Here is a 57,671-nt window from a genome sequence, read left to right on the forward strand (position 1 = left end):
CGCACTAACAGCAATCCTTCGCATTCGAAATGGGCAGCTTCTTGAGATTCAACCAGTCCGAGATTTGATGTCTGATCTTGTGATAGAGGCATATAGTGTAATTGAAGCCAAGGGAGTCACCCTACCCTACCCTGATCCAGTCTCAAGGGTTGAAGAAGTCTGTCGAATGACAGCGGATAACATCTCATCAATGCATCAGGATATACTTCGTGGCAGTCGTACAGAGATTGATTATATAAACCAGGCAATATATTCCGAAGGCAAATCACTGGGGATACCCTGCCCTCTTAACAGAACTATGGCCCTCCTTATTCAAGGATTGGAGCATTCAATTCAGAGTCAAGATTCTCCTTAATCTGTTATCATTGTGTACAGGAATAGATATTATTGAGTCCACCCCTGTACACTAATAATATTATAATATAAGCCTAGCCCAAACCTTGTATTGTCCTCTGTATGATGTTATCCTGCGTCTTGCGGCTGATATCCACAAAATGCGCGCTGTAGCCTGCCACGCGAACGATCACCTCCTGATACTGCTCGGGATCCTTCTGTGCTGCCCTGAGGGTCGCATCATCTATCATGTTGAACTGAACGTGATCCAATCCCAGATCAGCCCAGGTCTTCATGTAGGACTTCCATAATTGATACCCCTTCTCTCCGGAGAGCTGAGCTGGTGATAACCTTTGATTCAACAAAAATGACCTGCCATCGCTTACATGATCTATCTTTCCGCAAGATTTCAGCACCGCAGTAGGTCCTTTTTTATCGAGCCCTGGACCTGGCGATATACCACCATCATACAGCGCATCTCCCAATCTTCTACCATTGGGAAGTGCATGCACCATATTAGCAAAATGAATATTCCCACTCACATTCTCAGGCAATGCAGGCCATGTGTTACCAGATGGACATCTTACCTCCCTCGAATGCCTAGCCACCTCCCTAAGACATCTTACCATAATCTCATCCACATAATCTTCGTCATTGCCCCACTTGGGAGCATTCTTCACAAAGTCCATGCGCATCCCTTCCTTGCCTTCCCAATCGTTCTCCAATGCCTCAACAAGCTCTTTCATCGTATACTTCTTCTCATCAAAGATTAATCTCTTTACTGCCGCTAAGCTATCAGCATTCTCAGTCCATGTGAAGAAGGTAATCCAAGCATTGCCTCTCTCTATCGATGGGTCAACTGCGTCAAGACCACTCTCGATACTCTTCTCTGATATAGCCGAGAGAAATGGTCGGCCATAATATTCTGGACTCTTCACTCTACCACGATTTACTATTCGTGTTGCGAAATTCACAATCCACTCCATCTGCTTTACCCATGCCTGAAACAGTTCTTCAAAATCTGCAAATTTCCTGGCATCCCCTGTTTTGGGTCCCATCTGCATATTTATACATCTGTCAAAACCATTATGAAGAGCATACTCAATCATCTTAGATGTATTCAACGTAGCTGTTGCCATTCTAGCTGGTTGAAAACCATGCTTCGTAGCAGGGCATGGCGACATGCAGGCCTGGTGTACCCATGTTCTCATCTCCTCCAAGGGATGGCTGTGCCAGTGCATACCATTGGCAATTAACACCGGATCATTGCGTATGCTGGGATACCCCAATCCATGCCGTATGCACTCGAATACCTCCCTCATCACCTCATCTGACACCTGTGGATGCCATCTGAATCCAAAGGTAGGCCCTGATACACGCACTAGCCTTGCAGCCTGCAAGAGTGCTATGGTCAGGTCATTGCATGCATCGCTTCCATCGAGTTTAACTCCGCCTAAAGTCCATATCCATGTACCGGCTATACCCTGAACCCCCTCAGACGCGAATCGTGGAGCATATCCTCCCACTTCATGGCAGCGAATCATAAACTCACCAACAAGATCAAGCGCCTCCTCCTTGGTTAGACATTTATCAATGTTTACATCTTGATTATAATATGGCCAATGATAATAATCAGGTCGAGATGGCCATGCCCCCTCTAAATCCTCAAATCTGGTCCATATTTGTATAAAATGATCATATTGCAATGACTCCTGAAAAGTCCTCGGTAGTTTATTAGGCACCCTCTTACAGGTCTCCTCTATCCTTAAGAGTTCTTCCCTACGCCTTGGATCGGATTCAAAATTCTCAGCAACAATCTTTGCTAACCTAGCATATCTTTTCGACATCCTGATGCAGGCCTCAAGTATAATCTGCATGGCCTCCCAATTGGTCAACCTGTCATAGAGCGGAAGGATGTCCGGCCCAGGATTGCCGTCAATCCTTTCCTCAGCATCATCTATTTTTTCCTGTATCTCATCTATTATGTCTTCAAATGCCCTCTTCCCTGTCATAAAATATTCATAGTCCTTACCGGCATAACCGAAACTACCACCAATAGGAAGCCCCCACATAACAACAGTACTCATGAGTTTAACAGCCTCTTCACTGGAGAGTTCCCTAAACACCTTCCCAAGATTATCTCTTGGCCCCCAGTAGTTGTTGAGTTCAGCCATAGTCTCAAGCGATTCATCCTGAGGCTCAGGTATAATAACTGGGTCATTATATATCTCCTCATTAAGGAAGCTTGCTATGTCCGGATGCCACATAAGAGTATTTGGAAGACTCCCATAATATCCAACAAGCTGAGCATGATCAGTAATAAAGATTGTTATGTTATCAAAAACGTACGAAAGCGCCTTTGCCCTTCTCATAATTATCGGCTCATTTTCGTTTTCTTTCCAGGCCTCTGTGAATAAGAGCGGTCTTTCAAGATCAACCTTGAGCCCTGGCTCATACATTCCCCCCTTTTTCCCTTTCTTCCAAACTGCTTTCCTGAGATAATCGAGTCTTTCGGATCTCTTCTTCTCTGCTACCCACCACCATTCCCTGCTCTTCTCAAGTTCCTTTAAACTTTTCTTTTTAAGTACTTCAGTAACTCTAAGTGCTTCTGGTTCCATTTACTTATACCTCCCTTCATTTTTTTAAATAAGTTTACAATTATAAATATAAAATTTTATCTCAACAAAAAATCAATCACCTCCTTTAGCCGCATTTTTATATCTATCCTAACCCTTGTATTGTCCTCTGTATAATATTATCCTGCGTTTTGCGGCTGATGTCCACAAAATGCGCGCTGTAACCAGCCACACGAACAATAACCTCCTGATACTGCTCTGGGTCCTTCTGCGCTGCACGAAGGGTCGCGTCATCTACCATATTGAATTGCACATGATCCAATCCCAAATCAGCCCAGGTCTTCATGTAGGACTTCCATAACTGATACCCCTTCTCCCCTGAGAGCTGAGTTGGAGAGAGTCTCTGATTCAACAGGAATGCCCTTCCATCACTCACATGATCTATCTTTCCGCAAGATTTCAGCACTGCTGTAGGCCCCCTTTTGTCTAATCCCGGCCCCGGTGATATGCCGCCATCGTACAGGGCATCTCCCAACTTTCTTCCATTGGGTAAGGCATGTACCATATTTGCAAAATGTATATTTCCGCTCACGTTCTCAGGTAACGCAGGCCAATTGTTGCCAGAGGGACACTTAATCTCTTTGGAATGCCTGGCCACCTCTCTCAGGCATCGTACCATTATTTCATCAGCATTATCATCATCATTTCCCCATTTAGGACCATTTTTTACAAAATCCAATCTCATCACCTCTTTGCCATCCCAGTTAGCCTCCAAAGCATCCAACAATTCATCCATTGTGTATTTCTTTTCATCAAATACCAATTTCTTTACCGCTGATAGACTATCTGCATTCTCTACCCATGTAAAGAATGTAATCCATGCATTACCCCTCTCTATTGATGGTTCTAATGCATCCAATCCACTCTCAACACATCTTTCGGAAATTGCGGAAAGATATGGACGACTATAAAATTCGGGACTCTTCACTCGACCACGGTTAACTACCCGAGTTCCAAAGTTTGTCATCCACTCCATCTGCTTTACCCATGCCTGGAAAAGCTCTTCAAAATCCTTAAACGTCCTTGCATCACCCGTCTTAGGCCCCATCTGCATCTTGATGCAATTATCGAATCCATTATGCAGGGCATATTCAACCATTTTTGAACAATTTAGGGTTGTCGATGCCATGCGACAGGGTTGATAGCCATGCTTAGTAGTCGGAGCTGGAGACATGCAGGCCTGATGTACCCATGTTCTCATCTCTTCCAAGGGATGTCCATGCCAGTGCATACCATTGGCAATCAACACCGGATCGTTCCGTATGCTGGGATACCCCAATCCATGCCGTATGCACTCGAATACCTCTCTCCATACCTCATCCTGTACCTGTGGATGCCACCTGAATCCAAAAGTGGGATTTGATACACGAACAAGCCTTGCAGCTTGAAGAAATGCAATTGTCAAATCATTGCATGCATCAGTGCCATCCTTATTTACTCCACCAATTGTCCATACATATGTACCAGGTATTCCTTGAATACCCTCTGCACCAATTCTTGGGAGATAATAACCCATCTCATTGGAGCGAATCAAAAACTCTCCCACAAGATCAAGCGCTTCCTCATAAGATATACTTTTCTCTCTGTTTACGTCCTTATCATAATAGGACCAATGATAGTAATCAGGACGGGCAGGCCATGCCCCATCCAAATCTTCAAATCTGGAAAATATTTGTATAAAGTGATCATACTGTAGCGATTCCTGAAAGGACCCTGGGGGGCTCTCCGGCACATTCTGACAGGTTTCTGCGATCCTAAGTAGTTCTTCTTTACGCTTGGGATCGGATTCGAAGTTCTCTGCTATTAGCTGCGCTAATCTGGAATATCTCTTAGCCATCCTAATGCAGGCCTCAAGTATAATCTGCATAGCCTCCCAATTGGCTAGCTTATCATAGAGCGGAAGAATATCCGGTCCTGGATTGCCATCTATTTTATCCTCAGCATCATCTATTATTCCCTGTATCTCATCTATGATATTCCCAAATGCCCTCGTCCCACTCATTAAATATTCATAATCTTTTCCTGCATATCCGAAGCTGCCACCTACTGGTATGCCCCACAGAAGGACGGTGCTCATAAGTTTCACCGCCTCTTCACTGGATAATTCTCGAAATACCTTGCCCAGACTATCCCTTGAACCCCAATAATTGTTGATTTCAGCCATTGTTTTGAGCGATTCATTTTCTGGCTCAGGTATTATAACAGGATCGCTGTATATCTCCTCATTGATAAAACTTGCTATTTCTGGATACCAATAGATAGTGTTTGGAAGGCTGCCCAAATATCCAACAAGTTGAGCTTGATCTGTAATGAAGATAGTAATATTATCCAAAACATGCGCTAAAGACTTGGCTCTCCTCATCATTATTGGATCATTCTCGTTCTCCTTCCAGGCTTCAGTAAAAAGAAGCGGCCTCTCAAGATCGACCTTTATACCCGGTTCATACATTCCTCCCTTTCTCCCCTTTTTCCATACTGCTTTTCTCAGATAATCCAGTCGCTTGGACCTCTTCTTCTCAGCAACCCACCACCATTCTTTATCCCTCTCTAACTCATCAATGCTCTTCCCATGAGATGCATCACTAATACTTTGATTCTTTTGTACCATTTAACTAACCTCCCATTAGTGTAATATTTAATAAATCTAATCCCTATAAAAAAACCCCCACAATAACTTATAGTAATGTGAGGGTATATTGTCTTACATTTCTAACATTCACTACCTCATAATAGTCAAAGCTGCTCATTGTCCTTGGCAACACACTGCAGAGTATTGACTTAAATGAATAGTAATTAACTTAAAGGTATTGGTAGTCAGCTAATTTTATTATAGATATGTATATTAGATTCAAATCGTCTCCCTGACATCTATCCAATACCCTGAATCGTCCTCTGTATAATATTATCCTGCGTTTTGCGGCTTATGTCCACAAAGTGAGCGCTGTAACCTGCCACGCGAACGATCACCTCCTGATACTGCTCTGGATCCTTCTGCGCTGCACGTAGAGTGGCATCATCTACCATATTAAACTGTACATGATCAATTCCCAGATCAGCCCATGTCTTCATGTAGGACTTCCATAACTGATACCCCTTCTCTCCGGAGAGCTGAGTGGGAGAAAGTCTCTGATTCAACAGGAATGCCCTTCCATCGCTCACATGATCTATCTTTCCGCAAGATTTCAGCACTGCTGTAGGGCCCTTTTTATCCAGTCCTGGACCTGGCGACACGCCACCATCGTATAACGCATCTCCCAGTTTCCTACCATTTGGCAAAGCATGTACCATAGGAGCGAAGTGAATATTGCCGCTCACATTCTCGGGCAGGGCCGGCCATGTATTTCCCGATGGACAACGTATCTCTCTTGAATGCCGCGCGGCTTCCCGCAAACAGCGTACCATTATCTCGTCCACATAATCATCATCATTACCCCACTTGGGAGCATTCTTCACAAAGTCTAGACGCATCTCCTCCTTGCCTTCCCAATTGTTCTTTAACGCCTCAATTAGTTCCTTCATGGTATACTTTTTCTCATCAAAGACCAATTTTTTTACTGCTGCCAGACTATCTACATTTTCTACCCATGTAAAGAATGTGACCCAGGCATTCCCTCTTTCTATAGATGGCTCCAAAGCATCAAAACCGGTCTCTACACACCTCTCTGAAATGGCTGATAGAAAGGGTCTGCCATAATTTTTAGGACTATTAATACGCCCCTGATTTACTATGCGCACACCGAAGTTTACCATCCACTCCATCTGTTTTATCCATGCCTGGAAAAGCTGCTCAAAGTCTGCAAATTCACTGGCATCACCGGTTTCTGGCCCCATCTGCATATTCACAATATAGTCAAATCCGTTATGCAGAGCATACTCAACCATTTTAGATGTATTCAATGTAGCCGATGCCATTCGACATGGCTGAGCGCCATGCTTAGTAGTTGGGCATGGAGACATACAGGCCTGGTGCACCCATGTCCTCATCTCTTCCAAAGGATGTCCATGCCAGTGCATACCATTGGCAATTAACACCGGATCATTCCGTATGCTGGGATAACCCAATCCATGCCGTATGCATTCAAAGACCTCTCTCCATACCTCATCCTTTACCTGGGGATGCCACCTGAATCCGAATGTAGGATTGGATACGCGCACGAGTCGCGCTGCCTCCAAAAAGGCTATGGTCAGATCATTACATGCATCAGAGCCATCTTTATTGACTCCTCCAAGAGTCCAAACATAAGTACCTGGGATTCCTTGAAGTGCCTCCGCCCCTAATCTGGCGAGATAGTGTCCTGTTTCATAGGCTCGAACTAAAAACTCTCCAATAAGATCAAGCGCTTCTTCCTTTGATAGATTCTTTTCAATATTTACATCTTTATCATACAAAGGCCAATGATAGTAATCCGGTCGACAAGGCCATGCTCCTTCCCAGTCCTCAAACCTTGTAAACACCTGAATAAAATGATCATACTGCAATGACTCCTGTAGAGATCTGGGTGGTCTCCCAGGTACCTGCTCACAGGTTTCAGCAATTCTAAGGAGTTCCTCTTTTCGTTTGGGATCGGATTCGAAGTTCTCTGCTATTATTCGCGCCAATCTGGAATATCTCTTAGCCATCCTGATGCAGGCCTCAAGTATAATCTGCATAGCCTCCCAATTGGCTAGCTTGTCATAGAGCGGAAGAATGTCCGGCCCTGGATTACCATCAATCTTCTCCTCAGCATCATCAATTCTTTCCTGTATCTCATCTATTATGTCTTCAAATGCCCGCTCACCTGTCATAAAGTACTCATAGTCCTTGCCAGCATAACCGAAGCTGCCGCCAAATGGAAGGCCCCACATAACGACCATAGTCATAAGCTTAACAACTTCTTCAGGTGATAGATATCTCAACACCTTCCCCATACTATCATTTACATTCCAATAATTCACCAGCTCAGCCATGACCTTAAGTGACTCCTCCTCTGGTTCAGGTACTATAACTGGATCATTGTATATCTCATCATTCATAAGGGTCGCATGTTCAATATGCCATTGCAAGGTATTTGGCAGACTGCCCTGATAACCCACGAGTTGGGCATGATCAGTAATGAATATGGTGATATTATCTAGAACCCTTGATACCGATTTTGCTCTCCTTATCATTAAAGCGTCATTCTCGTTTTCTTTCCACGCCTCTGTAAATAATAACGGTCGCTCTAGGTCAATTTTCATTCCAGGCTCATACATTCCGCCCTTTCTTCCCTTCTTCCAAACCGCTTTCCTCAGATAATCCAACCTCTTTGACCTTTTCTTCTCCGCTACCCACCACCATTCCTTGCTTTTCTCAAGTTCATCCAGGTTCTTATTCTGAACCTGTTTCCCTTCTTTAATTTCTTCTAATGCCATTCTATACCTCCTAATTGTTAATTAAGTTAAATATAATCTCACTCTCAATGCAATTAAAGCTGCTTTATAATCCTTACTATAGTATTGTTATGAGAAACGCTTAGAACCATACTATAAGCGTATTTATTGAAAATATTGTTTCTATTGGCTATTTCTCAATAAACTAATAAATCAATAGGAGTATAATATTTCATTTACTTTAACAGTTCAATATAAGAAAATGAGTATTGAGACCTTTCAATATGCTCAAATTCAGAACTTTAAACAAATATTTATATACTCAATATCAGTATTAAAGGATTACTTCTTTTTTTTGCGGTAATTTTTCAGATGACCTATAATCTCATCCAACATTGATTTTGGATACTCCTTCCCAATCATCTTATCCCAAATCGGCCTAGTTCTCTTCTTGAATACTTCAACCTCTTCAGGTGTCATCTTCACCTCAGTACACCCGTAGTTGATCATACCCTTCAGTGCATTAGTGCTCATTGGGCGAATCTCTTTATCTATCATTGGACCATACTTCTTCTTAAAAAAATTCTCAATAGTAGTAGTATACCCCTTAGGAACACTATTCCATGCCTTCATTGATACAACAAGAAAATAGGGATCAAATCTAATAGGAACTGGATTTATGTACTTTGTAATCGTATATAACTGTGAGGCTAACCACCAGATTGATGGCGCTACCGCTGCATCTACCACACCGGCTCTCATAGAGGGGACAACCTCAGGCACATTCACTGGGATTGGACTTGCTCCAAGTGCCTTCAATACCTCAGCCTCTAGTGGACCATGCCAGGATAAAACCTTGCTCTTCTTGAATTCTTCAGGTGTTTTTAAGGGATATTTTGATGAATAAAAATGCTCGAAATCCAGCTCAATAAACCATAGTATTTTAAAACCATTCTTCTCAGCAATCTTATTGAGTTTAGGTCTCATCTTCTCTCTGATATAGCGTACTTCCCCCCAATCCTGAAAGAGGAATGGCAGCTCAAATACTGATACACCAGGACATACCATAGCATTGGCTGTGCCTGAAATTCCAGCCCCCTGAAGTTGGCCTATCCTCATTTTGGTTACATAATCCTCTTCATCTCCCATTATACCACCCATATACCAGAGAAATTTCAATTCCCCATCAGTATTTCTTAAGATATCCCCAGTCAAATCAACGGTTAAAACAGATATAAATTTTATTGTATCCTGCCCTAGGGTAGCGAATTTCCATGTATACTTTGGTTTCTTCCCAGCGACTAGCATTGATAGGCAAAAGCCAACAATAAACAAACCAAACAAAATACCTACTAAAAAACGTACTCTCCTCCTCAATTTCATTTAAAAACTCCTATAATGCTAATATTTAATACATTCGTATCTCAAAGTAAAAAGTGATTAACAAACCAAAAAAAAATAGTTTTACATTTATCTTTTCAAATTGAAATTATTATAACAACTCTCATCATGATTCCATATAACGTGCAAAATCACATCAAACACCTTACTCCATCGTTTTCAACACAATGGAGCAAGGCATTTGATAAATCCAACTCAATGACTCCCTGTAATATTTGTCACCAGAGATAAAGTTGTCACAATGATATTATAGAATACCCCCACTACTTGAAACCTTAAACTATATTTTTCTATCCTAGTCCTTGTATCGTTCTCTGTATAATATTATCCTGTGTCTTGCGGCTTATATCCACAAAATGCGCGCTATAGCCAGCCACACGAACAATCACTTCCTGGTATTGCTCAGGATCCTTCTGCGCTGCACGTAGAGTGGCATCATCTACCATATTGAACTGTACATGATCTATTCCAAGGTCAGCCCATGTCCTCATGTAGGATTTCCATAACTGATAACCCTTCTCTCCAGAGAGCTGAGTTGGAGACAACCTCTGATTCAACAAAAATGCCCTTCCATCACTTATGTGGTCGATCTTCCCACATGACTTCAACACCGCTGTTGGTCCCTTCTTATCCAATCCGGGACCTGGCGAAATGCCACCATCGTATAGCGCATCCCCCAACTTCCTCCCATTAGGCAACGCATGAACCAGATTCGCAAAATGTATGTTCCCGCTTACATTCTCTGGAAGCGCTGGCCATGGATTACCAGATGGACACTTGATCTCCCATGAATGTCTCGCAACTTCCCTTAAACAACGTAGCATAATATCATCCGCATAATCATCATCATTACCCCACTTGGGTGCATTCTTTACAAAATCCAACCGCATATCCTCTTTACCTTCCCAGTTAGTCTCCAATGCATCAACAAGCTCTTCCATCGTATACTTCTTCTCATCAAAGACCAGTTTCTTTACTGCTGTCAAGCTATCAGCATTCTCTGCCCATGTGAAAAAGGTCATCCAGCAATTACCCCTCTCACCATCTGGCTCCATTACATCAACACCCATATCTATTGATCTCTCAGTAATGGATGACAGGAAAGGTCGCCCATAATTCTGTGGACTCTTCACCCTTCCATGGTTCATTATCCGCACTCCAAAATTGCACAACCACTCCATCTGTTTTACCCAGGCCTGAAAAAGGTCTTCAAAGTCAGTAAACATCCTGGCATCTCCAGACTCAGGGCCGACCTGCATCTTTACAACATGATCAAATCCATTATGCAGGGCATATTCAACCATCTTGGCACAATTCAGCGTAACGGCCATTCGACATGGTTGTGTGCCATGCTTTGTCGTTGGACATGGAGACATGCAGGCTTGCTGTACCCAGGTCCTCATCTCATCCAGAGGATGGCCATGCCAGTGCATTCCGTTAGATATGCAAACTGGATCATTTCTTATGCTAGGATATCCCAATCCATGCCGTATGCACTCGAATACTTCTCTCATCACCTCATCCTTTACCTGGGGATGCCACCTGAAAGCAAAGGTAGGATTGGATACACGAACCAGCCTTGCAGCCTGTAAAAATGCAATAGTAAGATCATTGCATGCATCAGTGCCGTCAACATTTATGCCACCGAGTGTCCATGCCCAACTGCCAACCACACCCTGAAGCGCCTCTGATCCAGCCTGTGGAAGATAATGTCCAGTCTCATATGCACGAATTAGAAACTCCCCAATAAGATCAATCGCTTCATCCTTTGTTATATTCTTTTCTATGTTGACATCCTTATTATAGTAGGGCCAGTGATAGTAATCAGGACGAGCCGGCCATGCCCCTTCCAAGTCCTCCAACCTAGCCCATGTCTGTATAAAAAAGTCAAACTGAAGTGAATCCTGAAATGTCTTTGGGGCTTTCCCAGGCACTCGCTCACATGTTTCAGCTACCTGTAAAAGCTCCTCTTTGCGCTTTGGATCCGATTCAAAATTCTCTGCTATTATCCTAGCAAGCCTTGAGTATCTCTTCGCATATCTTATGCAAGCCTCCAGGATGATCTGCATAGCCTCCCAATTGGATAGTTTGTCATAGAGCGGAAGAATATCCGGTCCTGGATTGCCGTCTATCACTTCCTCCGCCTCATCTATTCGATCCTGTATCTCATCAATGACGTCCTCAAATCCCCTCTTGCCTGTCATTATATACTCATAGTCCTTGCCTGAATAACCAAAGCTGCCTCCAAATGGAGCGCTCCACATCAGAACCATGGTCATAAACTTGATGGCTTCCTCTGCTGATAAATCCCTTAACACCTTACCCATGCTATCCCTTGTGTTCCAGTAGTTGTTTAAGTCTGACATAGTCTTCAGCGATTCTTCCTCAGGTTCAGGTATTATCATAGGATCATTGTATATCTCCTCATTAAACAAACTCGCAGCATCATTATACCACATAAGAGTGTTGGGATGACTACCCAGATAACCCATAATCTGAGCATGATCTGTGATAAAAATGGTTATATTATCAAAGACATGCGATAAAGCCTTTGCCCTTCTCATCATAATTGGATCATTCTCATTCTCCTTCCAACTCTCTGTAAAGTGCAATGGTCTCTCAAGATCTACCTTGAGTCCAGGCTCATACATACCTCCCTTTTTTCCCTTCTTCCAGATCGCTTTCCTCAAATAATCGAGTCTATCAGATCTACTCCTCTCTGCCACCCACCACCATTCCCTATCCTTCTCAAGTTCCTCAAGACTCTTCTTAATTGAAACTTCACTAACCTTCCTTGTTGACATATGTCTAACCTCCCATTTTATTATTAAATCATAGTTATATGTTATTAGAGGCCCTAATGAATAGGACCTCTAAATTATTTATACTAGCCAATACCCTGAACTGTTCTCTGTATAATATTATCCTGCGTCTTGCGGCTTATATCTACAAAATGCGCGCTGTATCCAGCCACACGAACGATCACCTCCTGATACTGCTCAGGGTCCTTCTGCGCTGCGCGAAGAGTGGCATCATCTACCATATTGAACTGTACATGATCTATTCCAAGATCAGCCCAGGTACTCATGTATGACTTCCATAACTGATAGCCCTTCTCTCCTGAAAGCTGGGTCGGTGATAAACGCTGATTCAACAGAAACGCCCTTCCATCGCTTATATGATCTATCTTCCCGCATGACTTCAATACCGCTGTTGGGCCCTTCTTGTCCAACCCAGGACCTGGTGATATGCCCCCATCGTATAGAGCATCCCCCAATTTCCTGCCATTGGGCAGCGCATGCACCATATTGGAGAAGTGAATATTACCACTCACATTCTCAGGCAATGCAGGCCAAGTGTTGCCCGATGGACACCTTATCTCATGTGAATGCCTCGCAACCTCTTTTAAACAACGCACCATTATATCATCCACATAATCATCATCATTACCCCACTTAGGAGCGTTCTTCACAAAATCCAACCTCATATCCTCCTTACCCTCCCAATTAGTCTCAAGGGCAGTAATAAGCTCATCCATAGTGTATTTCTTATCATCAAAAACCAATTTCTTTACCGCTGCTAAACTATCTGCATTCTCTGTCCAGGTAAAGAATGTTATCCAGGCATTCCCTCGCTCTAAAGAGGGCTCTAAGGCATCCATGCCGGTTTCTATCGACTTCTCCGAAATTGAAGATAGGAATGGACGAGTGAAATTTGAAGGACTCTTATATCTTGCCCGATTGATTACTCTCGTTGCAAAATTCGTTACCCACTCCATCTGCTTTACCCATGCCTCGAAAAGCTCTTCAAAATCCTTAAACTTACGCGCATCACCCGTCTTAGGCCCCATCTGCATCTTGATGCAATTATCGAATCCATTATGCAGAGCATATTCAACCATCTTTGAAGTATTAAGTGTTGTTGAGGCCATTCGGCATGGCTGAGAGCCGTGCTTTGTCGTGGGGCATGGAGACATGCAGGCCTGGTGTACCCATGTCCTCATCTCCTCTAAGGGATGGCCGTGCCAATGCATGCCGTTTGCAATCAAAACAGGATCATTCCGTATGCTGGGATAACCCAATCCATGACGTATGCATTCGAATACCTCTCGCCATACCTCATCCTTTACCTTCGGATGCCATCTGAATCCAAAGGTAGGATTTGCCACACGCACAAGCCTCGCAGCCTGCATAAAGGCAATGGTGAGATCATTGCATGCGTCAGTGCCATCCTGGTTTACTCCGCCAAGAGTCCATACCCAGGTAGCCTGTATACCCTGAAGAGCCTCAGCTGCAAAATTCGGCAAATAACCCGCCAATTCATAGCTTCGAATCAAAAATTCGCCAACTAAATCGATTGCCTCATCTTTCGTGATATTCTTCTCAACATTAACATCACGATCATAGCTTCGCCAATGGTAGTAATCAGGACGGGCAGGCCATGCACCCTCTACCTCCTCAAATCTACTCCATACCTGAATAAAATGATCATACTGCAACGATTCCTGAAGTGTGTTTGCAGGCTTCCCTGGCACCCTCTCACAGCACTCAGCAATCTTAAGCAGTTCTTCTTTTCGCTTTGGATCAGATTCATAATTTTCTGCTATTATTCGAGCAAGCCTGGAATACCTCTTCGCATATCTTATGCATGCCTCAAGCGCAATCTGCATGGCCTCCCAAGTAGACAGCCTGTCATATAACGGAAGAATATCCGGCCCTGGATTGCCGTCTATTTTTTCCTCTGCCTCATCAATCCGATCCTGTATCTCATCTATAATGTCTTCAAATCCTCTCTTGCCTGTCATCAGGTACTCATAATCTTTACCTGAATAACCAAAGCTTCCACCAACAGGAAGACCCCACATGATTACACTGGACATCATTTTAACCGCTTCTTCGCTGGATAACTCTCTAAACACCTTACCCAGACTATCCCTTGATCCCCAATAGTTATTGAGTTCAGCAATAGCCTTTAACGCTTCCTCCTGAGGTTCCGGGATTACCATTGGATCATTATAAATCTCTTCATTTAGAAAACTCGCCAATTCACTATTCCAATTAAGTGTATTCGGAAGGCTGCCAAGATATCCCATAATCTGTGCCTGATCTGTAATAAAGATTGTGATGTTATCAAGAACATGCGCAAATGACTTCGCTCTTCTCATCGAAAGAGACTCATTCTCATTCTGCTTCCATGCTTCCGTAAATATTTGTGATCTCTCAAGATCAATCTTCACACCAGGTTCATACATTCCACCCTTTCTTCCCTTTTTCCATACTCCCTTTCTCAGATAATCAAGTCTTGGAGATCGCTTTTTTTCAGCGACCCACCACCACTCCTTATCCTGTTCAAGCTCTTCAATACTCTTTTTCGATGTTGCTGCACCAATTTTGTCAGCTTCTGATGACATTTTCTCTTCCTCCTAATATTCATTAATATTCAAATCATCCTATATTGACAGACTCCCTAAATAAAATCCCCTAAAAAAAATCATTAGCCCAATCCTTGTATTGTTCTCTGTATAATATTATCCTGCGTCTTGCGGCTTATATCCACAAAATGCGCGCTGTAACCGGCCACACGAACAATAACCTCTTGATACTGCTCAGGGTCCTTCTGCGCTGCACGAAGGGTGGCATCGTCAACCATATTAAATTGTACATGATCTATCCCGAGATCAGCCCAGCTACTCATGTATGACTTCCATAACTGATAGCCCTTCTCTCCTGAAAGCTGAGTCGGAGATAACCTTTGATTCAACAGAAACGCCCTTCCGTCGCTTATATGATCTATCTTCCCGCATGACTTCAATACCGCTGTTGGGCCCTTCTTGTCCAATCCTGGACCTGGTGATATGCCCCCATCGTATAGCGCATCACCCAGCTTCCTGCCATTGGGAAGCGCGTGAACCATAGTAGAAAAATGGATATTACCACTCACATTCTCAGGCAATGCAGGCCATGTGTTGCCGGAGGGACACCTTATCTCATGTGAGTGCCTCGCAACCTCTTTTAAACAACGCACCATTATATTATCCACATAATCATCATCATTGCCCCACTTCGGCCCATGCTTTACAAAGTTCAACCTCATATCCTCTTTGCCCTCCCAGTTAGTCTCAAGGGCAGTGATAAGCTCATCCATAGTGTATTTCTTCTCATCAAAAACCAATTTCTTTACCGCTGCTAAACTATCAGCATTTTCAGTCCAGGTAAAGAATGTTATCCAGGCATTCCCTCGCTCTAAAGAGGGCTCTAAGGCATCTAAACCGGTTTCCACCGACTTCTCAGAAATTCCAGATAAAAATGGACGAGTAAAATTTGAAGGACTCTTATATCTTGCCCGATTGATTACTCTCGTTGCAAAATTCGTTATCCACTCCATCTGCTTTACCCATGCCTCGAAAAGCTCTTCAAAATCTTTAAACTTACGCGCATCACCAGTCTTAGGACCCATCTGCATCTTGATGCAATTATCGAATCCATTATGCAGGGCATATTCAACCATCTTGGAGCAATTCAGAGTTGTTGAGGCCATTCGACATGGCTGAGAGCCGTGCTTTGTCGTGGGGCAAGGAGACATGCAGGCCTGGTGCACCCATGTCCTCATCTCCTCTAAGGGATGGCCATGCCAATGCATGCCGTTTGCAATCAAAACAGGATCATTCCGTATGCTGGGATAACCCAATCCATGACGTATGCATTCAAATACCTCTCGCCATACCTCATCCTTCACCTTTGGATGCCATCTGAATCCAAAGGTAGGATTTGCCACGCGCACCAATCTTGCTGCTTGCATAAAGGCAATGGTGAGATCATTGCATGCGTCAGTGCCATCCTGGTTTACTCCACCAAGGGTCCATACCCAGGTGGCCTGTATACCCTGAAGAGCCTCAGCAGCGAAATTTGGCATATAGCCCGCCAATTCATAGCTTCGAATCAAAAACTCGCCAACTAAATCGATTGCCTCATCCTTCGTAATATTCTTCTCAACATTAACATCACGATCATAGCATCGCCAATGGTAGTAATCAGGACGAGCCGGCCACGCACCCTCTGCATCCTCGAATCTACTCCATACTTGAATAAAGTGATCATACTGCAGCGATTCCTGAAATGTGTTCGCAGGCTTCCCTGGCACCCTCTCACAGCACTCAGTAATCTTGAGCAGTTCTTCCTTTCGCTTTGGATCAGATTCATAATTTTCTGCTATTATTCGGGCAAGCCTGGAATACCTCTTCGCATATCTTATGCATGCCTCAAGCCCAATCTGCATGGCCTCCCAATTCGATAGCCTGTCATAGAGTGGGAGAATATCCGGCCCCGGATTGCCATCTATCTTCTCCTCTGCCTCGTCTATTCTTTCCTGTATCTCATCAATGATGTCCTCAAATCCCCTTTTGCCAGTCATCAGGTATTCATAATCTTTACCAGCATATCCAAAACTGCCTCCAATAGGAACACCCCACATAAGCACTGTACTCATCATCTTCACAGCCTCTTCGCTGGAAAACTCCCTAAAAACCTTACCAAGACTATCTCTTGATCCCCAATAGTTATTAATCTCAGCAATGGTCTTTAACGACTCCTCCTGAGGTTCGGGGATTACAATCGGATCGTTATATATCTCTTCATTTAAAAAGCTTGCCAATTCACAATTCCAATTAAGAGTATTTGGAAGGCTACCAAGATACCCCATAATCTGTGCCTGATCTGTAATAAAGATTGTGATGTTATCAAGAACATGCGCAAATGACTTCGCTCTTCTCATCGAAAGTGAATCGTTCTCATTCTGTTCCCAAGCCTCTGTAAATAATTGCGGCCTCTCAAGATCGACCTTCACGCCAGGTTCATACATTCCGCCCTTTCTTCCCTTCTTCCATACCCCCTTTCTTAGATAATCGAGTCTTGGAGATCGCTTTTTTTCAGCGACCCACCACCACTCCTTATCCTGCTCAAGCTCTTGAATACTCTTTTTCGATATTGCTACACTATTTTTTTCAGCTTCTGATGACATTTATTCTTCCTCCTAATTATTAATATTTTTTTCATTATATAATAATAGTCTCCCTAAACAAAACACCCTAAAAATAGAACATTAACCCAATCCTTGTATTGTTCTCTGTATAATATTATCCTGCGTCTTGCGGCTTATATCCACAAAATGCGCGCTATAACCAGCCACTCGGACAATAACCTCCTGATACTGTTCAGGATCCTTCTGCGCTGCACGTAGAGTGGCATCATCTACCATATTGAACTGTACATGATCAAGTCCTAAATCCGACCAGGTTTTCATATATGATTTCCACAATTGATAGCCCTTTTCGCCAGAAAGCTGGGTCGGTGAAAGTCGCTGATTCAACAAAAACGCCCTTCCGTCGCTTACATGATCTATCTTTCCGCATGACTTTAATACCGCTGTGGGCCCCTTCTTGTCCAATCCAGGACCAGGCGATATGCCGCCATCATATAGCGCATCTCCTAATTTCCTGCCATTAGGCAGCGCGTGCACCATATTGGAAAAATGTATATTACCGCTCACATTCTCAGGCAATGCAGGCCATGTGTTGCCCGATGGACACCTTATCTCATGTGAATGCCTCGCAACCTCCCTCAAACAGCGCACCATAATATCATCCACATAATCATCATCATTCCCCCACTTAGGCCCATTCTTGACAAAATCAATGCGCATCTGCTCCTTCCCTTCCCAATTGCTCTCAAGAGCGTCAATCAACTCCGTCATGGTGTATCGCTTCTCATCGAAGACCAATTTTTTTACAGCAGCTAGACTATCAGCATTCTCCACCCATGTAAAGAATGTAACCCATGCATTGCCCCTCTCAAGCGACGGGTCAACCGCATCTAGACCGCTCTCAACAGACCTCTCGGAAATAGCAGAGAGGAAGGGACGACCGTAAAACTCCGGACTCTTCACCCTACCGCGGTTTACTATTCTTGTGCCAAAATTCATCAACCACTCCATCTGCTTCACCCATGCCTGGAATAGCTCTTCAAAGTCTGTAAAGGTCCTAGCATCGCCAGTCTTGGGTCCCATCTGCATCTTGATGCAATTATCATACCCATTATGCAATGCATACTCAACCATCTTGGAGGTATTCAACGTCGCTGAAGCCATGCGAGCTGGTTGAGCGCCATGCTTTGTTGTGGGGCAAGGCGACATGCAGGCCTGATGTACCCATGTCCTCATCTCCTCTAAGGGATGACCATGCCAATGCATGCCATTAGCGATCAAAACAGGATCGTTCCGTATGCTGGGATAACCCAATCCGTGTCTGATGCACTCAAAGACCTCTCTCCAAACCTCATCCTGTACCTTCGGATGCCATCTGAATCCAAAGGTAGGATTTGCCACACGCACCAATCTTGCGGTCTGCATAAATGCAATAGTAAGATCATTGCATGCATCAGTGCCGTCCTGGTTTACTCCACCAAGAGTCCACACCCAGGTGGCCTGTATGCCCTGAAGAGCCTCAGCCCCGATCCTTGGCATATAACCTGCCAACTCAGCGGAACGGATCATGAACTCCCCAATAAAATCGATCGCCTCGTCACGCGTAATGTTCCCTTCTATATTTACATCCTTATTATAATATGGCCAATGATAGTAATCAGGACGACATGGCCACGCGCCCTCTCCATCCTCATATCGTGACCAGACCTGAATGAAATGATCATATTGAAGCGATTCCTGAAAACTCCTTGGAGGTTTTGCAGGAACCCTATTACAGGACTCGGAAAGGCGCAAGAGTTCATCTTTTCGTTTTGGATCAGATTCGAAGTTCTCAGCGACTATTCGCGCTAATCTGGAATATCTCTTTGCCATCCTGATGCAGGCCTCAAGTATAATCTGCATAGCCTCCCAATTGGCTAGCCTGTCATAGAGCGGAAGGATATCCGGCCCTGGATTGCCGTCTATTGTTTCCTCTGCATCATCAATCCTCTCCTGTATCTCATCTATGATATCCTCAAATCCTCGTTGACCTGTCATAAAGTACTCATAGTCTTTCCCAGCATAACCGAAGCTGCCGCCAGAAGGGATACCCCACATTAAGACTGTACTCATCACCTTTACTGCCTCTTCACTTGACAACTCCCTGAACACCTTGCCAATGTTATCCCTTGTACCCCAGTAATTATTGATCTCCGCCATAGTCTTTAGAGATTCCTCCTGAGGCTCTGGTATAACCATTGGGTCATTGTATATCTCCTCATTTAGAAAGCTTGCCCTATCAACGTACCACATGAGTGTATTGGGAAGACTCCCAAGATAGCCCACAATCTGAGCATAATCCGTTATATGTATAGTAATATTATCTAATATATGCGCAACGGATTTTGCCCTCTTCATCATAATTGGATCATTCTCGTTCTCCTTCCAAGCCTCTGTAAATAGAAGTGGTCTCTCTAGATCAACTTTTACGCCTGGTTCATACATTCCACCCTTTTTACCCTTTTTCCAAACCGCTTTCCTCAAATAGTCGAGCCTTTTAGACCTCTTCTTCTCAGCTACCCACCACCATTCCCGACTCTTCTCAAGGTCTTCAACAGTCTTATTCTGAGATTGATAACTAGCATGTTCTAATCTTGATTCCATTTTATATACCTCCCCATCATATTATTTAATATCGAAATAATATAATATTATATATTATATACAAAATTATAAACCTACTTATTCAATCCCTTCATTCACCTGAATTCCTTTAAATAAAGCATTTACAAATTGGGTCCATACCCTTTGATAATCCAACTTCTTATCACTTAGCCAGTACTGAATCATAAGTCCATCTATGGTAGAAATCATGATTGATGATATACTCTCATTATCAAAATCCCGATGTTCTTCCTCATGTATTGCACGATCGAGAGCCTCCTTTATCAAACCTCGTCTTTCATCGTAAAGTTCGCTAATCTTTTTTCTCATTTTACAATCCCTATAGGATTCAGCTACCAACTCTGCATAAAGCGGACGTATCCACCTACTTTCAAGATGAAGTTCCAAATACAGAAGCCCTGCATTAACCATGAATTCCATCCCCATTTGGTATTCCTCTAATGACTCTGACCATAATGTCTTATCATCTCGTAAAACTAACTCTATTAAATCTAAAAAAATCTCTCTTTTACCTTTAAAATACCAATATATAGCTCCCTTTGTTAATCCAGAGCATCTAGAGATATCATCAAGTGTAGTCTCATGATAACCCCTACTTGAAAAACAGCGTAAAGCTGCCCCAAGGATCTCCTTCCTTCTAATTTCTTCTGATTTTCTTTTTGTCATTTCTCAATAAGTATATACCGACCAGTCAGTATATACTTATTAAGTAAAAATTTTAGTCAATAATTTTTTTAATACTGAACTACGTCCAAAAAATTATAATCCAGTTACTCTAACAATATTAGTATTAACAAAATTAGAAAATCCGATATTGATTAAATAATTAAATCATTTCCAAATTCACTAAATTACTGACATTATCACAATATCCCCAAAAGGAAAGATATCCTCACAGGTTCCATCATCAATTAATATCAACAAATGAAATGTAAAAAAAATTAAAAATTACTTACCAATATCTATCTTGACTAACGAATAACACCCTCTTGTTTAAGTTTCTCAACTTCATCATCAGTGAATCCCGTTTCGCGCATAACCATCTCTGTGTGTTCCCCCAGACCAGGTTGCAGGACTTCTTGTACCTGCATAATTAGAGCTGAAATGCACAGGGTAACCGGAAATCTTCATATGACTGCGTCAATTCTTCCTTTCCATATTGAGCCTAGTGACTCAGGTAATCATAGCAACATCCTATCTAATAGCAGACGATTATTTTAAATATATTGGGTATTGTCTCTCGCTTCATTTAACAAAATATCATTCCTGCGAAGGAAGGAATCTATAAATTTCTACAAAACCAGAAGATTATACAACTCCAATCCGAATGAGAAACGATATAATTTAATAATTCGATATATTTAAACGCTACAAAATAATAAAATTCATATAAGATCCATCTCAACTAATCTCTTTTTTAGTAATCCCCTACCCCTGTGTATTCTAACCTTCACATTTGAAAGATTGATCCCAAGTTTATCAGCTATCTCATTATAGGATAAACCATTGATATCCCTTAATATCAGTATATCCCTATAATCATTCGGTAATTTGCAGAGTTCATCCTTCATTATTCTCAATGAGTCACTTTCAATGACATCCTCTTCAGGATTTTGCTTCTCATCACTAAATTGCAATTCAAACTCATTATTATCATTTACTCTGTTAATCGAATAATAACTAAATCTTTCCTTTCTTTTTAGATAATTCATACAATAGTTTATCATTATGCTATATATCCAGGTTGAAAATTTTGATTCTCTTCTGAAATTTTTTAATTTTTCATATATAATGACAAAGACATCCTGAGTGATATCAAGAGCATCATCATAATTTCCAGCCTTTGAATAAACATATCGAAAAATCCTGCCATTATACTTGTTAATTATCTCAGAAAAGGAGTCAATGTCTCCATCCAAAACCCTATCAATAATCTCAATATCATTCTCAACCATCATTTACCTCGATAAGTTATAATTTTCGCTATTATTACGTCCTAAGTGGTATAACATAGTACTCTTCGAACTTAAAAGCTATTATTTTAATTCAATACACTCATATATCTCATAAACAACTCTAAGAAACCGATACTCCATCTTAGTTTATAATAGGAATGAACAACAAATTATCATTTTCTGCTAATTAAGTTTAATCTACAACAATTTCCATATCCAATAAAACTCTAAACCTATGGACACTATACAAAATAAAAATCAATTTAAAATCAATTCAAAATCAATTTAGAATCAATTTTCATAAAATTTAATAAAATTTAGAATTATGTGAGATGTCCTTCCTATTTATAAAATGTAACTGCTCTAGAAGTGAGGGAGTAGAAATGGTTTATTAATGGTATAAACTTAAGTTATTTCTACGAAAGCATATAATTGTAATAAATTATGAAATAAAAAGAAAAGAATTAAAGATGATTTTTATTAAGCGGTCGAAGCGCATGCGCGTCTAGGAGGAAGATACTTGAAAAAGGATTGTACTAACAGCATCCAATCTTACACTCCCATTTGCTTCTATTGTCAGTAGCTTATTCCAGCTACTCTTTTAAAAATACTACTCAAATCTATAAGTTTACATGAGAATTTCTCAGAATAATAGCAGCAACTATAGTAATCTATGTAGTATAGTGTTTCGCAAAAGCGACCGTTGATCAACTTTTGCATAATTTGACACTTACTCCTAGAGAGAAATAAGTGTCAAATGTTATCTAAACCGTTACATTCATAATCTGACAATCTATATCTTATTAAGTACATTTGGAGATTTTACCAATCTACAATGTAAGTGCAGGAATTCGCTCCCTCCTTTCTACATTGAGCAGAATCATCATGTGTAACACTTATAATAATAGAACCCTGTGGCTTAAATCTCTTGGTCATCGCTTCAATAATCCCCCTATCAAAATCACATGGATATGGATTATCACATACCATCATCGCCTTTGTTTCATCTATTTTTTTATAATTGTAGTGTCCAATGCCTTCTTTCATATTTCCTGTATTAGGATCAAATAACTGCTCACCAAAGAGACGATGATTCATATGATAAGCTACATCTATTCCCTTCAACGCTGTTTCAAGACTATTAATTTCGGGTGGGAAATTGGCATTCTCTGGGATCTTCTTTCCAATCGAAAACAGCGTATTGAATCCAATTTCCTTTAATATTTGCTTAAAAGCATTTAACCAATTTTGTTGTGAATACCATTCTCCTTGTTTTGGATTATCAATCCCATTTTTTAATAGAATACTTAATGCTAAATCATGCATAACCCCCATCCCAGCGACTATAGATAGAACAGTTTCGCCATTAACCTCAACATCCTTATTAATCGCTATAAATTGAGCCAAATTATCCTCCAAATTATCCTCATAAGTTGAAATTTTGTATAATCATACATCATTTGTTTATTAAAATAAAGAAAAATAAATTGGATTGACTTTAATTCTATTTTAACTATGAATTACACAATTATTTCATATGAGAAAAAAGTATTAATAGCATATTATAAAATTAATTGTTACATAACTAAGTGAAACAAGAGTAAAATTTTGTTTTTTTAAGGTTATAATGTAATATCGATTATTTAAGAGGACAGTAGAGGATTGTTATCAATATTAATCAAATGTACTCTACCAGAGATCAAGGGACTATATAATTAGTAAAATGCTATACTATTACATATGTTTTTAATTGACATTTATTATATATCATTTATTCTTAAATAACTACATTCACAAAATGTATCTATTTATTCAGCTATATTGATAGTTAATAAGTGGGTTTCATATCAATTTTTATATTGTCCCTCTAAATTATTTACAGCTTATCTATTTTTTATTCGAGGGTGAAATGCCAGATTTAAAAGAAATTGTTGAAGATGAAAATAAAATTGACACAGTGATGGCAGACGATATCGAGTTTCGAGGAAAGCTTACATTTAAAAACTCCTTTAAGGTAAAAGGTTTTTTTGAAGGGAAAATTGAAACCGATGGCCATCTAATCATTGGCCGGCAGGCAGTTGTTAATTCCGACATAAAAGCAGGCTTGGTATCGGTTAATGGCACAGTAAATGGTAGGATTAAAGCCACTCAGAGTATAGAGCTTTATAGTAACAGTAAAACAAGGTGCGATTTAATCACTCCAAATATTTTTATTGAGAAAGGCTCCTCCTTTAATGGGACGTGCATAATGAATGAAGATAACAATACAAAAGCTCAAGTTGGCTGACTTATCATTTAATAAACAACGATTGCCAACAGATGCAATATCAAGGGAATTTTTTTCCCCTTAATAGCAAAAATATTCATTTTATTTATTTGCGCAATGAGCCTTCCTTTTAAAGATGAAAGTAATTCATAAAAAGTGTATGATTTTATTTAAAAGAGTATGTCTTACATTCGTGTTATTATTAGTTTTCATTTTCTCGATGCACTATCGGCTCTTCTCTTCGGTTGATAATAATCCAACTCCAAAAATATCTATGGGTATTGGGATTTCTTTTGGAGATTATGAAACAACTCGTGAATATGGAAGTGGGGGGGAATGGGAATCAGAAGGTGCATTTGGATGTGGTTTCATCTTTGAGAATATGCTAAGCAATAGATTTGGGATACATTCTGGTATATGGTTTTCTCAATTCATTTTATCAATTCATGAGACGAACCATGGTCATCATGATGAATCAACAGAAGACAATTACAGCGATGATATTGAATCTAGAAATAATATGCTTACCATTCCTTTATATCTAATAACCTCTTTCCAGTTCAGCATGATTACATTAAATTTATTAACTGGACTTAACTTCTCCTACATTACTGAATCATTCTTATATAATAATACTTCAAATCAACAACGATCAGTGGATATTAAAAAATATATAGGCTATACACAAATAGGTATTGGTGGAGGACTCGAAATAAAATTTCGCTTCTTCAGATTTGTTGATATCTTCTTATCCGGAATTGGGGAAAGGTATTTTAATGATTATATTCCGGCTGATGATAATTGGGAAGGCTTCCTCTACGATTTCAGAATTTTAACAGGTGTATTATTTAGAACTCATAAATAAAAAAGAGAGGGCGAACTAATGCACCCTCCCCTGATTTGATTTCTTGCTAAGGACTCTTTAATTATTTTCAAGCCTCAAGTGATTCCATAAGAGCGGGAATTACCTCAAAAAGATCTCCCACAATGCCATATGTTGCGACATTGAATATGGGAGCTTCAGCATCTTTATTAATTGCAACTATACACTGTGATCCTTTCATACCTGCAACATGTTGAATCGCTCCAGATATTCCAGCCGCAACATATAAAAGGGGAGCAACGGTTTTTCCAGACTGACCAACCTGACGAGCAGTGTCTGTCCAACCAGCATCAACTACAGCCCTTGATGCTGCAAATTCACCACCAAGCTTCTCTGCAAGCTTAACAATTGTATCCTCAAATTTTTCCTTCTCTTTGGTGCCTCTTCCTCCAGCGATAAGTATCTTCGCTTGAGATATGTCCACAGCCCCCTTCATCGTCTCAATTACTTCCTTAACCTTAGTTCTGATTTCTCCAATAGAAACAGATACTGAAGTTATAGTGCCTTCTGCCCCAGCTTCTTCTTTATCGTAGGCCCCCTTTTCAAAGGTAGCAACAAACTTATCGGTCTTTACAGAACGCTCCTCCTGAATTTTTCCATTGAATATATTCCTTGTAAAAACAACAGAACCGTCCCTAATCTCCGCTTTATTACAATTTGACACAATACCAGCTCCAATTGACATAGCAACCTTAGCAGCAAAATCTACACCATCATAACTATGAGCGATGAGTACTCCCTTTACATCCTGACTTTCAGCTATCGATTTTACTGCCTGTGTATACCCATCAGCGGTGTATACATCTAGCTTTAAATCTACAGCAGAAAGAACTTCAGGTATATACTTGGACAACTCCTTAGCGATAGCATCATCCTTTGCTAAAACAGCTGCTGATGGAGAAGCTCCTAATCCTGAAGAAATTTCCTTTGCCAACTTACAAAGCTCTAAAGTACCATCGCTTATTTTTCCATCTCTATGCTCAGCTATAACTAATATCCTAGCCATTTTTACCCCCTTATATCACCTTTGCTTCATTTCTTAATTTGTTCACCAATGTTGCTGCAGCAGTCTTCGCATCTCCTTCAATAATCTCTGCTTTATGTTCTGATACTGGGATGAACATTTTAATAAATTCTGTTTTTGATCCATCCTTTCCAACCTCTGAAATTCCTAGATCTGCAGCATTCATAACATCCAATTTCTTCTTCTTTGCCTTCATAATTCCAGGTAGTGTTGGATATCTTGGTTGATTGATACCTGACTGAATGGAAAGTACCGCTGGCAAACTCATTTCAATAACCTCATTTAAACCACCCTCAAGTTCTCTGTTTACAGTAAGTGATTTATTATCAGAGCCAATCTCAACCTTAACAACATTTGTACAATGAGGCATATTCATCATGTCAGCCATCATAACACCTGTTAAAGCTGACTGATTATCCTCAGACATAACACCAGTTAATACAAGATCCACATCTCCAATCTTTTCGATAGCCTTATTGAGTGCTGAAGCAACCACATAACTATCCCCAGCATCTATCTCTGGATCATTGACATGGATACCCCACTGTGCTCCCATTGCAAAAGCCTGTCTAATGTCTTTGGTTATTCTGTCTGGGCCAGCAGATACGATGATAACCTCACCATCTAGTCTCTCTTTAATCTGCAGCGCTTCCTCTACGGCATACTCATCGAAATCATTCATCTTGAAAGCAATCTGGGATTCATCTACCCTGCTCTCATCAACAATCGTAAATTTTGATTCCATATCTGGAACTTCTTTTATACAGACAACTATTTTCATTGCCCTTCTCCCTTCAAAAATTTTTATTCATAATGCTTAATAATATTGAAGTATTACTTGGATGTCATCCTACAATTAGCACTATCTATGTCAAGAATAATAATTAAATTGTTAATTTGGAAAATGAAGTCCACTAAAAAAATTGTGAAGAGGCAAATAAAGTGATGCAATTCCCACTACCATAAGTTTGACTCTGAAGCGTATATATATATTCTTATTAACATTATAATTAGAATGAAAGCTATACTATTATTTTTTTATTAAACCTTTCAACGAACTAATTGACAATAACCGAAAAAACCACTAAGATAAGTATTGGTTTATGTGAAAGCAAGGGGTTAATTATGAATATGAATAAAAGAATACAATATTTTATGTTTGTAACGATATTGTTTTTGCTCCTCCCATGGACTGAGGCCTACACAGAAGACAAGGTATTCGCTCTTGTTGAAGAGAACAGATCCTTTTGGGACGAAATACTGAAGGATAGGTTAATTAAGAATAAAAACTTATTATACGCTAGCTTCGTTGCATACAAGGATAGATTAAATGAATTATCCATAGAAAGCTTTCAGGAATGCATAAATACCAATTCCTCCAATGAAGTATTAAGGGGAATCGCTAATTACTATATTGGGAAAAATCATTTTCTAATGGGAAATTATCAAGAAGCTATTTCTCAATTTTCATCTATTAAGGGGATTGACCTTTCACACCTAAATTATATCAAGTTGGCTGCTCTCTTAAATAGTGCTATAACATATTATCAACTAAATGAGATAGAGAAATGCAGAGAATATCTACAGACAGTGATAAATGAGGACAATACAGGTAAATATAAAAAAAAAGCAATGGCAATCCTCTCTCAATTAAATTAGACAGTATTTAATGTTTCAACCTTGAATCATTCTATTGTCAAACTGTGTAGATAAAATTACGGCTTCCCTTTATGAGGATAATCTTGAAGTATAACGACCATGATGATAGAAAAATAACATAGTCCTTTTAATATGTTTCCAAAAAATTATTTTAAAGAGTACTTAATAACTCAATTCAACATTATATGTCCAATAATAACTTTGCTGTGGTAAAATAAATCGTAATACCACCCATATCCACTAGGGTGGTAAGAGCGGGACTAGATATAACAGCTGGATCAAGCTTCAGTTTTGTAGCAAAAATTGGAATAACAGCCCCAAAGAGTGTTGACCAGATTACCTGAATCGATAAAGCTAGAGAAATTAGAGCAGCAATATTTTGAAGCTTAAATCCTGATGGAATATCTTGCCCACTGGAAAACAACATTACACCGATATATACTACTGACCCAAGACATAAACAGATCAAGACACTAATGACAAGCTCCTTCTTCACAACCTTCATAATATCCTTAGGGAATAATTCATTCAATATAATTGCTCTAAGAACAACAGAAGCAGCCTGGGTACCAGTATTGCCTCCAGCTGAGTTCAAAAGTGGTATATAGAATGTTAATAATATCAACTTCTCAAGGGATCCTTGAAATACCTTCAGGATTATACCGGCAAAGAGTCCAAGCACTCCCAATATTATAACCCAATAGATCCTTTTTCTAAAATGAATATAAGCAGGTAGGTCTAAATATGATTTCTCCTCAACCCCACCACTGATGGCCATTAGTTTTTCTAAGTCCTCTGTTTCTTCCTCTCTGATGATGTCAATTGCGTCATCATGCGTTATTATACCAGCTAGCTTCTCATTATGATCTACAACTGGTAGGGCAATAAGATCGTACTCTTCAATTATCTTTGCAGCCCTCTCCTGATCATCATCAACGTAAATGGAAATAACATCTTTTTTCATTATGTCTTTAATCTTTTGCTTTGGTCTGGCAATTATAATTTTTCTTAATGAAACAAATCCGATCAACCGGTTCTGTTCATCCGTTACATAAATATAATAGATTGTTTCCTTGGAAGGCGCAACCCTTCTCAACTTCTTAATAGCTATCTCCACGACATCATTCTCATATAATGTCGCATAATCAGTAGTCATTATTGCACCAGTGCTACCCTCACAATAAGAGGTCAATTGCAAAATATCCCTTCTCTCTTTTGGTGGCAGAAGAAGGAGGAGTTTATCCACAACATCCTTTTCAAGATGCTGAAACAGATCAGCCCTATCGTCATGAGACATTTGCATTAAGAGTTCTGTAACATTTTTTTTAAGTTCTGTAGAGACCATCGAAACCTGGACATCCATATCCAGATAGCTAAAAATCTCTGCTCTTTTGTATATATCAACGAGATTTAATATCTTCCATATCTCATCTGGCTCAAGAAGTCCCAGAAATTCTGCGTTTTCCTTTTCATGATGATCTTCTAGGAAGGATTTTAAGATTTGATATTTCTTTTTCTTTAATAAATCTCTAAGTTCTGGAATAAAAATGGGGTTTTTCATTTCTCCCACCTCCTTCTTTCTTTCTCCAAAATATATGAGGCAGGAATAATTATCCAATAAAAACAAAGAGATTAAGGTAATAGTAAGACTATTTATAAATCCCAGTAATCCTATATTTCCCTACCACACACAATTTCAATATTTCACTTACCCTTTGCCGGCACGAGCCGCCTTCCATATCTTCCTCCAAGAATCTTTAATAAACAAGCCAATACCTATAAAAATCAATATCAGGCTGACCTGTAAATTGATATCCAACATATTAACAGTACCTAATAATTTTTCAATAATTTATCAAAATATTCAATAGTTTTTGTAAGACCATCTTCAAGACAGATCTCAGGTTTCCATAATAATTCTCTCTTTGCTAGTTCAATGTCTGGCCTTCTTCTGGAAGGATCATCTTCAGGCAATTGTTTAAAAACAATGTTTGATCTTGAATTTACTATCTCAATAATCCTCTCTGCTAATTTTAGAATTGAGTATTCCTCAGGATTTCCTAAATTAACCGGACCAACGAAATCATCCCTTGCATTCATCATTAAAATGATTCCTTTAACCATATCATCTATATAACAAAAGGATCTTGTTTGGCTGCCATCGCCATAAACAGTTATATCCTGATTCCTCAAAGCCTGCATAATAAAGTTGCTGACAACCCTTCCATCGTTTGGCTGCATTCTAGGCCCATAAGTATTAAATATTCTCACCACCCTAATATTTATCCCATTTTGCCTATAATAATCAAAAAAGAGTGTCTCAGCACATCTTTTCCCTTCATCATAACAGGATCTCTTTCCAATAGGATTAACCCTACCCCAATACTGTTCATCCTGTGGATGAACATCTGGATCCCCATATACCTCGCTTGTGGATGCCTGTAGAATCTTCGCCCTAACCCTCTTTGCAATACCAAGCATATTAATGGACCCTGCCACATTTGTCTTTATAGTCTTTACCGGATTGTACTGATAATGAATCGGAGAAGCAGGACAGGCAAGATTATATATCTCATCTACCTCTAAAAGAATAGGATGCACTATATCATGCCTGATCAATTCAAAATTTGAATGAGCGAAAAGGGGTTGAATATTTTCTCTCGCTCCTGTAAAAAAATTATCAAGGCACAATACGTCATTGCTACCCTTTAACAACACCTCGCATAGGTGCGATCCGATAAATCCTGCACCACCTGTTACTAATATTCTTTTATTAGAATATCTCATTTCATATTCATCGTTTGACATACACGAGTCCTATTCGTTATGCCCCATATTTATAATATTATACAATTATGCTACACTCATCTGAGATCTATCTCAAGATATGTATCAACATCAACGAGAAAAGAAAACTATATCATTTTTAATATTTACATCCCTAGGTATATAAAAGAAGCTAAGATTCATTCTCTCTTCTCTTATTTCTTTCTGTAATGAAATAGTCAATAAAGAAGGATAGAAAAATTCCAAATAAAAGAGATGCCATAAAGGCAACTGCAAGCTTTATAACTAATTTACGACTCAATGTCATCTTACTCTTACTGTTCATAAGCTTCCGTTTATCCCTAATATCTGGTGATATTGGCATTTTAGGCTCAATTATTACTGACGAGGGGTAGGTGTAGGAATCTAGAACTAATATAGGATCAATAATCATCTTCGACTTCAATAAATCAGTATTTTCTCTTATTCTACTGAATGCCCTTCTATATAATTTATCATGTCTGTTCAATATCTTATCAATTGTCCTGTTAACACAATAATATGATATCTCCGGCAGGATAGAGGTATATCCTATGTATATACAACCTTCCACTTCTCTATATTCCCATGAAGGCAAATCATAATCCATTTCCTGATTCTTATTCTTATTATTCTCATAAAAAATCATATTATCATGATCCTTATCATTAGCTAATTCAAGAGTATGCATCTCAATTAACTCACCAATTGTTATAGGTGGAAACTTCTTATGGTAATCTTTTAAAAATTCCTCAATAAAAAAACTTGAGTCTAAATATAATTTAATATCCGACCATTGCTCAATTAATACATTTGCAATCTTGCCAATTTTCACCTTAGCATCAACAGTATAAGTATTTAGTTCAGACACGACATCGATCATCTCTGGGTTAGATTTAGGTTTAGAAGATAAGATTACTGTCAATAAAGTAATAATAATACTTATTCCGACTATAACAGATATCAAATACCTCCATTTCCATATTTTCATTACTATATCGTAAAGTTGTATCTCATCATCTTGATCCTGACTTTGGTTGTAATGATAATTTCGGTCCTCTCTCATGAATTTAACTCCAGATAAATCAATAGAATAGTCATTACCGAATTTAAATATTATCTATATCCATTCAGACATTAAATATTATTAAAAACACCCATATCCCATTCAGAGTCGTGGCTTATAAATACACCAACATTTCTACTAATATATATTCAATAAAACTATAATAAGGTTTATAGCAATTATTCAGAAGAGATGAACAATCCATATTTAATATAATAGAAAAAGATACCTATGCTTTCCCTTAAAGCTCTGGCACTCTTAGATAAACTGTTTATATTAGGCAAAAAGTCATATAAATTACAACCCTTCCCTTTCCCTGAAAGGGGAGCTGAAGAATGAGAGACAACATCTAGTCCTGCTTTTTTGAAAAGATATTCTGCCCTCCTTATGTGATATGCAGAAGTAACTAATAAACCCCTTTTATATCCAATTTGAAATAATTTCTTTTTAACATAAAGGGCATTCTCTACTGTATCCCTACTCTCATCCTCAATTATTATTTCCTTTGGTTTCACCCCAAGGTCGATTAAGAACCTCTTAACAACATGGGCTTCCTTTTGACTACCAGCAACACTTCCTCCACTAACCAATATTGGAATATTGTATCTATTATGTAATCTAACAGCATCAACGATTCTTGGAATCATATCATATGAAGGGATGCTCACTCCGGAAAAATCTTCAACACCATCAATCACACCACCTCCCAAGAGTATAATAACATCTACACCCTGTTCACCACTATAAATGCCTCGTTTCTCAACAATTCCGATCAAAGGGGTTGCAATACATGAAATCGATATAGAGTATAATATTATCCCTAAAAAAAGATTTATCAATAAAAGTTTATCTCTTCGATATAATCCGTATAAACCCAGAAACACCAAGCAAACAACTAAAATACCTGGGATTGTGACAAAAGTGCTTATTATCTTCTTCAATGCAAACATAACAAAGGTGGTTTATATATTCGATCTTACTCTAGACTATTCAATCATATGTTATAATATTAAATATTATATAGTTATTATAGATTGATAGACATGTCTATGTATTTCCGATGTCAAGCCTTTTTCAAAATTAGCTTACCATTCTCAAGATGATAATGAGAGTCAGAATTCCTGACAATAAATCTATTGTGGGTAGCAATAATAATCAATATCCCTCTCTTTTCTATTATATCCCTAAATAGTGCGAAAACCATCTTTCCTGTCTTCTCATCCAGATTTCCTGTTGGCTCATCAGCGATAATGACTTCTGGGTTGTTTATAATAGCTCGCGCAATTGATACCCTCTGCTTCTCTCCCCCTGAAAGTGTAGCTGGATACTGATGCACTATCTCTTCAAGATTTAAGTACTGTATCAGATAATCAACATTCTGCTTGATGTTTTTCATTGATGGATTCAGTATAGCAGGATATAGAATATTTTTATAAGCTGATAAATCAGACAGTAAATTATATGATTGAAAAACTAAACCGATTTGTCTATTCCTATATCTAGATCTTTTGAAATCATTCCATTTATATATATTATTACCTTTGAAATGAACTACCCCTGATTTGGGTTTTAACAAACCCGACAAAATGCTTAAAAGTGTAGTCTTACCAGATCCAGTCTTACCGGAAATCGATACCATATAATTTGAATCACACTCAAAATTGATATTATCTAATACCCTCCTTCCTCCAAAAGAAATCTTAACATCTTTAATGGATAGAATATTCATAGTTTACATGATAAAAAATACTATTTTAATTCCCCATATAATACGGAATGGGATAATGAAAACAAATCAACAAATAAATATCATTAATAAGTAATTGAAGATTACCGGTATGCATAAAGATGAAATAATTAGGGATTGTAAATGAATATAATTATTATTTAGGAAGAAATAGCACTCTCATTTATTGGAAAGGAATTTTAAAATAATAATTAAATCGTAATGTCAATCTTTTAGATTACTGAGTTTGGAAAAGTAAAGATATCAATACTCAATCGCCCTAATGATAAAATTGGTCATAGCCCGATCAGCATCCTTAATACCCTTATAGTATGTCTCAGCAATACTCAATAAATTATTATATACAAAAGTAAGATGTGGAATTAGAAAATCCCTCTTTAGGGAATTTCTTACTGGAAATGCCATATTATTCCTAATCTTTCCAAGAGCCTTTTCATCAATTAACTTGACTCTACCATTAATATGACTAAATACTACATCGTCAGTTCCTACAACTGTTGGTGAAGGATCAACAATCCTCACTACAACATTGGATTCAATATCATATTGCCTCTCGCCAATTTCGAATTCCATTTTGGAAACATTCTGTCCACTTACAAACAATCTCGATCTCTTTGTCTGTATGCCAGTTATCCTGTTATCACCGAAAATATCTCTATGAAATTTGTATGTTTCAATTTCAATATAATCCTTGCCAAGTCTATAGGTTATCCTGTATGGCAGCACTCTGATATCCTTTGTGGAAAGCAGTTTATACTTGGCAACAACTTCCTCTATCTTTTTGTTCAGATTAAGTATCTGATTATCTAACCTTTCCCCATCCTTATTAAGCTTCTCAGACTCTAATTGTGCTTTATCAACTGACTCAATTGGTTTCTTCTCAGCCCCAGCTTGTGAAATAAAATGCAGCAAAAATATTAATAGAAATAGTATCACATACCATCTACACATTTTTATATCCTAAATTCCATAATTGATATCCCGTAGTGTTTAAAAAAGTAATATATTATCACAAATCTCAGTTAGAGAAAATATATCATATTCTAGTTTATGTTTGATTGAAATTCAATCATTTTTTTAGTGATCCCTTGAAAAGTCCCTTAGAATTTAAAACTGTAAATTATTTCAGCACCTTAATAATACAAGTATTATGTAAAAACTTAAAATTCAAATAGCTAAAATGAAAAAATATGGGCGATCCATAAGATCGCCCTCGACTCAAATCCTTGATTCATATAATCATTCTTTCATTATATTCCAAAATTCATTGGTTTTTAATCAAATCTTATAAAAAGTTATCATCGCTTAATAACCAACTCATCCTATTGTAATAGTGGACCTAACGCAGAGAAAACCCCATTGGCATCATTATTGTACTGCGCGTTATCCAGACTATTGATCTTATCCCAATTATCCTTAATATCTTCTGGAGTAGGTACCTGTTTCCCTTCATGAAGGATCATTCCAGGACCTGTTAACATTGCCGATCTTGAAAAATATCCGGCACCAGCATTCATTATGACACCAGACTCAGTGAATTCCTCTGAACACATCCATAGTACTACAGGCGTTACATACTCAACCTTCAACTTATCTAATAGGTTTGGCGGCATAATATCCTCTGTCAACCTTGTACCAGCTAATGGGGCTAAAACATTTACCTTAATATTATATTTGCCGCCCTCTAACTTGAGAGTATTCGCCATGCCAACAAGCCCCATCTTTGCGGATGAATAATTTGCCTGCCCAAAATTACCGAATAAACCAGCGGCAGATGTTGTCATTATTATCCTTCCATATCCATTTTCTCTCATATTTATAAAGGCTGGTTTTGTTACACAATAAGCTCCCTTTAGATGCACCGCTAACACAGCATCCCAATTAGACTCTTCCAATTTAGTAAAGCTTTTATCCCTGAGGATACCAGCATTGTTTACGACAATGTCAACCTTGCCAAAGGCATCAATCGCTGTCTTTGTGATGTTCTCTCCTCCTTCAACAGTTGCAACATTATCATAATTAGGTACAGCCTCACCACCAAGAGCCTTTATCTCAGATACAACCTCATCAGCCGCTGCACTACCTGCACCTGTGCCATCCCTTGCCCCTCCTAAGTCATTAACTACAACCTTTGCACCACGTTTTGCCAACTCAATTGCATGATTCTTACCCAATCCAGCTCCTGCTCCTGTTACTATAGCTACTCTCCCAGTAAAATCAATCTTTGACATTACATCGTCCTCCTAATAATAATATTATTCAAAACCTATTCTCTTCCCACACCTCAACTTTCTCTCAAATCCTATGAAGCCCCTCTTCGACTTCGAACAGATTAATTATATAAGCTACAATTACTTATTTGCACAATAATCCAAAAATAAGATTAAATAGCAGGGAACATCGCCTCTCTTCACTTTAATTCTCAAAATCTATTCGCTATGGTGAAAATTCTGAAAACATCTCAAGACTCCGATCCCCGCTTATATCATATAAGATTATGCATCTTGTTTTCCAATAATAGAGATGCTGCAGACGTTCATCATTGGGAATCCACCCAAATTGTGAGTAAGACCAAATTTTGGATCCTTTAATTGTCTCTCTCCTGCACGTCCTTGAAGTTGTAGATACATCTCATAAATCATTCGAAGACCGGATGCTCCTATCGGATGACCAAAACACTTCAAACCTCCATCTATCTGACAAGGAACTCCACCATCTTTATCATAAAATCCATCTAATATATCTTTAGGCGCTTTCCCTCTTTCTGATATATGTAAATCTTCCATGGTAACGAGTTCAGTTATCGAGAAGCAATCATGAACCTCCATCATGCTGATCTCCTCCCGAGGATTCTTTATACCAGCCTCTTCATATGCCTTCTTGCTTGCCTTTGTTGTAGTCACAACATGAGCCCCATCCCAGTTATTATACTGCATCTCTTCTCCATTGCTCAAAGATACCTGCAAAGCCTTTACTGTAACGAAATCCTTCTTACCAAGTCCTTTGGCTATATCAGGGGTTGTCACAATCGCACAGGCAGATCCATCACTAACACCACAGCAATCGAACAATCCCAAGGGATAAGCAATCATGGGTGCGGCTAATATCTTTTCTTCACTTACAGGCTTTCGAAGATGTGCTTTCGGATTTATAGATCCATTTAAATGACTCTTAGCAGACACATGAGCCATTGCCTTCTTTAAATCATCCATCTCTATCTCATATTTTCCAGTATATCCACTGGCAAGCATTGCAAAAGCTCCGGGAGCTGACATATTGGGAAACCAGAGTGAAGCAACACCATAATTTCCTGACATGCCAAAATCTGGTAGTCCACCATAACCCGTGTCCTTTAACTTTTCCACACCTATTGCCAAGGCAATATCATAAGCGCCTGAAGCAACACCATATACAGCGCCCCTGAATGCTTCAGTCCCAGTGGCACAAAAATTTTCTACTCTTGTCACAGGTATATTATTTAATCTTAGTGTAACAGATGCAGAGGTAGCGCTCTTCCCTACGTTTATTTCATCAATACAACTACCGAACCATCCCGCTTCAATCTCCTTTGTGTCGATTCCGGCATCCTCTAGACACTCCTGATATGCTTCAACCATTAACTCCTCAGCACCCACATCCCATCTCTCTCCAAATCTTGTGCAACCCATACCAATAATAGCTACTTTATCTCTTATTCCTGTTGCCATATCTATTACCTCCTTAAATATTAATTACCGGATTTAGGAAATGCTTTCCAAAAATATCCGTGATAGCCACGAATATTATCCACCTTTCTCTTTCTGAAACTCATAGCCATTGGTAATCCTACCTTCACTTCTTCCAAAGCACAATCAGTAAAATCACAAAAGAACCTGCCCCCTTCATCAAAGGTAACAACACCATAAATACCAGGCGGATCAATTGAAGCTGTTAGAAGATCCCCGGTATAGGATAGAACCTTTCCAGATCTTCCTGCAAACTCATAATCTTCTAGGGTATGCAATGAATGACAATCTGGATTAACGCAAATATCCTGAGCAGGAAACTGAATTGTACCACACTTGTTGCACTTGCCTCCCACAAGGCCCAAAATCATCTTGCGATTTCTCCATAGTGTTGTTAAAGCTGTCTGGCCATAGGCCTCCCCTCTAAGGCCTATATCTGCCTCAAGTAAACCTCTAAATCTTGCATACTTCTCATAATTAGCAAGATCCGCTCTCTTAGCAAGGCTGCCCTTGATTCCCAAAGGCTCCTTTATATCATTAATTCTATCAGTAACCTCAAAACCAATCACATCGCAACCCTGACCAAAGCTTGCCATCAAAATCTTATCACCGGGCTTCGCTTCCTGAAGAGCGGAGATAAACATTATAAAGGGATGAGCTGTCCCAGTATCGCCACATAACTCATGCATGTTGTCATGAACCTTTGAAGGATCAACGCCCAACTTCTTTGTAATATTAGCGTGCTCTCTCTTGAAATAACATGGAAAAATAATTCTATCAAAACTATTAATATCCATACCTGTCTTTTTTAGGTAACCAGAAATCGCCTCAGGTATTATTTTAGCATACCCCTCATCTCTTACCCATCTCTCTTCCCAAGTATAGTCATAATCCTTTCCATAACCCTTATAATGATCCGCAAAATCACAACTATAAGAGTAATAATCCTTAATCTCTGCTATCACATCATCCTTTCCAAGAAGAAGTGCTCCGGCTCCATCACCTAAAAACATCTCATACATAGTTACCATCTTTGTATGACGGTGATCTGATGCCACTACCAATATGTTGTTCCTCGTTCCAGCCTTTAACGCCTCATATGCAGAGATAACAGCGGTTGTGCCTGCCTTCAGGGAAGCGGCAAAATCCGCATTTGTTACACCAGCTTCCGGAACATTCAACGCTGTAGAAAGAATACCAGCATTCTGCCTATCCGCATAGGGCATTGAAACGGATGCTAAAGAAACACCGTCTACTGATTTCCTATCCTTACCCTTCATGCAGTCATAAGCAGCAGCTACAGCCATAGTCAATGCATCTTCATCCCAATTTGCAACTGATTTCTCACCCTGTGCAACTGCCATCATCACAGGGAACAGCCAAGACATACTCTGGGCTGCAACCATTCGATTCATTCGATACCTAGGAATATACCCCCCATAGGATGTAATTCCGATCATGATTAATACCTCCTTCTGATCAAATTTTTTACTTAATAGATATAATCTTACGAATCAAAATACAATCATCGTATTTCCTTCCAATAAATTCATTTTATAAAACATTGAGTCAACACGCTAATTATAACATCCCTCTAATATTTATAATTCTCACCCTCGCTTAGCAATTCCTTCCCAATATTGATCTTCAATTTCTCTCTTTAACAATTTGCCATCTAGATGTCTTGGAAGTTCTTTAGTAAACTTGACAATCTTAGGAATCTTAAAACCATATAGTCCTTTTTTCCTACAGTAGTCCATTATCTCTTTTTTTGTAGATTTAACTCCTTTACGAAGTTGAATAACAGCTGCTACAACTTCTCCAAGATCATCATCAGGGGCTCGAACAACTGCAACATCAACTACCTTTGAGTTTTGCTTAATTACTGTCTCAATCTCATTGGGGTAGACATTCACCCCACCGCTTATTATCATCTCCTTTACTCTTCCAGTAAGATAAAGGAATTCATCCTCATCCATATATCCAAGCAAACCATCATCAAACCAATGAACACCATTAACTACCTCATATGCGCTTTGAAGCTTCTCAGGAGTGCCTGAATACCGAAGACTAATTGTCATAACGGTCCTTGTTAAAACCTTGCCCTCTTCATTTGGCTTACACCACTCCCCTGTCTCACTATTATAGATTCTCGTCTCTCCACACCTTGGTTTACCAACACTGGCATATCGCTTAGGATTTTCCTCATAATCCTTGGGAGTCAATACTGTGGTCACCCCTGTCTCAGCAGAGCCATAATACTCCATAAAAACATTCCCCTTACAACCCCTCTCTATAAAAAAAGAATTTGCCGCCTTCTTTAACTCAGGCGAAGCAGGGGCAGCAGCACAAATTAAGGCACGCATCGAGCTTAAATTATATTTATTCTTCACTTTTTTTGGAAGATCCAATATTCTGTCAAGCATTGTAGGGACAACAAAAACCCAGCTTATCCTCTCTCTCTCAACAATTTCCAAGAACTCTTCAGGATCAAACTCTACCATGGGTATTACAGTTCCGCCATAGATCATAAATGGCGCCCATCCAGCCATTACTCCGGCATGATAGAGAGGACCCGGCACCAAACACCTAATATTATGAGTTATTGGATCGTGAATATCGGCACCATTGTACCAATATGACAAGCTGCCCTGCATTACGAGAAATCTCAAATACTCTTTAAATGAAGATCTGGGCCTTTCAGCGCTATCACTAAAGAGATACCCCATACCATCAAAATAATTTACATTCTTAGGAACTCCTGTTGTTCCTCCAGTAAAGGGACTTGCCGCAAGAATAAAATTTGTTTCCGGTTTTGTGTTTGATGATTCTGACAACAAATTCTCATAAACGATCATATTCTTCGGGGCATTCTTCCCAACAACTATAAAAAACTCAACAGACTTTAGTTTTCTTTTAACAGCCACCACATTCTTAACTAAATCCTCATGTATTATGAGAAGTCGCGGGGAAACCCTATTGATTGCCTCTGATAACTCATCCCCCTTCATATGCCAGTTTAGAAATGCCATGGGGCAACCGATCAATGATCCAGCGTTTAGCGCCTCAAAGAACTCATTACCATTGTATAGCATCTCTGCAAACTTATCCATTGGCTTTAGCCCTAAGGATTGCAAAGCATTTGATAGCCTGAAAACCCTATCTTTAAATTCACTAAAAGTAAATCTCTTATCCTCTACTATTATAGCCTCTCTGTCGCCAAAGACTTCCCACATTGATATCCAAAAGCTTGAAGCAATTTTACTTAATCTAAATCTAAATATGCTTTGAAGACTATTCAATAAGCCAACATTCTTAATAGTAGTATAGAAAATTAAAACCATGTTTCTAAATCCCCATTGCTTCCGCATCACCCTCCCGGAACCACGTGAATGCTCCATTGTAAGCAATTTTGGGATGACCATCAAAATACTTATAAAGCTTTTGTCACTCATTCTACCCCTCATTTTATTGAATAATTATTATAGATAGAATTTAATGCTAAATAATACTATTACTAGCTATATACTAAGCTTACATTTCTCCCTTTACCATTCTCTTGGAATGGAACAAATTTACAAAAAACTGAATTTGTAGATATATTTTGATTATAAAACAGGGTTAGATTATAAATTGTCACAATTAAACATTTGACACTTATGTAATAAATCAATTAATAATCCGATATACCCATATCAGCGCGTCTATTTGATCAAGAATGCTATCAAACAGAGTGATTCAGTAGCTGATTATTATATGGATTTTATTAAGTATTGCTAAATCATTATTCATTTAATAAAAACCAAATCACCAGCGATATCAATTTTTAGCATATCTACCGCTGTGATGTCGGTTGACAATAATGCGGTCATATTCAAATACTTCAGTAAAATAATCAATTATATTTTAGAATATATAACCATTTTTGCTTATTGCTCTATAAGTGTGGGCATAGAGAAGATAAACAAGGATCATTCATCTAAAGTAGAAATTGATCTCTCTGATTTATACTATAATCAGAATAATCTGCTTTAATCAGCATCAAGATATATAGAATTCCCTACACAAACATCTCTAAATTGATTCTTCTAATCCTATCGCATATATTGGTTCAGGATTCACATATATACGTGCTCCGGCGTCCTTTATAATCTCTTCATGACTCAAATCATCATCACTTACCCTCACTTCATCGAGTATTCCATTCATCCATGCATCGTTATCATGGGTAAAGACTTCATCAGTTGACATCAAAACCGGATCATCATTGGTTGCCTGTATTGCTGAAAGGCTTTTCACGCTATCAATTTTTCCGTTTATGTAAAACACTACAGAGGAACCATCATGAGTGAAAGCGATATGAGTCCATATCTCCTCATTGATGCTCGAATCTGATGCTTGTGAGATCATGTTAGACCCATCACCAATCGTTGTAACCAATTGCCTGCTTGAATTTATGATAAATTGAAATCCTGAATTAGTTACGGTGTGAAGTTTATCAAGGATGATATGATACTCACCTCCTGGCTTAGTACTGATTTTCACCCATGCTTCAACAGTCATATCACCCGTAATATCCATATCGCCCGTATCACCGCCCTGGGTGGCTTGGGCCCACCCATTACTTGTGGCATCGAAATCTATAGCAGATCCAAATCTTCCAGCTACCCAACTATACCCATCCTTTAAAGTAGCTACATCATCACTACCCGCGACATCATGAGTTTCATTCCCAAGGCCCTCATTAAAATGCCATAAGGCCATTGTGTTGACATCTGAACTCAATTCCTGGGCATATGATCCATCACTAACAAAGGTATTATCCCAGGAAGAAGGGGAACTGACTCCAGGATTTCCATAATACATATAAATCGTAGCTGAATCATTGGCCGGGATATCGATTACCTTTGTCCAGAGAGTGGCCAAGGGTGTAACAGAATCCCATTCCTCAATCCAATAACTAATCTCTGTTTCCGTATTTGTTATATCATTATAATAGGTAAATCTTATATCATCCCCATTGATGTCAGCCTTAGTAAAATCAAAGTTACTGGAAGTAAGTTCTATCTTTACCTGATAATCACTTAAATCTACGCCAGATTGCTCAGTTACTGTAATCTCTTTTCGAAACTGCCATGATACATCAAACCATTTCTTAATAACAGTAATGTTGATGAACTCTGTATCACTAATCATAGGAATGCCTTTATCGTCTACAGTGAAAAGGATATTGGAGTAGACTCCTGTTTGTCCAAATGACGGCATCCAGCTAAACAATCGAGTTGTTGAATTAAAAGTTGCGCCTGAGGGGAGATCGCTTGCGGAATATATCAAGTCATCCTCATCTGGATCATTGGCATTAATCATAAATTCAAGGAGCTGATTCTCATCAACAGTCCTGTCTCCGATAAACTCAAGGACTGGAGGACGATTTACATCTCCAACTGATATGGTTATGGACTCAGAGGCGACTGCAGGTGATGAGCCATTATCTGTCACCACAAAAAGAACATCTGGATAGTTCCCTGATTGTCCATAGTCAGGGAACCAACAAAATACTTGAGTAGTCGCATCAAAGGTTGCTCCTGAGGGCAGGTTATGTGCAGAATATATCAACTCCCCCCCTTCCGGGTCACTAGCTTTTACTGTGAATTCAAGAAGCTGATTCTCATCAACTGCCCTGTTTCCAATAGATTCAATTTCTGGCTGACGATTATCTGTATTCTCAACCATCATAGGACTCTCTTCTAACAACCCTCCCAAGCCATTACCACACTTAGTAATGGAAACAATGAATAATAGAATCATAATTAGAATAGAAATTGAACAGAATTGATTAATCGTTACCTTATTCATAACTCAACTCCAATAGTTAAGAGTGATAAATCTTTGTCTCACATTGATTTATATTCATCACTATTATTTACAAATCAGTAATAATTAGATTATTCAGATTTTACACTTGTTGACATGCTATTTATTGATCATATGTGGTGTTTTCTGAATACCATAATAAAATAGTAATTATCCTTGGAAGAGTCAAAAAAAAGCATGGATATTCGAAAAATTAGCATAATAACAAATTCTGACTCAAAGGTTGTGAATGGTTAAATGAGAATCACATATTTAATAATTTATTGCCTAGCGAGGTAACCTTTCATTTGACAAAGTGATAGAAAATTATTATAATTTAATCTTGACGATTGAGTCCCTATGATAACTATATTTTATAGCGATACCGCTATTATGAAAATTTCTAACAAAAGAGTAAAATGAATACTTATACCATAATTGAACAAAAAATACTAAATCGGATTCAAAAGGATTGTAAAATTACAGAGACCCCTTTTGAAGAATTAGCAAATGAGATAGGCATCAACGAGGATGAGCTTTTAAGCGCTGTTTCAAGATTAAAAAAGGACGGAATAATAAGAGATATCTCAGCTATATTTAATGCATCAATGTTAGGTTATCATTCGAGTTTGATAGCATTTGAGGTGTCAGATTCAGATGTTGAGTCTGCCTCAATGATCATAAATGAACATCCTGGTGTTAGTCATAACTATTTGAGAGATCACAAATATAATATCTGGTTTACTATTACTATTGATAATACCGCCCCTATAGAGAAAGAGGTTTCAATAATTGCTGAAAGATGCAGGGCGGAGGATTTTCTAATTCTGAAAAACAAGCAGCTTCTAAAGATTGGTCTCATGCTTGAGGTGGGAGATTGCGGCGATGGTAATGAATCAACAGATGTCGAATACACTTTGCATAATGAAAACGAAAAATTGTTATCAGAGGGGATATCAGAGGAGGAGAAGCGTGCCATTTATCTATTACAGATGGATTTACCCCTAATGCATAGGCCATTTAAATATCTGATCCACAGTAATAATATAGATATTGATGAGGAGAGTCTCATTTTAATGGGAGAAAGATTTAAGCGTGAGGGCATAATGAGAAGGTACTCTGCTATTTTAAGACATAATAGAGCAGGTTACAATGCTAACGCAATGACAGTATGGAAGACGGACAGTATACAAGATGATAAAGAGATTGCCAGCATTTTCTCTTCGATTCCCAACATATCACATCTGTACCTTAGAACAGTATATCCAGGCAAATGGGAATACCCGCTATTTGCTATGATACATGCGAAGACTAGCTTAGAGCTTAATGGCATCATAAAAAGATTAGAAGAACGTTCTGGAATAAGAGATTACCTCGTATTAAACACCCTGAGGGAATTTAAAAAGAAGAGGGTAAAATTGTTCCAAAATAATTACATTTAAAATAGGATTGAACAATGATCGATGTTGGTAAACTATATTGTGGTGGAAGCTCTACTGGAGACGGACTGCGCTATGGCAGGGAATCCGGAATTGATTCCCATGGCAATGCGCCACACAAAACGGAAAAACAGGCAAAGGAAAGAAGGCCCATTGTAGTCTGGAGCACAACAAGAAGCTGTAATCTAAACTGTGTGCACTGTTACACAGATTCATCTAATATCAAGTACAGCAATGAACTAACCACCGATGATGGCCTCAAACTTATAGATGATCTTGCTTCCTTTAATATACCATCCCTGCTATTCTCTGGAGGCGAACCATTGATGAGAAAAGACTTATTCATCCTTATTGAAAAGGCTGCCAACAAAAATATCAGACCAGTAATATCGACTAACGGAACCCTGATAGATAAGGACACAGCCAAAAGCATAAGGGATTCAGGGATAGTCTATGTTGGGATAAGCCTTGATGGGATGGAAGATGTAAACGATCACTTTAGGGGTGTTAAGGGCGCATTTACAAGGGCAATGAAGGGCTTTGAGAACTGTCTCTCAGTAGGTCAAAGGGTTGGATTGAGGTTAACCCTTACCAAACAGAATCATATTGACCTTAATAAAATTTTTGACTTCATTGAGAGGGAAGGAATAAACAGGGCATGCTTCTATCACCTAGTCTACTCCGGTAGGGGAAAGGATATGTATAAAGATGATCTATCGCATAATGATTCCCGCGATGCGATGAATACCATTCTTACAAGAACAAAGGACTACTTTAATAGGAATCTGGACATCAATATACTCACAGTGGATAACCATGCGGATGGGGTATACATCTACCGCAGGCTCATGGAGGAGAACCCTGAAAGGGCAAAAGAGGTATATGACCTCTTGGAATGGAATGGAGGGGGCGCTAACTCAACCGGTGTTGGGATAGGTAATATAGATTTTGTGGGCAATGTCCATCCGGACCAATTCTGGCAGGACTATACATTTGGGAATATAAAGGAAAGGAGCTTTGGTGACATATGGATGGATGAAAGCGATCCCTTAATGAAAGGCCTTAAGCATAAGGCTGATTATATTAAGGGAAGATGCAGGATGTGTCACTATACCAACCTCTGTACAGGTTCTATGAGAGTAAGGGGGTACAGGACATTTGCCGATCCTTGGGCTCCTGATCCACAGTGCTATCTCTTGGATGATGAAATTGGGCTTGATTTGAATAAGAGGAGGACATTATCCGAAGCAGGAGAAGATTATAAGATGCCAGATGAGTTGACTCAATAAGATGCTTTACCCTATATATCTTAACATTGGGAACAAGCTTGTCGCGATTATTGGTGGCGGAGAAGTCGCCTTTAGAAAGGCCAAAGACCTCATCGAGGCAGGGGCCAGGGTTAGGATAATCTCGCCTACAATACATGAGGGAATAATAGAATTAAAAAATTCCAACATCGAATCAATCAATCTCATCCAACGAGAATATTCTCAGGGCGACCTAGAGGGTGCGATCCTCGTCTTTGCCGCGACAAACGATCAAAACATCAATAGACAGGTCTTTAATGAGGCTGAGGGTAAGAATATATTTATAAACTCAGTCGATGATCCCCCAAACTGCTCATTTTTTGTCCCATCGATGGTAAGAAGGGGCGATTTTATACTATCAGTTTCTACTAGCGGCGCTTCCCCTGCAATGGCTGCCAAGTTGAGAAGGCTCTTTGAAGAGGATATACCACATAACATAGAGGATATCCTGAAATCACTCAGGGAGGCAAGATTGACATTACAGGAAATTGAGGGACTTAACCCCACAGAGAGAGGGGCTGTATTGAAGAATATCGTCAATGATGATAATCTGTTAACCAATATAGTAGAATACAGCAAGAAAAATAAGATGAAGGAATTCATACAGATGCTTATATAGGCAAGAGGTATAGATTCTCCAACCAACCCCTGTCGATAACGATGTTGCATATTACATTCCGAGGAGTTGTTGATAAACCTCTATTTTCCTATGGATATACCTAAGGGAATATTCATTCTCAAATTCTTCCGTTCTTCCCTTCAAATCTCTATAAATTAAGAGTATGGACTTCCAGGATCTTTTCAATTCGATCTGTCTCTTTTCAATATTGCTCAAATTAACAATATAGAGCCTTTTATAGAATAAGGATGTGAATCTTCTTCCATCAGGAGAGAATGATATATCCTCACCCTCAATACCAGGGCTGATAAGTTTCTTAATATTTATAAAAAAAAGCTTCACAATCCCCTCCTTGAGAAATGAAAGAATTCTTGGGTGTGCTGAAAAGGTTATGTTTGTATTGAATGACTCCCTAAGGAGGGTGGTCATCTTTCTCAAGTTGATATTATATAGCTCAACCGAATAATATCCTGGTGATCCCCTTCTCATAACAAATTCATGATTATTGATCCAAAAAACTTCTGTTGATGATGTTATTCCATTTATATTGATTGACGAGTCTCCATACAGTACTATTGCGCTGTATCTGCCTCCACTGCCATTGATAACCAATGTCTTCTGTTTATCAGGCGAGATATAGGCGATAGATGGATTGTTGGATAACGCAATATCTGAATAATCGGATTCCTTAACCAATAATCTCTTTACCCCTGAATCCGGGATAAGTTCAATAAATCCAGCCCCATCCTCGTATATAATTGAATCTCCCCCAGCGATTATCGAAAAATCAAGAAAGGAAGAGGCGCTCTCTTCTTTAGTAATAATTTTGGTTTGCAGATCAATTATTATCCGCTCTCCCCTTGGGATTACCCCACCCTTCTGTTTCAACCTTTTTAGGATGAGATATCTCCCATTATTAGTGATACGCGCAATTGTAATAATACCCTTTATACTACAAATCTCAATACTTCTTTTCGACCTGAGTTGATATTTATAAATTCTGTTTATATTTGACTTTTCTTTAATGTAGACAATATCACCACCGGATGACCATTCTGAAAAGATTACATCCCTCTCTATACATTGAGCGTCTATCTTTTTATATGTATCGAGTTTACTCCACCTAAGCTTTTTAATGTAACTTGACGATGACTTGATGTAAATCTCATCCAGATTGATATCTCTGGCAAAGAGGTTTGGGCATATTAGCAAACCCAAAAGTGTTAATAGTAAGTATTTTAATGATTTCAAAACCACGGGCTCTTCAATATATATTCAACTGATGAATCAGTAAGCGTTGATCTCTTGCTGAATTCTTTATATTCAACTATTCAATAAAGGCTCCTTGAGATTCATCATTTGTATCGGCTTCGCTATTCATTCCTTCTTTATTGAATTTCTCAGTTGCATGGGGAGAATCATTCTTGATAGCAGGATTTTTCATCTTCTCATCTTGAATGGGCTCAACTGGAATCCCTGTCGGATCCTCTCCTATGGCAGGCTCCTTCACCTTCTCCTCCTCAGTGGACTCGACTGATGCTCCGGTTGGCGCTTCTCCTATGACAGACTTCCCCACTTTTCCTTCTTCTATGGACTCAACTGATTCTTCACCTAGCCCTTCTCCTTTGGCAGAGTCCTCCATTTTATCTTCTTCAATGGACTCTACCGGTACTCCAGTTGGCCCTTCCTTTGCATCAATCCCACCCCCCTTTTCTTCTTCCGTTGGTTCAACAGACACTTCAGCGGGTTTCTCTCTTATAGCGACATCCTCCCTGTCACCCTGCTTCCCACCCTCCCCTCTCTCAGGGATCGGGGGAATATCAAACTTTTGACCAGGGAATATTAAATCCGGATCCTTAATCATATCCCTGTTTGCCATATATATTAGTGGCCACAGCCTAGCATTTTTGTATACATAGTATGCGATTCTCCATAGGCAATCCCTCTTCTTAGGATTCAATTTAACTACATACTCCTTATGAGAAACTCGTTTTTGCATCTCTTTCTTCTTCAATTCCCTCTCCTGAGCCTCGATCCTTTGCCTCTCCCTCTCTTTCTCCTCCGCTAATTGAATCTCATCTTCCTTCTTTTTGATATCAATCCAGATAGAACTAATAAGCTCTAAAGCCTCTTGAGATTTTTTACTCGAATCTGAATAGGATTTCCCATCAAATAATTCCTTACCCTCAGTAATGAGCAGGGATGCCCTTTCTATATCCTTCATAACATATTGCCTTAGCTCAGATTCCTTCACCCTTGCTAATTCAATCTCAGCAGTCTTAAGCATTTTTGCCGCATGTCCCATTTTTGTCTTCAACACAGCGATTTGAAGGTCCTTATCTGCCTCGGATATCTTGTAAAATGCATCCTTGATATTTTTCTGATCCAAGCTTGATTTTGCTGCTTCAAGTTTGGAATTAATCGCTTCAATCTCTAAAGGAGCAAACTCAACCCCTCCCTTGGATTTAAGATCTTCAGTATCCTTTAACAGCTTTGCTATATTTTTATTTAATTCCGGTATATTTTCCAGAGCCTTGTTCTTCGCATAGGTCCCATTATGAATAGCCTCTTTTAATTTGAGATAGGCATCATATAATTTTTTATTAATGATCATAGTCTCTGCCTCTCTAATGTTATCATCTGCGAGGTTGAATGCCTCCTGCTCATACTTCTCGGCAAAAGCAAGGTCAGCTTCATCATAGACTTTCCTGGCTTCAGCAAGAAGATCACTCGTCAATGGAGGAAGCGATTTCTCTATTGCAGCATCCGCAAACATCTTGGCTTCCACTGCCCTCTCTTTCGCTGTCTTCACATCATCAGTATTTACGGATTCATGACATTTAAATAGCTGCTCCTTCGCCTTATTGAGCTCTTCCGGAGCGTATTTCTTTGCCTTCACTTCATTTGCCGTCGAAATTGCAGATTTGGCAAGGGACATCTCCTTTATTGGAACTTTTAATTTGCACGAGATAAAACATGAATACGATAAAACAAAGCACAAACACATATACCTCATCGTTTTTAACCTCATTATACTCATATTCATTTACTCCTAGCTTAATATTATAAATTTGATAAATAAGACTACTTCTTTTATCCAAATCTTTCAACAAAAAAATTGCATTTTACTTTACTCGTAATAGGGATTAAGATGAGACTATACTGGTGTGATCCTATTAAAATTCCTTGACTAATATTTTTATCTACAATAAATTTGCCTATACATGGGCAACGCATACCCATTCATATCAGTGACTCAGATATTTAAGTAAATTTAGAGGAATTGGCAAATATAATCATCGAATATCTATGTAAAACTTGAAAATTGCTAAGGCCTTTCTGGTCCATAATAATTCCCGGTTTTAGTGTAAGAACTATGCTGAATTTTGATGTCCTAGTCTTAAATTCAGGGTTTATACCTATTAGAATTACTTCTGTTAGGGAAGCTATATGCCTGGTAACAGCAGAGAGGGCTATCCCTGTGGTTGAAGGAGATACCTATGTTCGTTCCCCATCAATTTCATTAAGGATACCCTCCGTAATATCTATTATTGGCTACAATGGCTTTCATAAAAAAAAGGTAACCCTATCCAAGTTAAATGTAATCTATCGAGATGATATGATCTGTCAGTACTGTGGCAATAGATTCTCGATAAAAGACCTTACTGTTGATCACATTATACCCCGCAGCAGATGGGAACGGATTTCTGGTAATCATTATAGGGATGGCTTTACAAGCTGGGAAAATCTTGTATGCGCCTGTAAGTGGTGCAACAACAAAAAGGGCAGCAAGCTCCTGAGTGAAATAAAATGGCATCTGCTTAGAGAACCCTTTGAACCTCAATATCTACCATATCTTATAGTATCAATGGATAAGGCAAAAAAAAGGGGTTGGCTACCCTTCTGTTCCGTCAATGTTAGACTTATTGAGATGATTCCTTAACGCATCATTAAGAATAGTTCAAAAGGCCCCCTGCCAACAATATCTTTCTCTGTCGAGTTGTTGCTAAAATAAAGAGTTCAAGGTTTTTCCCACCAATTTCAATAGCAATAACCTCCTCATGTAGAATATTTTTCCTTAAATCCTTTACAACAAACTCATCACCCTCTGCTATTCCACTATAATCATCTTCATTAGTAAATGTGAGGGGCAAAATTCCAAAGTTTATTAGATTTGTGGAATGAATCCTCTCAAAGGACTTTGCAATCACCAAACGCACTCCAAGGTACATTGGACATATCGCAGCATGCTCCCTACTCGATCCCTGGCCATAACTCAATCCGCCTACAATTGCGGTGTATAATCTCCTATTCCTGTTTTCCATGGCTCTTTTAGAAAAGCTAGGATCAATATTCTCAAATACAAATTCAGAATATTTTGGTATATTTGATCTCAACAGCAACCTCTGGCCTGCGGGCATTATGTGATCGGTTGTAATATTGTCCCCCAACTTGATTCCAACAATTCCCCTGATCTCATCCATCAATGGCTCAGTCTTTGGCACCTTGCCTATATTCGGACCCCGTGTTATGAGAATCTCTTTATCTGACGGAGGGATAATGAGTGAATCATCAATGATAAATTTCTCAGGTATTGCTATACTTGGATAAACATCTGACGGAAGATGAGTCGGATCAATTAGTTCTCCATAGATAGCTGAGAGGGCTGCGGTTTCAGGGCTCACAAGATAGATATTTGCGGACTTTGTTCCTGATCTTCCTTCAAAATTTCTATTATTGGTCCTTAATGAAACACCCCCTGTTGGGGGAGCCTGTCCCGCGCCTATACAGAAACCGCAGGCTGTTTCCATAATCCTGGCTCCGCTCTCTATGATGTAGCTCAAGGCGCCATTTTTTGCAATCATCTGGAGGACCTGTCTCGATCCAGGGGCTACGATTAGACTCACATCAGGAGAGACCCTCTTCCCCTTTAACAATTTTGCTACTATCATAAGATCCTTATATGAAGAGTTGGTGCAGCTGCCAATGGCAACCTGATCTACCTTCATACCACTCAGATCTGCAACCCTCTTAATATTATCAGGTGAATGTGGGCATGCCACCATTGGATAAATTTCAGAAAGATCAATCTCGATGATTTTATCATATTGAACCTCCTTCCCTGGCAATATTTCCCTCCAATCGCCTTCCCTCCCCTCTGCCCTCAAAAAATCCCTAGTTACCTCATCGCTTGGGAATATTGATGTGGTGATTCCAAGCTCCGCGCCCATATTGGTAATAGTCGCTCTCTCAGGCACTGATAAGCCCTTGATCCCTGGCCCTGAATATTCAATTACATTCCCAACATTGCCCCTTGTAGTAAGAATTTCCAGCACCCTTAATATAATATCCTTCGCAGCTACCCATGGACGTAGAGTGCCCAATAATCGTATATTTATCACCCTTGGGCAGATTAAATAATAACTCGCTCCACCCATAGCTGCAGCCACCTCACAGCCTCCTGCCCCAATGGCTATCATCCCTATACCCCCAGCAGTAGGGGTATGACTATCCGAGCCTAGGAGTGTATAGCCAGGACGACCGAATCTCTCTAAATGAACCTGATGACATATCCCATTCCCGGCCTTTGAGTGATATATACCATAGTTTGCATTCATTGACTGAAGATATCTGTGATCATCTGCATTCTCATATCCCATCTGAAGGGTATTGTGATCTACATAGGATACAGACAGATCTGTCTTTACTCTAGGTATTCCCATAGCCTCAAACTGAAGATATACCATGGTGCCAGTTGCATCCTGAGTAAGAGTCTGATCGATCCTTATCCCTATCTCATTCCCTGGAGCTATTTCCCCATCCTTCAGATGTTCCCTTAATATTTGGTAAAATACTGAGTCAGTCATTAAATAATTATCCTCTCTGAATATTAGTTGGAATTCACAATTGAAAAATAAATATTACATCTCATGATCAATCACAATTTTAATAGCCTCTGAACGACTTTTATCCAGAAAAGTGTTTACTGCCTCCTTAAAGTCATCCAACCTATAGCGATGTGTAATTAAACCTTCCATATTTATCTTCTTCTCTGCAATCAACCTTGTGGCAATATCAAATGAGGTCTCACTATCATACTCATTGGCATGGCTGTTGATCCCTGACAACTGCACCTCCTGATACCAGATGGGGGTGTAGTCAATCTTTCCAGGTTTTAGATTAATCCCCAATATTATCACATGTCCGCCAGCCTTTGAAAGACGAAGGGCATTGTTTATGCTCCTGTCATTGCCTATGGTATCGTAAATGATATCATACCCACCTAATAGTATCTCATTTCCAAAAAATCCACGTATGTATTGGGCATCCGTCCTTTTTGCAACATCCCTAAATAGATCTTTACTACCCATCAATACATCATCCGCGCCGATCTTCATTGCAGCATCCACTTGAAAGGGGTATTTGGCAAGGGCATAAACCCTGGACTCCGGCTCAATGGCCTTAGCTACGGCTATAGTCATTAAACCGATAGTGCCACAACCTATCACAAGAATCCTATCCCCCTTTTTCGGCCTGTCTCTTAGAACGCCATGCACAGCGCATGCAGCGGGCTCAATAAGGACTGCTTCATCATCGCTTATCTCATCCGGCACCTTATGAGGCTGACTCCTGTGCATTATCATATATTCAGAAAAGCCACATCCCGTATCAATAACAGGGGGTTCAATCTTACCCAAGTTTTCGCATAACATATAATTGCCATCTGCACATTGCATACAAGGAGGATCAAACTCCATCTGGAAACATGAAGGCCAATCGATGCGAAGGACCACACGATCACCAATATTTATTCCCTCAACATCAGAGCCTACATCTACAACCTCACTAAGCAACTCATGACCAAGATATTTCCTTGAAATGCCGGGTATTGCCGCTGGGAAACATTTAGGATCTACCTCCATATAAATAAAGTGAATATCGCTTCCACATAATCCGCAAATCTTGTTCCTAACCTTTAACCATCGTTGATTGGGGATCTCAGGATCACTCACCGATTTATAACTAATTGGAGATAATCTTCCCAGTGCGGCATTCTTATTGAATTTAATTGCGATATTCGTCATGATTATCCTGAAAATATTGTTTTCAAAAAATAGGGCTTTCATGATCTTATCCTCCCTAATAATTCCCCACTAGTGATTGAGAAGGGAATGACACTAAACGTTTATTTCCATCTCAATAAACCTACAAGGTAATATTAAATTAAAATAAAAAAAGGGCATAAATTGATCCATGCCCTTTTTTTGTGATTATTGATATAATCCAAATTTAAATATTTGAATATTCCAATCCGTTTCCAATTTTTCAGATGGCTTATACCCTCTCAACCACAGTAGCAATGCCAACACCACCGCCACCGCACATCATCTGAAGTCCAGCCTTGCCGTTAGTGCGTCTCAGGTGATGGACCATTTCTGCGAAATAGACAACTCCCGACGCTCCGATCGGATGACCTAACGCTACTGCCCCGCCGGTAGGATTTTGGCGTGGATCAAAGCGATCATACCCCAGATCATCAGCGAATTGAAGAAGCGGCGAGACAAACGCCTCATTGGGCTCGATTACGTCAATTTTATCAATTGTTAATCCAGCGCGCTTAAGGGCCTTTCGCGAGGCCTCTATCGGCGCTAGAAGCATTGGCACTGGCTCGCCTCCTGAGTTAGCACAGGATGATATTCTGCAGATTGGCTCCAATCCTAGCTGCTCAGCCTTATCAGCGCTCATAATTATTGCAGCAGCGGCTCCATCCACTATTTGTGAGGAATTTCCTGCTGTGACCATGCCACTCTCCTTAAAGGGTGTTGGAAGCTTGCCAAGATCCTTAAGAAAGGTATCAGGATCATCCACCGCCTTCTCGCGATATGTTTCATCCTTTTCAACTCGCCTCTTCTCACCTTCCCATTCAAACTCAAAGGGAATGATGAGTTCAGCATGCCATCCCTTGCGGGCAGCCTCGGTTGCCTTCTGCATACTCCACATCCCCCACCTGTCAAGCTCCTCTCTTGTATGGCCCTGATCTTCGGAAATCATCTCAGCGCACAAACCCTGTGGAACAGCCATACCACCCTCCTCAAAGCGGGGTGTCATGCGCACAGGATAATTCGCCAGCATCGCAGCCTGAACATCGGAACCCATGGGATAATGAGACATCAATTCCACACCCCCTGCCACAACGATGTCACCCTCGCCGAGCATAACCTCATGTGATGCCATCTGTATGGCCTTGAGCCCTGCATTACAGTACTGATTGACTGTACAGGCCGCGGCTTCCTTGGGTATCCCGGACAGAAGTCCAACCACACGACCGATGTTGATAGCCTGCTCGCCAATCTGGCTTAAGCAACCCACAATTACATTCTCAATCTCTATTTCATCAAATTTACTGGATTTTGCGTGTACTCGATCAAGCAAACCACGAATAGTATTAGACAATAGATCCTGTGCTGATGCCTGACAAAGCTGACCATTCTTCTTCATCCCATCCCTTCCTGATTTTCCGATAGGGGAACGGACCACATCAATTACTACCGCTTCTCTTAGTTTTGCCATAGTTTATCTCCCTTAAATTATTACTTATTATTTATCTATCTACTCTAATCAAATAATTCAAATTGACCAATCAGATTATACTATATGGAATAAAAATCCTTTAAACGATAATTAGCAGATAATGCATTTAATCCAATCCATATAGAATAACTCATCCAAGATCTAATTATGTCCGGCAATAAAATCTTGATAAAAATTTTCTCTATAGAGTTAACCGGAAGAAGGAAATAATATTGATTAAGTAGAATAATGTATAATTACCCATGTTTAGGGCAAAATACAAATATGACATGGATATTTGGATGTCAAGTATAAAATATCATCGCCATCTACAATATATTTATTCTCATTCAAGCCCTTCAACATCTTATTAGCATATATAACATCCCCCAAAAGAGCGAATTGTAAGTTTAAAGCTTGGGGATTAACTAACATTTTATACTGAATTTAAATAACTATCAAAACAAATCAAAAAAGAAGCTTTTATTATTTTAATAAAAGCGCCAACTTACTTGACACACTGCATTCCTTCATAATAAAGGTTATTATTAATAAAACCTTAAGGTATAAAAATAGACGAGCAGGGTTTCTAAGAAATCAATTTATAACCCTTAGATCCAAGAGATGTAATAGGGCTGAGAGTTGAAGTATTATACTACTTCAACGCAATATTAAAGAAGGACCATAGCGCTTATAGGGAAGTAACGCATATATACCATGTTTTGAATAATCCTTTCATGAGGCAGGGATGAAGATATTTGCCATTAGCGATGTACATAGCTGTACAAAGGCATTTGAATCAGCTTCCGAATTGATGTATGATTCTGATATTATAATCATCTCCGGTGATTTGACCAAAAAGGGCACAAGAAAAGAGGCATTGGAGGTATTGAGTCACATTGAAAGACATAATAACAACATCATAGCTGTTCATGGAAATATTGATAGATCTGAGGTAATGGATATTCTTGAGGAGAAGGGATACAATCTGCATGAACGAGGAAGGGTAATAAAAGGGATTGGTTTCTTTGGTGTTGGAGGATCTAGCCCAACTCCGATTAACACGCCAACAGAGTATAGTGAAGAAAAAATAATGGAATTTCTAAAAAAGGGATATGATGTAGTTAAGGATACAAATACAACCATCCTTGTTACCCATGCCCCGCCAAGATGGACAAGGGACAGAACCTTTATGGGATTAAGGGGGGGAAGCAAAAGTGTAAATAAATTTATGCGTAAAAATCCCATTGATCTTTGCATTGCAGGACATATTCATGAGGCGGATGGGGTAGAGAATCTCGATTTTGGAATAGTAGCCAACCCAGGAAGCTTTAAAAGGGGCAAGTTCCTCACAATAGATATAGACGAGAGTATATCAATTCAACGAGGAAAGATAAAATATAATAACATAACAATCCATCCTCACTGCTATTGAGGCAAGTCGCACTTCTATCACTATTATTCAAATACCCCTTAAACATAATCCTAATCGAAATAATAAGCAACATCCTATTTATATTCCTGAGTCCGCTTTATAAATGAATAGCAATAATGGACTTGCCCCGATTGACTGCGAATGCAACCCAGATAATGCTGATGGAATATTATAATTCATAGAGATCACAAACCAATAATATAAACATTTAAAAAACTAATTGACACTGGGGAATACAAATTCTTAAAGTATTCCATCCATATAATGTGGATATGCATAATAGCTGTAACGAGCATGTTAATCATCCCAAGGATATATCTTTATAAGATTATCATTTAATTTGCTTTATATTAGACCAAATGATATAATTTTATCAACAATATAGACTGTTTGAGCAAATTGAAAATATTCACAATACATTAACATGATGACAAATAGGAAAACGAATGGAACTCTCTTCTTCTTATGATCCAAAGCTTGTTGAAGATAAATGGTACCAGATATGGGAAGAGGAAGGACTCTTTCATGCCTTAGAGGATGATGAGCTTGAATCCTTTTCAATAGTTATTCCCCCTCCAAATGTAACAGGAAGCCTCCACCTTGGACATGCCTTAAACAATACCCTGCAGGATATTATTATTCGATGGCAGAGGATGCAAAGGAAATCGACTCTCTGGATGCCGGGGATGGATCATGCCGGTATTGCTACCCAGAATGTGGTTGAAAGGCTGCTCCATCAAGAGCAAAAGACAAAACATAAAATCGGAAGGGATGCTTTTGTAAAGAGGGTATGGGAATGGAAGGAACACTCGGGGGGACAGATAAAGGAGCAGCTCAAAAGACTGGGTGCGTCCCTTGACTGGGAAAGGGAGAGGTTTACCTTAGATGAGGGACTCTCCAAGGCCGTAAGGAGGGTATTTGTAACCCTATACAATGAAGACCTCATATATCAGGGAT

At 39.3% G+C, this 57,671-nt stretch carries 39 protein-coding genes (2 of these 39 cut by a window edge); 10 read left to right on the forward strand and 29 right to left on the reverse strand.

Annotation, left to right across the window (positions count from 1 at the left end):
* Positions 1-355, forward strand: partial view of a 2-dehydropantoate 2-reductase gene (locus SVZ03_12545; protein MDY6935035.1) — the 3' end only. The gene continues 581 nt to the left of window position 1, outside the view; only the last 355 of its 936 coding nucleotides appear in the window; its start codon lies beyond the left edge, outside the window; it ends in the stop codon at positions 353-355.
* A gap of 73 nt (positions 356-428) precedes the next feature.
* Here the strand turns inward: SVZ03_12545 and SVZ03_12550 are convergent, their stop codons facing one another.
* The 11 genes from SVZ03_12550 to SVZ03_12600 form a co-directional block, all read right to left on the reverse strand.
* Positions 429-2,951: a pyruvate formate lyase family protein gene (locus SVZ03_12550; GenBank protein ID MDY6935036.1), complete on the reverse strand. Its 2,523-nt coding sequence runs from the start codon at positions 2,949-2,951 to the stop codon at positions 429-431.
* 103 nt (positions 2,952-3,054) lie between these two features.
* Positions 3,055-5,577, reverse strand: coding sequence for a pyruvate formate lyase family protein (locus SVZ03_12555; GenBank protein MDY6935037.1), 2,523 nt, complete (start codon positions 5,575-5,577; stop codon positions 3,055-3,057).
* Between the two features lie 260 nt (positions 5,578-5,837).
* The gene (locus SVZ03_12560) at positions 5,838-8,360 is read right to left on the reverse strand and encodes a pyruvate formate lyase family protein (GenBank protein ID MDY6935038.1); all 2,523 of its coding nucleotides are present in this window, start codon (positions 8,358-8,360) and stop codon (positions 5,838-5,840) included.
* A 300-nt stretch (positions 8,361-8,660) separates the two neighbouring features.
* Complete coding sequence (gene dctP, locus SVZ03_12565) at positions 8,661-9,701, reverse strand: TRAP transporter substrate-binding protein DctP (protein ID MDY6935039.1); 1,041 nt, start codon at positions 9,699-9,701, stop codon at positions 8,661-8,663.
* Positions 9,702-10,009: 308 nt separating this feature from the next.
* Positions 10,010-12,523, reverse strand: coding sequence for a pyruvate formate lyase family protein (locus SVZ03_12570; protein ID MDY6935040.1), 2,514 nt, complete (start codon positions 12,521-12,523; stop codon positions 10,010-10,012).
* A gap of 83 nt (positions 12,524-12,606) precedes the next feature.
* Complete coding sequence (locus SVZ03_12575) at positions 12,607-15,129, reverse strand: pyruvate formate lyase family protein (protein ID MDY6935041.1); 2,523 nt, start codon at positions 15,127-15,129, stop codon at positions 12,607-12,609.
* Positions 15,130-15,212: 83 nt separating this feature from the next.
* A complete protein-coding gene (locus SVZ03_12580; protein MDY6935042.1) occupies positions 15,213-17,735 on the reverse strand; it encodes a pyruvate formate lyase family protein in 2,523 nt (840 codons plus the stop codon).
* An 81-nt stretch (positions 17,736-17,816) separates the two neighbouring features.
* On the reverse strand, positions 17,817-20,339 hold the full coding sequence (locus SVZ03_12585; protein MDY6935043.1) for a pyruvate formate lyase family protein: 2,523 nt from the start codon (positions 20,337-20,339) through the stop codon (positions 17,817-17,819).
* A 78-nt stretch (positions 20,340-20,417) separates the two neighbouring features.
* A complete protein-coding gene (locus SVZ03_12590) occupies positions 20,418-21,026 on the reverse strand; it encodes a TetR/AcrR family transcriptional regulator (protein ID MDY6935044.1) in 609 nt (202 codons plus the stop codon).
* 719 nt (positions 21,027-21,745) lie between these two features.
* Positions 21,746-22,318, reverse strand: coding sequence for an RNA polymerase sigma factor (locus SVZ03_12595; protein ID MDY6935045.1), 573 nt, complete (start codon positions 22,316-22,318; stop codon positions 21,746-21,748).
* Between the two features lie 819 nt (positions 22,319-23,137).
* On the reverse strand, positions 23,138-23,722 hold the full coding sequence (locus tag SVZ03_12600) for a hypothetical protein (GenBank protein ID MDY6935046.1): 585 nt from the start codon (positions 23,720-23,722) through the stop codon (positions 23,138-23,140).
* A gap of 502 nt (positions 23,723-24,224) precedes the next feature.
* Here SVZ03_12600 and SVZ03_12605 point away from each other — a divergent pair.
* On the forward strand, positions 24,225-24,602 hold the full coding sequence (locus tag SVZ03_12605; protein ID MDY6935047.1) for a polymer-forming cytoskeletal protein: 378 nt from the start codon (positions 24,225-24,227) through the stop codon (positions 24,600-24,602).
* A gap of 172 nt (positions 24,603-24,774) precedes the next feature.
* Complete coding sequence (locus SVZ03_12610) at positions 24,775-25,446, forward strand: outer membrane beta-barrel protein (protein ID MDY6935048.1); 672 nt, start codon at positions 24,775-24,777, stop codon at positions 25,444-25,446.
* A 67-nt stretch (positions 25,447-25,513) separates the two neighbouring features.
* On the opposite strand, the gene SVZ03_12615 is transcribed toward SVZ03_12610, so the two are convergent.
* Both SVZ03_12615 and SVZ03_12620 read right to left on the reverse strand, forming a co-directional pair.
* Positions 25,514-26,470: an electron transfer flavoprotein subunit alpha/FixB family protein gene (locus SVZ03_12615; GenBank protein MDY6935049.1), complete on the reverse strand. Its 957-nt coding sequence runs from the start codon at positions 26,468-26,470 to the stop codon at positions 25,514-25,516.
* 10 nt (positions 26,471-26,480) lie between these two features.
* The gene (locus SVZ03_12620; protein ID MDY6935050.1) at positions 26,481-27,269 is read right to left on the reverse strand and encodes an electron transfer flavoprotein subunit beta/FixA family protein; all 789 of its coding nucleotides are present in this window, start codon (positions 27,267-27,269) and stop codon (positions 26,481-26,483) included.
* A gap of 344 nt (positions 27,270-27,613) precedes the next feature.
* On the opposite strand from SVZ03_12620, the gene SVZ03_12625 reads away from it, so the two are divergent.
* The gene (locus SVZ03_12625) at positions 27,614-28,147 is read left to right on the forward strand and encodes a tetratricopeptide repeat protein (protein MDY6935051.1); all 534 of its coding nucleotides are present in this window, start codon (positions 27,614-27,616) and stop codon (positions 28,145-28,147) included.
* A gap of 181 nt (positions 28,148-28,328) precedes the next feature.
* Here SVZ03_12625 and mgtE read toward each other — a convergent pair whose 3' ends face one another.
* The 11 genes from mgtE to SVZ03_12680 form a co-directional block, all read right to left on the reverse strand.
* Positions 28,329-29,708 carry a magnesium transporter gene (gene mgtE, locus SVZ03_12630; GenBank protein ID MDY6935052.1) on the reverse strand — a complete coding sequence of 460 codons (1,380 nt, stop codon included), beginning with the start codon at positions 29,706-29,708 and terminating at the stop codon, positions 28,329-28,331.
* 272 nt (positions 29,709-29,980) lie between these two features.
* Positions 29,981-30,955, reverse strand: coding sequence for a UDP-glucuronic acid decarboxylase family protein (locus tag SVZ03_12635; GenBank protein MDY6935053.1), 975 nt, complete (start codon positions 30,953-30,955; stop codon positions 29,981-29,983).
* A 151-nt stretch (positions 30,956-31,106) separates the two neighbouring features.
* Positions 31,107-32,018, reverse strand: coding sequence for a hypothetical protein (locus SVZ03_12640; GenBank protein MDY6935054.1), 912 nt, complete (start codon positions 32,016-32,018; stop codon positions 31,107-31,109).
* Between the two features lie 179 nt (positions 32,019-32,197).
* Positions 32,198-32,959: a YdcF family protein gene (locus tag SVZ03_12645; protein ID MDY6935055.1), complete on the reverse strand. Its 762-nt coding sequence runs from the start codon at positions 32,957-32,959 to the stop codon at positions 32,198-32,200.
* 122 nt (positions 32,960-33,081) lie between these two features.
* Entirely contained in the window at positions 33,082-33,747 is a 666-nt protein-coding gene (locus tag SVZ03_12650; GenBank protein MDY6935056.1) for an ABC transporter ATP-binding protein, read from the reverse strand.
* A gap of 261 nt (positions 33,748-34,008) precedes the next feature.
* Entirely contained in the window at positions 34,009-34,716 is a 708-nt protein-coding gene (locus SVZ03_12655; protein MDY6935057.1) for a hypothetical protein, read from the reverse strand.
* A gap of 371 nt (positions 34,717-35,087) precedes the next feature.
* A complete protein-coding gene (locus SVZ03_12660) occupies positions 35,088-35,996 on the reverse strand; it encodes an SDR family oxidoreductase (protein ID MDY6935058.1) in 909 nt (302 codons plus the stop codon).
* A 264-nt stretch (positions 35,997-36,260) separates the two neighbouring features.
* A complete protein-coding gene (locus SVZ03_12665) occupies positions 36,261-37,472 on the reverse strand; it encodes an acetyl-CoA acetyltransferase (GenBank protein ID MDY6935059.1) in 1,212 nt (403 codons plus the stop codon).
* Positions 37,473-37,492: 20 nt separating this feature from the next.
* On the reverse strand, positions 37,493-38,950 hold the full coding sequence (locus SVZ03_12670) for a 3-oxoacyl-[acyl-carrier-protein] synthase III C-terminal domain-containing protein (GenBank protein ID MDY6935060.1): 1,458 nt from the start codon (positions 38,948-38,950) through the stop codon (positions 37,493-37,495).
* Positions 38,951-39,100: 150 nt separating this feature from the next.
* The gene (locus SVZ03_12675) at positions 39,101-40,945 is read right to left on the reverse strand and encodes a class I adenylate-forming enzyme family protein (GenBank protein ID MDY6935061.1); all 1,845 of its coding nucleotides are present in this window, start codon (positions 40,943-40,945) and stop codon (positions 39,101-39,103) included.
* Between the two features lie 619 nt (positions 40,946-41,564).
* Entirely contained in the window at positions 41,565-43,346 is a 1,782-nt protein-coding gene (locus SVZ03_12680) for a DUF2341 domain-containing protein (protein MDY6935062.1), read from the reverse strand.
* Between the two features lie 416 nt (positions 43,347-43,762).
* Here SVZ03_12680 and SVZ03_12685 point away from each other — a divergent pair, with 416 nt between their 5' ends.
* The 3 genes from SVZ03_12685 to SVZ03_12695 are packed head-to-tail and all read left to right on the forward strand — an operon-like array spanning position 43,763 to position 46,708.
* Positions 43,763-44,785 (forward strand): hypothetical protein, encoded by a 1,023-nt coding sequence (locus tag SVZ03_12685; GenBank protein MDY6935063.1) that lies wholly within the window; start codon positions 43,763-43,765, stop codon positions 44,783-44,785.
* Between the two features lie 14 nt (positions 44,786-44,799).
* Positions 44,800-46,071 carry a radical SAM protein gene (locus SVZ03_12690; protein MDY6935064.1) on the forward strand — a complete coding sequence of 424 codons (1,272 nt, stop codon included), beginning with the start codon at positions 44,800-44,802 and terminating at the stop codon, positions 46,069-46,071.
* A 1-nt stretch (position 46,072) separates the two neighbouring features.
* Entirely contained in the window at positions 46,073-46,708 is a 636-nt protein-coding gene (locus tag SVZ03_12695) for a bifunctional precorrin-2 dehydrogenase/sirohydrochlorin ferrochelatase (GenBank protein ID MDY6935065.1), read from the forward strand.
* A gap of 51 nt (positions 46,709-46,759) precedes the next feature.
* Here SVZ03_12695 and SVZ03_12700 read toward each other — a convergent pair whose 3' ends face one another.
* Both SVZ03_12700 and SVZ03_12705 read right to left on the reverse strand, forming a co-directional pair.
* A complete protein-coding gene (locus SVZ03_12700) occupies positions 46,760-47,959 on the reverse strand; it encodes a hypothetical protein (GenBank protein MDY6935066.1) in 1,200 nt (399 codons plus the stop codon).
* A gap of 76 nt (positions 47,960-48,035) precedes the next feature.
* Complete coding sequence (locus SVZ03_12705) at positions 48,036-49,748, reverse strand: DUF4398 domain-containing protein (protein MDY6935067.1); 1,713 nt, start codon at positions 49,746-49,748, stop codon at positions 48,036-48,038.
* Positions 49,749-50,084: 336 nt separating this feature from the next.
* Between SVZ03_12705 and SVZ03_12710 the strand changes: the two genes are divergently transcribed.
* Positions 50,085-50,651 carry an HNH endonuclease gene (locus SVZ03_12710; protein ID MDY6935068.1) on the forward strand — a complete coding sequence of 189 codons (567 nt, stop codon included), beginning with the start codon at positions 50,085-50,087 and terminating at the stop codon, positions 50,649-50,651.
* A gap of 7 nt (positions 50,652-50,658) precedes the next feature.
* Here SVZ03_12710 and SVZ03_12715 read toward each other — a convergent pair whose 3' ends face one another.
* The 3 genes from SVZ03_12715 to SVZ03_12725 all read right to left on the reverse strand — a co-directional run bounded on the left by SVZ03_12715 (position 50,659) and on the right by SVZ03_12725 (position 55,279).
* A complete protein-coding gene (locus SVZ03_12715; GenBank protein ID MDY6935069.1) occupies positions 50,659-52,575 on the reverse strand; it encodes an aconitate hydratase in 1,917 nt (638 codons plus the stop codon).
* A 54-nt stretch (positions 52,576-52,629) separates the two neighbouring features.
* Positions 52,630-53,835, reverse strand: coding sequence for an alcohol dehydrogenase catalytic domain-containing protein (locus SVZ03_12720; GenBank protein ID MDY6935070.1), 1,206 nt, complete (start codon positions 53,833-53,835; stop codon positions 52,630-52,632).
* A gap of 208 nt (positions 53,836-54,043) precedes the next feature.
* Positions 54,044-55,279: a thiolase family protein gene (locus SVZ03_12725; GenBank protein ID MDY6935071.1), complete on the reverse strand. Its 1,236-nt coding sequence runs from the start codon at positions 55,277-55,279 to the stop codon at positions 54,044-54,046.
* 748 nt (positions 55,280-56,027) lie between these two features.
* Here SVZ03_12725 and SVZ03_12730 point away from each other — a divergent pair.
* Both SVZ03_12730 and SVZ03_12735 read left to right on the forward strand, forming a co-directional pair.
* A complete protein-coding gene (locus SVZ03_12730; protein MDY6935072.1) occupies positions 56,028-56,714 on the forward strand; it encodes a metallophosphoesterase family protein in 687 nt (228 codons plus the stop codon).
* Positions 56,715-57,160: 446 nt separating this feature from the next.
* A protein-coding gene (locus SVZ03_12735; protein ID MDY6935073.1) for a valine--tRNA ligase crosses the window boundary here: on the forward strand, positions 57,161-57,671 show its 5' end (the start). Its footprint extends 2,135 nt past the window's final position; 511 of the gene's 2,646 nt are visible here — the first part of the coding sequence; its start codon is at positions 57,161-57,163; its stop codon lies off the right edge, out of view.

It is taken from the genome of Spirochaetota bacterium (genome assembly GCA_034190085.1).
Lineage (GTDB): Bacteria > Spirochaetota > UBA4802 > UBA4802 > JAFGDQ01 > JAXHTS01.

What these genes read in the sequence shown, in the direction of transcription:
- SVZ03_12590 (MDY6935044.1), bottom strand. Translation starts at nt 21,026, where the DNA reads ATGACAAAAAGAAAATCAGAAGAAATTAGAAGGAAGGAGATCCTTGGG.
- SVZ03_12715 (MDY6935069.1), bottom strand. Translation starts at nt 52,575, where the DNA reads ATGACTGACTCAGTATTTTACCAAATATTAAGGGAACATCTGAAGGAT.
- SVZ03_12595 (MDY6935045.1), bottom strand. Translation starts at nt 22,318, where the DNA reads ATGATGGTTGAGAATGATATTGAGATTATTGATAGGGTTTTGGATGGA.
- SVZ03_12650 (MDY6935056.1), bottom strand. Translation starts at nt 33,747, where the DNA reads ATGAATATTCTATCCATTAAAGATGTTAAGATTTCTTTTGGAGGAAGG.
- SVZ03_12555 (MDY6935037.1), bottom strand. Translation starts at nt 5,577, where the DNA reads ATGGTACAAAAGAATCAAAGTATTAGTGATGCATCTCATGGGAAGAGC.
- SVZ03_12665 (MDY6935059.1), bottom strand. Translation starts at nt 37,472, where the DNA reads ATGGCAACAGGAATAAGAGATAAAGTAGCTATTATTGGTATGGGTTGC.
- SVZ03_12580 (MDY6935042.1), bottom strand. Translation starts at nt 17,735, where the DNA reads ATGTCATCAGAAGCTGAAAAAAATAGTGTAGCAATATCGAAAAAGAGT.
- SVZ03_12660 (MDY6935058.1), bottom strand. Translation starts at nt 35,996, where the DNA reads ATGTCAAAGATTGATTTTACTGGGAGAGTAGCTATAGTAACAGGAGCA.
- SVZ03_12585 (MDY6935043.1), bottom strand. Translation starts at nt 20,339, where the DNA reads ATGGAATCAAGATTAGAACATGCTAGTTATCAATCTCAGAATAAGACT.
- mgtE (MDY6935052.1), bottom strand. Translation starts at nt 29,708, where the DNA reads ATGAAAAACCCCATTTTTATTCCAGAACTTAGAGATTTATTAAAGAAA.
- SVZ03_12640 (MDY6935054.1), bottom strand. Translation starts at nt 32,018, where the DNA reads ATGAGAGAGGACCGAAATTATCATTACAACCAAAGTCAGGATCAAGAT.
- SVZ03_12575 (MDY6935041.1), bottom strand. Translation starts at nt 15,129, where the DNA reads ATGTCATCAGAAGCTGACAAAATTGGTGCAGCAACATCGAAAAAGAGT.
- SVZ03_12620 (MDY6935050.1), bottom strand. Translation starts at nt 27,269, where the DNA reads ATGAAAATAGTTGTCTGTATAAAAGAAGTTCCAGATATGGAATCAAAA.
- SVZ03_12690 (MDY6935064.1), top strand. Translation starts at nt 44,800, where the DNA reads ATGATCGATGTTGGTAAACTATATTGTGGTGGAAGCTCTACTGGAGAC.
- SVZ03_12670 (MDY6935060.1), bottom strand. Translation starts at nt 38,950, where the DNA reads ATGATCGGAATTACATCCTATGGGGGGTATATTCCTAGGTATCGAATG.
- SVZ03_12625 (MDY6935051.1), top strand. Translation starts at nt 27,614, where the DNA reads ATGAATATGAATAAAAGAATACAATATTTTATGTTTGTAACGATATTG.
- SVZ03_12705 (MDY6935067.1), bottom strand. Translation starts at nt 49,748, where the DNA reads ATGAGTATAATGAGGTTAAAAACGATGAGGTATATGTGTTTGTGCTTT.
- SVZ03_12550 (MDY6935036.1), bottom strand. Translation starts at nt 2,951, where the DNA reads ATGGAACCAGAAGCACTTAGAGTTACTGAAGTACTTAAAAAGAAAAGT.
- SVZ03_12720 (MDY6935070.1), bottom strand. Translation starts at nt 53,835, where the DNA reads ATGAAAGCCCTATTTTTTGAAAACAATATTTTCAGGATAATCATGACG.
- dctP (MDY6935039.1), bottom strand. Translation starts at nt 9,701, where the DNA reads ATGAAATTGAGGAGGAGAGTACGTTTTTTAGTAGGTATTTTGTTTGGT.
- SVZ03_12685 (MDY6935063.1), top strand. Translation starts at nt 43,763, where the DNA reads ATGAATACTTATACCATAATTGAACAAAAAATACTAAATCGGATTCAA.
- SVZ03_12680 (MDY6935062.1), bottom strand. Translation starts at nt 43,346, where the DNA reads ATGAATAAGGTAACGATTAATCAATTCTGTTCAATTTCTATTCTAATT.
- SVZ03_12710 (MDY6935068.1), top strand. Translation starts at nt 50,085, where the DNA reads ATGCTGAATTTTGATGTCCTAGTCTTAAATTCAGGGTTTATACCTATT.
- SVZ03_12635 (MDY6935053.1), bottom strand. Translation starts at nt 30,955, where the DNA reads ATGTCAAACGATGAATATGAAATGAGATATTCTAATAAAAGAATATTA.
- SVZ03_12560 (MDY6935038.1), bottom strand. Translation starts at nt 8,360, where the DNA reads ATGGCATTAGAAGAAATTAAAGAAGGGAAACAGGTTCAGAATAAGAAC.
- SVZ03_12570 (MDY6935040.1), bottom strand. Translation starts at nt 12,523, where the DNA reads ATGTCAACAAGGAAGGTTAGTGAAGTTTCAATTAAGAAGAGTCTTGAG.
- SVZ03_12730 (MDY6935072.1), top strand. Translation starts at nt 56,028, where the DNA reads ATGAAGATATTTGCCATTAGCGATGTACATAGCTGTACAAAGGCATTT.
- SVZ03_12655 (MDY6935057.1), bottom strand. Translation starts at nt 34,716, where the DNA reads ATGTGTAGATGGTATGTGATACTATTTCTATTAATATTTTTGCTGCAT.
- SVZ03_12725 (MDY6935071.1), bottom strand. Translation starts at nt 55,279, where the DNA reads ATGGCAAAACTAAGAGAAGCGGTAGTAATTGATGTGGTCCGTTCCCCT.
- SVZ03_12675 (MDY6935061.1), bottom strand. Translation starts at nt 40,945, where the DNA reads ATGAGTGACAAAAGCTTTATAAGTATTTTGATGGTCATCCCAAAATTG.
- SVZ03_12605 (MDY6935047.1), top strand. Translation starts at nt 24,225, where the DNA reads ATGCCAGATTTAAAAGAAATTGTTGAAGATGAAAATAAAATTGACACA.
- SVZ03_12695 (MDY6935065.1), top strand. Translation starts at nt 46,073, where the DNA reads ATGCTTTACCCTATATATCTTAACATTGGGAACAAGCTTGTCGCGATT.
- SVZ03_12615 (MDY6935049.1), bottom strand. Translation starts at nt 26,470, where the DNA reads ATGGCTAGGATATTAGTTATAGCTGAGCATAGAGATGGAAAAATAAGC.